The 57,671-nt window shown below is 57.4% G+C and carries 56 protein-coding genes and 1 rRNA gene (1 of these 57 running past the window's edge); 23 read left to right on the top strand and 34 right to left on the bottom strand.

Annotated elements, in window-relative coordinates; all coding sequences use genetic code 11:
- The 4 genes in view from rsxC to ACTG3T_RS11900 are tightly spaced (each overlapping or abutting the next) and all read left to right on the top strand, a layout consistent with a single transcriptional unit that may run on beyond the window.
- On the top strand, positions 1–137 hold the final stretch of the coding sequence (rsxC, locus tag ACTG3T_RS11915) for an electron transport complex subunit RsxC (RefSeq protein ID WP_439102497.1). It extends 1,621 nt beyond the left edge of the window; only the last 137 of its 1,758 coding nucleotides appear in the window; the start codon falls outside the window, past its left edge; the stop codon is at positions 135–137.
- The gene (gene rsxD / locus ACTG3T_RS11910; RefSeq protein ID WP_439102496.1) at positions 134–1,174 is read left to right on the top strand and encodes an electron transport complex subunit RsxD; all 1,041 of its coding nucleotides are present in this window, start codon (positions 134–136) and stop codon (positions 1,172–1,174) included. The genes rsxC and rsxD overlap by 4 nt, the downstream gene beginning before the upstream one ends.
- On the top strand, positions 1,171–1,821 hold the full coding sequence (gene rsxG / locus ACTG3T_RS11905) for an electron transport complex subunit RsxG (protein WP_439102495.1): 651 nt from the start codon (positions 1,171–1,173) through the stop codon (positions 1,819–1,821). Before rsxD ends, rsxG begins: the two co-directional genes overlap by 4 nt.
- Entirely contained in the window at positions 1,818–2,585 is a 768-nt protein-coding gene (locus ACTG3T_RS11900) for an electron transport complex subunit E (RefSeq protein ID WP_439102494.1), read from the top strand. Before rsxG ends, ACTG3T_RS11900 begins: the two co-directional genes overlap by 4 nt.
- 49 nt (positions 2,586–2,634) lie before the next feature.
- Here the strand turns inward: ACTG3T_RS11900 and ACTG3T_RS11895 are convergent, their stop codons facing one another.
- From ACTG3T_RS11895 to ACTG3T_RS11880, 4 genes are read right to left on the bottom strand one after another with little or no spacing between them, the layout of a single operon-like run.
- On the bottom strand, positions 2,635–3,021 hold the full coding sequence (locus ACTG3T_RS11895; RefSeq protein ID WP_439102493.1) for a hypothetical protein: 387 nt from the start codon (positions 3,019–3,021) through the stop codon (positions 2,635–2,637).
- The gene (gene rimI, locus ACTG3T_RS11890) at positions 3,008–3,478 is read right to left on the bottom strand and encodes a ribosomal protein S18-alanine N-acetyltransferase (protein ID WP_439102492.1); all 471 of its coding nucleotides are present in this window, start codon (positions 3,476–3,478) and stop codon (positions 3,008–3,010) included. Before rimI ends, ACTG3T_RS11895 begins: the two co-directional genes overlap by 14 nt.
- On the bottom strand, positions 3,475–4,212 hold the full coding sequence (locus tag ACTG3T_RS11885) for a hypothetical protein (RefSeq protein WP_439102491.1): 738 nt from the start codon (positions 4,210–4,212) through the stop codon (positions 3,475–3,477). The genes rimI and ACTG3T_RS11885 overlap by 4 nt, the downstream gene beginning before the upstream one ends.
- Positions 4,213–4,241: 29 nt before the next feature.
- Complete coding sequence (locus ACTG3T_RS11880) at positions 4,242–5,090, bottom strand: glycosyltransferase family 2 protein (protein ID WP_439102490.1); 849 nt, start codon at positions 5,088–5,090, stop codon at positions 4,242–4,244.
- A 77-nt stretch (positions 5,091–5,167) separates the two neighbouring features.
- On the opposite strand from ACTG3T_RS11880, the gene ACTG3T_RS11875 reads away from it, so the two are divergent.
- Positions 5,168–6,397 carry an Nramp family divalent metal transporter gene (locus ACTG3T_RS11875; RefSeq protein ID WP_439102489.1) on the top strand — a complete coding sequence of 410 codons (1,230 nt, stop codon included), beginning with the start codon at positions 5,168–5,170 and terminating at the stop codon, positions 6,395–6,397.
- Here ACTG3T_RS11875 and ACTG3T_RS11870 read toward each other — a convergent pair.
- Both ACTG3T_RS11870 and ACTG3T_RS11865 read right to left on the bottom strand, forming a co-directional pair.
- On the bottom strand, positions 6,390–7,832 hold the full coding sequence (locus ACTG3T_RS11870; RefSeq protein WP_439102488.1) for a putative Ig domain-containing protein: 1,443 nt from the start codon (positions 7,830–7,832) through the stop codon (positions 6,390–6,392). The genes ACTG3T_RS11875 and ACTG3T_RS11870 overlap by 8 nt on opposite strands.
- 315 nt (positions 7,833–8,147) lie before the next feature.
- Positions 8,148–8,633 (bottom strand): BLUF domain-containing protein, encoded by a 486-nt coding sequence (locus tag ACTG3T_RS11865; protein WP_439102487.1) that lies wholly within the window; start codon positions 8,631–8,633, stop codon positions 8,148–8,150.
- A 198-nt stretch (positions 8,634–8,831) separates the two neighbouring features.
- Here ACTG3T_RS11865 and acsF point away from each other — a divergent pair, with 198 nt between their 5' ends.
- Positions 8,832–9,896 (top strand): magnesium-protoporphyrin IX monomethyl ester (oxidative) cyclase, encoded by a 1,065-nt coding sequence (acsF, locus tag ACTG3T_RS11860; protein WP_439102486.1) that lies wholly within the window; start codon positions 8,832–8,834, stop codon positions 9,894–9,896.
- Positions 9,897–9,943: 47 nt separating this feature from the next.
- Here acsF and ACTG3T_RS11855 read toward each other — a convergent pair whose 3' ends face one another.
- The 5 genes from ACTG3T_RS11855 to ppsR form a co-directional block, all read right to left on the bottom strand.
- Positions 9,944–10,219: a hypothetical protein gene (locus ACTG3T_RS11855; RefSeq protein WP_439102485.1), complete on the bottom strand. Its 276-nt coding sequence runs from the start codon at positions 10,217–10,219 to the stop codon at positions 9,944–9,946.
- Between the two features lie 57 nt (positions 10,220–10,276).
- Positions 10,277–11,473: a geranylgeranyl diphosphate reductase gene (locus ACTG3T_RS11850; RefSeq protein WP_439102484.1), complete on the bottom strand. Its 1,197-nt coding sequence runs from the start codon at positions 11,471–11,473 to the stop codon at positions 10,277–10,279.
- 7 nt (positions 11,474–11,480) lie between these two features.
- On the bottom strand, positions 11,481–12,839 hold the full coding sequence (locus ACTG3T_RS11845) for a BCD family MFS transporter (RefSeq protein WP_439102483.1): 1,359 nt from the start codon (positions 12,837–12,839) through the stop codon (positions 11,481–11,483).
- Positions 12,836–13,750, bottom strand: coding sequence for a chlorophyll synthase ChlG (gene chlG, locus ACTG3T_RS11840; protein ID WP_439102482.1), 915 nt, complete (start codon positions 13,748–13,750; stop codon positions 12,836–12,838). Before chlG ends, ACTG3T_RS11845 begins: the two co-directional genes overlap by 4 nt.
- 129 nt (positions 13,751–13,879) lie before the next feature.
- Complete coding sequence (gene ppsR, locus ACTG3T_RS11835; protein ID WP_439102481.1) at positions 13,880–15,232, bottom strand: transcriptional regulator PpsR; 1,353 nt, start codon at positions 15,230–15,232, stop codon at positions 13,880–13,882.
- 286 nt (positions 15,233–15,518) lie between these two features.
- On the opposite strand from ppsR, the gene bchF reads away from it, so the two are divergent.
- The 12 genes from bchF (at position 15,519) to ACTG3T_RS11775 (ending at position 30,201) form a co-directional block, all read left to right on the top strand.
- Complete coding sequence (gene bchF / locus ACTG3T_RS11830) at positions 15,519–16,037, top strand: 2-vinyl bacteriochlorophyllide hydratase (protein WP_439102480.1); 519 nt, start codon at positions 15,519–15,521, stop codon at positions 16,035–16,037.
- Complete coding sequence (locus tag ACTG3T_RS11825) at positions 16,034–17,329, top strand: ferredoxin:protochlorophyllide reductase (ATP-dependent) subunit N (protein ID WP_439102479.1); 1,296 nt, start codon at positions 16,034–16,036, stop codon at positions 17,327–17,329. The genes bchF and ACTG3T_RS11825 overlap by 4 nt, the downstream gene beginning before the upstream one ends.
- Before the next feature lie 3 nt (positions 17,330–17,332).
- Complete coding sequence (bchB, locus tag ACTG3T_RS11820) at positions 17,333–18,907, top strand: ferredoxin:protochlorophyllide reductase (ATP-dependent) subunit B (protein WP_439102478.1); 1,575 nt, start codon at positions 17,333–17,335, stop codon at positions 18,905–18,907.
- Positions 18,879–22,733 carry a magnesium chelatase subunit H gene (locus ACTG3T_RS11815; RefSeq protein WP_439102477.1) on the top strand — a complete coding sequence of 1,285 codons (3,855 nt, stop codon included), beginning with the start codon at positions 18,879–18,881 and terminating at the stop codon, positions 22,731–22,733. The genes bchB and ACTG3T_RS11815 overlap by 29 nt, the downstream gene beginning before the upstream one ends.
- Positions 22,730–23,647, top strand: a complete 918-nt coding sequence (gene bchL, locus ACTG3T_RS11810) for a ferredoxin:protochlorophyllide reductase (ATP-dependent) iron-sulfur ATP-binding protein (protein ID WP_439102476.1) — start codon at positions 22,730–22,732, stop codon at positions 23,645–23,647. The genes ACTG3T_RS11815 and bchL overlap by 4 nt, the downstream gene beginning before the upstream one ends.
- The gene (gene bchM / locus ACTG3T_RS11805) at positions 23,647–24,348 is read left to right on the top strand and encodes a magnesium protoporphyrin IX methyltransferase (protein ID WP_439102475.1); all 702 of its coding nucleotides are present in this window, start codon (positions 23,647–23,649) and stop codon (positions 24,346–24,348) included. The genes bchL and bchM overlap by 1 nt, the downstream gene beginning before the upstream one ends.
- A complete protein-coding gene (locus ACTG3T_RS11800; protein WP_439102474.1) occupies positions 24,345–25,772 on the top strand; it encodes a BCD family MFS transporter in 1,428 nt (475 codons plus the stop codon). The genes bchM and ACTG3T_RS11800 overlap by 4 nt, the downstream gene beginning before the upstream one ends.
- A 27-nt stretch (positions 25,773–25,799) precedes the next feature.
- Positions 25,800–26,567 carry a photosynthetic reaction center subunit H gene (gene puhA / locus ACTG3T_RS11795; protein WP_439102473.1) on the top strand — a complete coding sequence of 256 codons (768 nt, stop codon included), beginning with the start codon at positions 25,800–25,802 and terminating at the stop codon, positions 26,565–26,567.
- Positions 26,564–27,217: a photosynthetic complex putative assembly protein PuhB gene (puhB, locus tag ACTG3T_RS11790; protein ID WP_439102472.1), complete on the top strand. Its 654-nt coding sequence runs from the start codon at positions 26,564–26,566 to the stop codon at positions 27,215–27,217. The genes puhA and puhB overlap by 4 nt, the downstream gene beginning before the upstream one ends.
- Positions 27,218–27,236: 19 nt before the next feature.
- Positions 27,237–27,743 carry a photosynthetic complex assembly protein PuhC gene (gene puhC / locus ACTG3T_RS11785; RefSeq protein ID WP_439102471.1) on the top strand — a complete coding sequence of 169 codons (507 nt, stop codon included), beginning with the start codon at positions 27,237–27,239 and terminating at the stop codon, positions 27,741–27,743.
- Entirely contained in the window at positions 27,740–28,567 is an 828-nt protein-coding gene (puhE, locus tag ACTG3T_RS11780; protein WP_439102470.1) for a putative photosynthetic complex assembly protein PuhE, read from the top strand. The genes puhC and puhE overlap by 4 nt, the downstream gene beginning before the upstream one ends.
- Before the next feature lie 290 nt (positions 28,568–28,857).
- Positions 28,858–30,201 carry a radical SAM protein gene (locus ACTG3T_RS11775; protein ID WP_439102469.1) on the top strand — a complete coding sequence of 448 codons (1,344 nt, stop codon included), beginning with the start codon at positions 28,858–28,860 and terminating at the stop codon, positions 30,199–30,201.
- A gap of 27 nt (positions 30,202–30,228) precedes the next feature.
- Here the strand turns inward: ACTG3T_RS11775 and idi are convergent, their stop codons facing one another.
- The 12 genes from idi to ACTG3T_RS11715 form a co-directional block, all read right to left on the bottom strand.
- Positions 30,229–30,879 carry an isopentenyl-diphosphate Delta-isomerase gene (idi, locus tag ACTG3T_RS11770; protein ID WP_439102468.1) on the bottom strand — a complete coding sequence of 217 codons (651 nt, stop codon included), beginning with the start codon at positions 30,877–30,879 and terminating at the stop codon, positions 30,229–30,231.
- 135 nt (positions 30,880–31,014) lie between these two features.
- The gene (gene pufA, locus ACTG3T_RS11765; protein WP_023660414.1) at positions 31,015–31,206 is read right to left on the bottom strand and encodes a light-harvesting antenna LH1, alpha subunit; all 192 of its coding nucleotides are present in this window, start codon (positions 31,204–31,206) and stop codon (positions 31,015–31,017) included.
- 70 nt (positions 31,207–31,276) lie between these two features.
- Positions 31,277–31,420: a light-harvesting antenna LH1, beta subunit gene (pufB, locus tag ACTG3T_RS11760; protein ID WP_439102467.1), complete on the bottom strand. Its 144-nt coding sequence runs from the start codon at positions 31,418–31,420 to the stop codon at positions 31,277–31,279.
- Between the two features lie 149 nt (positions 31,421–31,569).
- On the bottom strand, positions 31,570–32,658 hold the full coding sequence (gene pufC / locus ACTG3T_RS11755) for a photosynthetic reaction center cytochrome PufC (protein WP_439102466.1): 1,089 nt from the start codon (positions 32,656–32,658) through the stop codon (positions 31,570–31,572).
- A complete protein-coding gene (gene pufM, locus ACTG3T_RS11750; RefSeq protein ID WP_439102465.1) occupies positions 32,658–33,635 on the bottom strand; it encodes a photosynthetic reaction center subunit M in 978 nt (325 codons plus the stop codon). Before pufM ends, pufC begins: the two co-directional genes overlap by 1 nt.
- A 12-nt stretch (positions 33,636–33,647) precedes the next feature.
- Positions 33,648–34,475, bottom strand: coding sequence for a photosynthetic reaction center subunit L (pufL, locus tag ACTG3T_RS11745; protein WP_439102464.1), 828 nt, complete (start codon positions 34,473–34,475; stop codon positions 33,648–33,650).
- A 379-nt stretch (positions 34,476–34,854) separates the two neighbouring features.
- A complete protein-coding gene (gene bchZ, locus ACTG3T_RS11740) occupies positions 34,855–36,330 on the bottom strand; it encodes a chlorophyllide a reductase subunit Z (protein ID WP_439102463.1) in 1,476 nt (491 codons plus the stop codon).
- Entirely contained in the window at positions 36,330–37,799 is a 1,470-nt protein-coding gene (gene bchY, locus ACTG3T_RS11735; protein WP_439102462.1) for a chlorophyllide a reductase subunit Y, read from the bottom strand. The genes bchZ and bchY overlap by 1 nt, the downstream gene beginning before the upstream one ends.
- On the bottom strand, positions 37,792–38,772 hold the full coding sequence (locus ACTG3T_RS11730) for a chlorophyllide a reductase iron protein subunit X (protein ID WP_439102461.1): 981 nt from the start codon (positions 38,770–38,772) through the stop codon (positions 37,792–37,794). The genes bchY and ACTG3T_RS11730 overlap by 8 nt, the downstream gene beginning before the upstream one ends.
- Positions 38,772–39,725 carry a chlorophyll synthesis pathway protein BchC gene (bchC, locus tag ACTG3T_RS11725; RefSeq protein ID WP_439102460.1) on the bottom strand — a complete coding sequence of 318 codons (954 nt, stop codon included), beginning with the start codon at positions 39,723–39,725 and terminating at the stop codon, positions 38,772–38,774. Before bchC ends, ACTG3T_RS11730 begins: the two co-directional genes overlap by 1 nt.
- A 113-nt stretch (positions 39,726–39,838) precedes the next feature.
- Positions 39,839–40,948, bottom strand: a complete 1,110-nt coding sequence (locus ACTG3T_RS11720) for a methyltransferase (RefSeq protein WP_439102459.1) — start codon at positions 40,946–40,948, stop codon at positions 39,839–39,841.
- A gap of 40 nt (positions 40,949–40,988) precedes the next feature.
- Positions 40,989–41,861: a polyprenyl synthetase family protein gene (locus ACTG3T_RS11715; protein WP_439102458.1), complete on the bottom strand. Its 873-nt coding sequence runs from the start codon at positions 41,859–41,861 to the stop codon at positions 40,989–40,991.
- 127 nt (positions 41,862–41,988) lie between these two features.
- On the opposite strand from ACTG3T_RS11715, the gene ACTG3T_RS11710 reads away from it, so the two are divergent.
- A complete protein-coding gene (locus tag ACTG3T_RS11710; protein WP_439102457.1) occupies positions 41,989–43,011 on the top strand; it encodes a carotenoid 1,2-hydratase in 1,023 nt (340 codons plus the stop codon).
- Here ACTG3T_RS11710 and ACTG3T_RS11705 read toward each other — a convergent pair.
- From ACTG3T_RS11705 to ACTG3T_RS11680, 6 genes are all read right to left on the bottom strand, one after another.
- Positions 42,989–44,116, bottom strand: coding sequence for a phytoene/squalene synthase family protein (locus tag ACTG3T_RS11705; RefSeq protein ID WP_439102456.1), 1,128 nt, complete (start codon positions 44,114–44,116; stop codon positions 42,989–42,991). The two genes, ACTG3T_RS11710 and ACTG3T_RS11705, sit on opposite strands and share 23 nt — an antisense overlap.
- Positions 44,097–45,623 carry a phytoene desaturase gene (locus ACTG3T_RS11700; RefSeq protein WP_439102455.1) on the bottom strand — a complete coding sequence of 509 codons (1,527 nt, stop codon included), beginning with the start codon at positions 45,621–45,623 and terminating at the stop codon, positions 44,097–44,099. The genes ACTG3T_RS11705 and ACTG3T_RS11700 overlap by 20 nt, the downstream gene beginning before the upstream one ends.
- 89 nt (positions 45,624–45,712) lie before the next feature.
- Complete coding sequence (gene bchO, locus ACTG3T_RS11695) at positions 45,713–46,573, bottom strand: alpha/beta fold hydrolase BchO (protein ID WP_439102454.1); 861 nt, start codon at positions 46,571–46,573, stop codon at positions 45,713–45,715.
- 4 nt (positions 46,574–46,577) lie between these two features.
- Positions 46,578–48,422 (bottom strand): magnesium chelatase subunit D, encoded by a 1,845-nt coding sequence (locus ACTG3T_RS11690; protein WP_439102453.1) that lies wholly within the window; start codon positions 48,420–48,422, stop codon positions 46,578–46,580.
- Positions 48,419–49,438, bottom strand: coding sequence for a magnesium chelatase ATPase subunit I (gene bchI, locus ACTG3T_RS11685; RefSeq protein WP_439102452.1), 1,020 nt, complete (start codon positions 49,436–49,438; stop codon positions 48,419–48,421). The genes ACTG3T_RS11690 and bchI overlap by 4 nt, the downstream gene beginning before the upstream one ends.
- A 131-nt stretch (positions 49,439–49,569) precedes the next feature.
- Positions 49,570–50,442 carry an alpha/beta fold hydrolase gene (locus ACTG3T_RS11680; protein WP_439102451.1) on the bottom strand — a complete coding sequence of 291 codons (873 nt, stop codon included), beginning with the start codon at positions 50,440–50,442 and terminating at the stop codon, positions 49,570–49,572.
- Between the two features lie 117 nt (positions 50,443–50,559).
- Between ACTG3T_RS11680 and bchE the strand changes: the two genes are divergently transcribed.
- Positions 50,560–52,251 (top strand): magnesium-protoporphyrin IX monomethyl ester anaerobic oxidative cyclase, encoded by a 1,692-nt coding sequence (bchE, locus tag ACTG3T_RS11675; protein ID WP_439102450.1) that lies wholly within the window; start codon positions 50,560–50,562, stop codon positions 52,249–52,251.
- Entirely contained in the window at positions 52,251–52,856 is a 606-nt protein-coding gene (gene bchJ, locus ACTG3T_RS11670) for a bacteriochlorophyll 4-vinyl reductase (RefSeq protein WP_439102449.1), read from the top strand. The genes bchE and bchJ overlap by 1 nt, the downstream gene beginning before the upstream one ends.
- A gap of 2 nt (positions 52,857–52,858) precedes the next feature.
- Here bchJ and ACTG3T_RS11665 read toward each other — a convergent pair whose 3' ends face one another.
- Entirely contained in the window at positions 52,859–53,239 is a 381-nt protein-coding gene (locus ACTG3T_RS11665; protein ID WP_439102448.1) for a rhodanese-like domain-containing protein, read from the bottom strand.
- 125 nt (positions 53,240–53,364) lie between these two features.
- On the opposite strand from ACTG3T_RS11665, the gene sfsA reads away from it, so the two are divergent.
- On the top strand, positions 53,365–54,153 hold the full coding sequence (sfsA, locus tag ACTG3T_RS11660; RefSeq protein ID WP_439102447.1) for a DNA/RNA nuclease SfsA: 789 nt from the start codon (positions 53,365–53,367) through the stop codon (positions 54,151–54,153).
- 11 nt (positions 54,154–54,164) lie between these two features.
- Here the strand turns inward: sfsA and ACTG3T_RS11655 are convergent, their stop codons facing one another.
- The 3 genes from ACTG3T_RS11655 to ACTG3T_RS11645 all read right to left on the bottom strand — a co-directional run bounded on the left by ACTG3T_RS11655 (position 54,165) and on the right by ACTG3T_RS11645 (position 56,094).
- Positions 54,165–55,121, bottom strand: a complete 957-nt coding sequence (locus tag ACTG3T_RS11655) for an HDOD domain-containing protein (protein ID WP_439102446.1) — start codon at positions 55,119–55,121, stop codon at positions 54,165–54,167.
- Between the two features lie 361 nt (positions 55,122–55,482).
- Positions 55,483–55,692 carry a hypothetical protein gene (locus ACTG3T_RS11650; protein WP_439102579.1) on the bottom strand — a complete coding sequence of 70 codons (210 nt, stop codon included), beginning with the start codon at positions 55,690–55,692 and terminating at the stop codon, positions 55,483–55,485.
- 81 nt (positions 55,693–55,773) lie between these two features.
- Entirely contained in the window at positions 55,774–56,094 is a 321-nt protein-coding gene (locus ACTG3T_RS11645) for a glutathione S-transferase N-terminal domain-containing protein (RefSeq protein ID WP_439102445.1), read from the bottom strand.
- A gap of 245 nt (positions 56,095–56,339) precedes the next feature.
- On the opposite strand from ACTG3T_RS11645, the gene ACTG3T_RS11640 reads away from it, so the two are divergent.
- On the top strand, positions 56,340–57,380 hold the full coding sequence (locus ACTG3T_RS11640) for a prolyl hydroxylase family protein (RefSeq protein ID WP_439102444.1): 1,041 nt from the start codon (positions 56,340–56,342) through the stop codon (positions 57,378–57,380).
- A 210-nt stretch (positions 57,381–57,590) separates the two neighbouring features.
- On the opposite strand, the gene rrf is transcribed toward ACTG3T_RS11640, so the two are convergent.
- A 5S ribosomal RNA gene (gene rrf, locus ACTG3T_RS11635) occupies positions 57,591–57,671 on the bottom strand; the annotation flags it as partial.

Raw genomic sequence — 57,671 nt, 5'->3', positions numbered from 1 at the left:
CGGTTACCACGGCACTGGAGAACGCCGTTGCCACGACGGAGAAGAAACTTGCCGATCTGAAAGCAGAAATAGCCGATGCAGGCAGCGTTCGTCCCGAGGCCGAAAGCGATACTAAGAGCGAGGCTGAAAACGCATGAGTCTATTGGTGGTCACTTCGCCCCACGCTCACGGCCCCATGAGCACCAGCCGCGTTATGGGGACTGTTCTGCTGGCAACCGTACCGGGCGTGATCGCGCTGAGCTATTACTTCGGCGCGGGTGTCATCGTAAATATTGCGTTTGGGGGGCTGGTGGCGCTGCTTTGCGAGAGCCTTGCACTGCTCCTGCGTAAACAACCGGTTAAACCCTTTTTGAAAGATTACAGCGCCCTGGTGACCTCCACGCTGCTTTGTATCGCGCTGCCGCCCTACGCGCCCTGGTGGCTGTTGCTGGTCGGCGTGAGCTTTTCCATTCTCATCGCAAAACATCTGTACGGAGGGCTCGGATACAACCCCTTCAATCCCGCGATGGTCGGTTATGTGGTGCTGCTCATTTCCTTTCCCCTGCAAATGAGTACCTGGATGCCGCCCCTGGGCGTTGGGGAATCGGTCCCGGGGTTGCTGGCAGCGCTCAGCGCCTGTTTTAACCCCGATAGTTTTGATGCCCAGACCATGGCTACGCCCCTCGATCTCCTGCGTCAAAACAGGGGCCTGCTTCTTTCCGATCTTTATGCCACCAATCCGCAATTTGGTGCCTTCCAGGGCGTAGGCTGGTCTACTGTCAACGGGGCTTTTTTACTGGGAGGCCTGTACCTTCTCTACAAGCGCATATTCACCTGGCATGCACCTGTCGCCATGCTCCTGGCCCTTAGTCTCTGCGCCCTTGTGTTTTACGATGAGGGCAGTTCTGCCAGCGGTGGCTCTCCGCTTTTTCACCTGTTCAGCGGCGCCACGATGTTCGGGGCGTTTTTTATCATCACGGATCCTGTGTCCTCGGCGGTCAGCAACCGCGGGCGACTGGTGTTTGGCGCCATGATCGGGGTACTCATCTACACCATTCGCGTGCGAGGCAATTATCCTGACGCGGTGGCCTTCGCGGTTCTGATCGCCAACTTTGCCGCGCCGTTTATCGACAATTACACCCAACCCAAGGTCTACGGCCATGGCAAAAGCAACAGCAAGGGATCTGAGGCGTGAACGAACTGCGCCAGGCAATCACCCGCAACAGCCTGTTACTGGCAGGCTTTGCTGTACTCACCGCACTGCTGGTTGCGAGTACCTTTCTGGGCACTAAGGATCGCATCAGCGCCGCCCAGCGAGCCGCCGAAGAAAAAGCGCTGCTGCAAATTATTCCCAGGGCCAGCCACGATAACGCCATGCTCGACGACCGCCTGGAGGCACCGGTGAATGACCCCTTTCTACAGCTGCGCGAGAGCAAAGCCATTTACATCGCAAGACGCCAGGGCGAGGCGACTGCAGCGCTGATTCCAGCGACGGCACCGGATGGCTACAGCGGCGAGATCGAGCTCATTGTGGGCGTCAATCGAGACGGCACCGTGGCGGGCGTAAGAGTACTTCAGCATCGCGAAACCCCGGGACTGGGCGACGGGATAGATCATCGAAAATCAGACTGGATCGAAAGCTTCCGGGGACGTTCTCTGAATAACCCGGAGCTGGAGCGCTGGACCGTACGCAAGGATGGCGGTGCCTTTGATCAATTCACCGGCGCCACCATCACACCCCGCGCCGTCGTTCAGGCAACTGCACGGGTACTTCAATACGCAAAAAATAACCGGCGAATACTCTTCGGCGAGAGTCACAGGGACAAGGAACCTACATCATGAGCCTGGACTCTGACTCACATTCAGACATAACGAACTCCACCCAGAGCAAAGCAAACAGTACGGATTATGGCGAACTCTCCATCAACGGCCTGTGGAAAAACAACCCGGCGATAGTGCAACTACTGGGACTCTGCCCACTCCTGGCAGTCACAGGTAGCGTAGTCAATGCACTGGGCTTGGGCATCGCTACCTGTTTTGTGCTGGTGACTTCCAACACCGCGGTTTCGCTCATCCGCAACGTCACTTCCGACGCGGTGCGTCTGCCGACTTTCGTGATGATTATCGCGGCGGCGGTGACCTGTATAGAGCTTCTGATGCAGGCCTATAGCTATGAGCTCTACGAAATACTCGGTATTTTTCTACCCCTGATTACCACCAACTGCGTCATTTTAGGCAGAGCCGACGGTTTTGCGCGCAAGAACCCGGTATTGCCCGCCCTTTACGACGGTTTCATCATGGGGATCGGTTTTACGTTGATTCTCGTGGTGCTCGGCGCCCTGCGGGAACTGTTCGGAACCGGGGCGATTTTTGCCAACATGGATCTGCTCTTCGGTCCCGCTGCAACAAGCTGGAAAATTGTCGCCTTTGAGGAGTATCAGCCTTTCTTGTTAGCGATATTGCCGCCGGGCGCGTTCATTTTTACCGGCCTGATTATCGCTTTGAAAAATGTGATTGACAGTGACATTCAGCGTCGGGCCGCGGCAAAAACAGCACCGGTGGAAAAGGGAAGCAAGCGCGTGCGAGTGACCGGCACCGTCAGCTAAATAGCTGCCGTCCACCCAGTGCAATGGCTTAAAACGGCCGCCCTGCCACTTACTCTTTCTCCATACGAAGCGTGTCCAGAATGTCATCCACGGCGGCATCATCCAGCCCTTGATTGTCCTCGTCACAACTGTAGGTAATATATAAAAGCAGTGCACCCGCGAAGAGATACCACTCACGAAGGGCCGCGCCGTCCTCCACCACCGAGGCTGTAAGCCCCTCAAAGCTGCCTTTGCGATCAGGGGTCCATTCGGAGACATCGGCTAGGAACTGATTCAGATCTTCGCGACGGAAATCCCCGGACTCCTTGTGGAGTTCACTGATTTCGATACAGCCCACGCCATCTCGGTCTCCAATGACAATCGCATCGTCTTCCTGTTCCGCCTGCCATTCATCGGGAATCAGCATTCCCCAGTCTCCGGCTTCAAGTACCCGCATTCACACCCCCTAACTGTCGGCTCATCAAAATGGCGGTTTCAGCGACGCCGTCGCGACCCCGCGGATAATAGTGGGCACGCTCACCGTCGCAGCGAAAACCCGCAAGCGCATAGAGAGATCGCGCCCGGTGGTTACCTTCCCGCACCTCGAGGAAAAGCCGCCCAGCGCCCGCTTGGGCAAGCCGTTGCATCACGTCCTCCAGAAGCGCCCTCCCCATCCCGCGACTCCGGGCCCTGGGCAGCACAGCGATGTTCAGGAGCGTGGCCTCATCAAGCACCCGTGAGCAGGCCGCGAAACCAATAACAGCGTCCTCCTCTTCCGCGATCACAAGCAAGCCCGACTGATCCAGCAGCCGCTCATAGCTGCCGGTCTTGGCAAAGACGGGAGAGTGCTCCTGGTCCATGGCCAAAATCGCGGGGATATCGACGGGCCTGCCCTCGCGGAGCAAAAAGCTCACGCCCGCAGTGCTTTCCAGGCGTCGCGCTTGGTCGAAGGGTGTTTGAGCATATCGCGACTTGAGGGGATCGTGCGTCGGGCGCAGGGAATCGCCAGGTCTTTGAGCAGGGTCTTGCACGCATCGCCCAGACAAATCAACTCGACACAGGCGTTTTCTTCCAGCTGCCGGGACAGAAACCCCTGAAGCGCCGCCGTCGCATCATCAGAACTGAGACCCAGCTGGGCGTTTTCGTGGAGGGGCCATCTAAACTCCGTCACCGCAACGTTTGCCTCATCCTTGACCGGGTGATCGAGGGCGCGGGCCATGGCCGAGATGAGCTGGAGCTGATCCTGAGCCAGCGCCTCATCGCCCAAGTCTTCCAACCACAAGCGCCCTTTGGTCATCATCGCCGCGAGGCGGAACCTTGGCGTGGAACCCTGGCGAGAGGCTGCCTTTGCCTCGCGGCTTCCCGCCCTGTCCGACGCAGCTTTCAGCGGGGGCTTCTGTCGATCCAGGTCTTGACGCAGGGATTCGCGCAACGCCTGTGCGGCTGGTGACGCCGTTGTTTGCGGAGCCTTTGCGGTCCTTCGCTGCTCGGCCTCACCCCCGGGGTCGATGACCAGGGCCGTGCGGGATTCTCGCAAAACGTACTTCGAAGACACTGCGGCACCGGGCAATGCACGACGGGAAACGTATACGGGGACACCCATAGCCTGAAGGTAGCGGAGTCGACGGATTTCCTGCGATGCACTCATAGGGTTAGTTTACCACCGCGGGGAAAGCATCAGAGCAGTCGCCAGCCATGGAGGTTGAAAAAACGTATTGCTGAGCGAACGAACCAGCGTATGTGCTGACTCCCCTTGCGTGCGGCGAAGCCCCCGTGATGAACAATCCGCATAGCCGGCAGAAACACGAGTTCCCCCTGGCTCCTGAGTCGCTGGGAGAGATCGAAGTCCTCAAAATACATAAAAAAGCGTTCGTCAAAGCGCCCCACCGCATTAAACGCGTCTGTGCGGCACAAGAGACAGGCGCCACTGAGCAATGTCACCGGCTGGGGATCCCTGGCGACGAGGTCGCGGTACTCATAACGTGCCAGTCGCCGGGCAAACAGCTGCCGAAGACCGGCAAAGGGCAGGCCACGGAGCAGCAAATCCAGCACCGAAGGGTACCGTTTGCAAAGATATTCCCGGCTCCCGTCGCTACGCTCGCAGTGTGGATTCAGCGCAACCACTTCACGGTGCGACTCCAAATACCCAAGGGCCTCTCTAAGGGCATCAGCCGCAAGTTCAACATCGGGATTGAGGATCAGAAAGTAACGCCCGGACTGTATTCGCGAAACCTGATTATGCCCACCTCCAAAGCCGTTATTTTTCTCAGAGCGCTGCACAGAAAAATGAAGCGCAGGCGAGTCGGCAATGGCCATATTGGACAAAAGTTTCTGAAGACTCGTGAAATAACCGGGATTAGAGCAGTTATCGAGAACCATTACGGCAACGGGTTCTGCCAAAACATCGTCTAGGGTGCTCACGTTACTGAGGAGACTGTCGAGGGTAATACGTAACTGATCGAGGCAGCTATTATGGGCCACGATGGACACAGTCAGTGTCGGTGCATTGCTGGCCTCGGTTATCATCGTGCGGATACTAGCAGCTGCCTCGCCCCCCCGCACCGGACGCGTAGCTGCTTATCGCCACTAACGAGAGAAATATTGTGAACAATCCGCAGGAACAACAAAAACGCCGAAAATGGGTCTTTGGTCCGGGGCTTCTGGTCGCTGCGGCTTTTGTGGGTCCGGGCACTATTGCTACCGCCAGCGCGGCGGGAGCGGGCTATGGCTACGCGCTGCTGTGGGCACTGCTGTTTTCTGTGCTGGCCACCATGGCACTTCAGGAAATGAGCGTCCGACAGGCGATCATCACCGGTAAAGGCCTGGCAACGACGCTTCGGGAGGCGCTGGCAGGCCAGTGGCTTGGCCGTGGCGCTATCATTCTCGTCGTGGCCGCCATCGGACTGGGCAATGCCGCTTACGAGTCGGGTAACATTGCCGGCGCTGCCCTAGCGCTGGAGAGCGTCTCTGACATAGGGACGCCCGTTTGGGCCCTGTTCATCGGTGGCAGCTCCGCTGCCCTGCTGTTTCTCCCGGCCTACCGGCAACTGGAACGAGTGCTCATCGCCCTGGTGCTGATGATGAGTGTGATTTTTGTTGCCAGCGCAGTGCTTCTTCGCCCGGACTGGTCCGCTCTGTTTCAAGGCTTTACGCCGGGTCTTCCCGAAGGATCCCTCACCACGGTTATCGCACTCATCGGCACCACGGTCGTCCCCTACAATCTATTTTTGCAGGCGAACGCGGCCCGGGAGCATTGGGCGGAGGAGCCCGACCGTGAGCTGGCTCTATCCTCAGCGCGTGTCGATACGGTGCTGTCCGTGTCTTTGGGAGGTCTTGTTACCCTGGCGATCGTCAGCGCGGCCGCCATGACGTTTTTTGCTCAGGGTCTGGCTTTTGCGCCCGATAAAATCACCACGCAACTGGAGCCGGTTCTCGGCTCTGCTGGTCGCTACGTGTTTGCGGCGGGACTATGCGCTGCGGGCCTCACCAGCGCAATAACGGCGCCCCTCGCCGCGGCCTATGCCGTATGCGGCGCACTCGGTCTGACCGACACTCTGCGCGGCGGCGCTTTCCGCGCGATCGCGCTGATAGTGGTGTTTACCGGTACTTTTTTTGCGGCGACAGGGGCGCGGCCCCTGAGCCTGATTGTGTTCGCACAGGCAGCCAACGGTCTGCTGCTCCCGGTGATTGCCGTGATCCTTGTCTGGCTGATGAACGACCGAGCCCTCCTTGGCTACGCTACCAATGGCTGGCGGAGCAACCTCCTAGGAGTGATTGTCATCGGCGTGACTCTGGGTCTGAGCGCAAACAAGTTAATGTCGCTATTCAGTTGACCGTAAGAGTTAGCAGGCGAGGCACGCTAACCCCTCCCGATGTCACTCTAACAGTCAGTGAATAAATGCCCGCGGTAGGCGGTGTCCCGCTTAACAAACCGATACTGCTTAAACTCAGGCCAGACCCATCCGCCCCCGTAACATCGTCTGGCTCAAATCCCCACGCGTATGGAGGTGTTCCACCGCTAGCTGTAAGAACGACCGCATAGGGCTCCCCTGCGGTCGCTTCGGGCAAGCTCGAGGTCTGGATGGTCAGCACCGAGAACTCGTCACCAAAATCGCCCACGGAGATCGTGAAAGAGCCTGTGTTGGACGAAAATCCATCGAAAGCCCTTACGGTAACGCCATAGTCCCCCGAGTCTGTGAACGTACCACTGAGTACACCACCCGTGCTGAGAGAAAGCCCTGAACCTCCATCACTGATCAACGACCACGTGTATGATCCCGAGCCGCCACTCGCATTCACTACCGCTGCGTACGGCACAGTCACTTGACCAGCCGGAAGTGGGCCAGTATTGACTGTGATGGGGACTTGCTCAACATCTGTTACGTTGAGCGTAAGCGATCTAACAGCTGTTGTAGCTCCATCACTTACTTCCAATGTGAGACCGAATAAACCTACTGTCGATGGCACTCTTCCGCTCAAAACCCCCTCATCGCTGAGCCGCAAGTTGGTGTTTCCATCGTCCACCAAGCTCCATAGATAATCCCCAGAGCCTCCGCTCGCAACTAATACAGCTGCGTAAAGGGAGCTTTGCGTGGCATCGGAAAGTGTATTAGTGGAAATTTCCAACGGAGTGGTTGGCTCGCCGGTAACAGTCAGAACATAAGATCGCTCCGCCTTCACTCCGCGACCATCGGTCACAGACACCGTCACACCATAGCCTCCTGGTACAGCAAGAACCGTACCACTGAGAACGCCGGCTGAGGTCATTGTAAATCCAGTACCTCCGGCATCCTCAAGCGCCCAATTGTAGGGTTCAACCCCTCCATCCGCTTCCAAAACAGTTGAATAAACACTGCCCTCTGCCGCGTCCGGCAGTGCTGTTGAAACGACAGAGAGCGAAGTGACGCTTACGACTAACGTTAACGATTTGTCCAGCGTTGTTCCACGAGAATCTTCTACTTGGAATGTCAGCCCGTAGGTCCCGTCGATCACGGCTGAATCAGCCCTGAGCACCCCAAAAGAATCCAGCGTAAACCCAGTGTCACCATCGCTGACCAGTGACCAAGAATAAGGACCGACTCCCCCCGTCGCTTCCAAAACTACGGAATAGGGGAGCTCTATTACTGGATCCAGTGCAGTTGTCGTTATTGCGAGGTCGCTCACGGCAGCATCAGGCAAAAATCCGCCGCCATCACCGCTACCGCCGCCGCAAGCCACCAAGATCATAGTCGCTGCAGCTAAAATGATGGACCTCATGTATCTGGCCATAATGCTAAATCCCCTCGCTGGCCGGCGTACGCAACCGTTGGACCACTGCTGCTACCGCCATAAAATTTTTAACAGACGCCGCTGCATTTTCTGACACTAACATTTCTTTCTGAATAAAACAGCAGCAATAACATGACGATAGGTAATATTTATCAAACTCTACTTCAATTTTGAGGGATATCTGTCAGGCGTTACCCGCGACCCATGCGGACCAGAGATGCCTCAGTATACTGAAGCAATAAATGAGTAAAAGTTAGGCTGCCGGAACCTGCCTATAAGCAGATAGTGAGTTGGGCCCTAACAACAGCGCTTTACTTAATCCATGACACTAAACAACAGCGCCAGCTTCTTAGTTCGTGACAAGGTCTGCAGAAACTCCCGCGCAGCGGGGGTATTGCGCATCAGGTCCGAGAACCCCGGCATGGCACTGAAATCCTGGCCGTCCAGCTCAATAAAGGCCATGCGCCAGTCATTGTATTCGCGGTTTCGGATAGGACCCTCGGTGACTATTTCCACACGTTCGTGCCTTCCGTCCCTGCTGATTTTCTCGAAGAGGCCTTTTACCTCCTCCTCGGCGCCTTCGAGCACCTGAAAGAAAGAGTCGTGCCGGTGCAGGAGCACCCCGGTGATCCCCAGCTGCGCGTTGGTTTCCCGGGCGACCTCTAGAATCTCCAGCATTTGCTCATTGTCCAGCGGGCGTGTTTGTGTGCTGACGTACCCTAAGCTATACAGTGTGAACTCCTGCAGAGACTTAACGTCACCTTCTGACTGGCTGACAGATTTGTCGGGTTTTTTTGCCACAGGCCCTCCCCGGCACACGTGGGCAGACCCAATGAAGCGCTACAAATTATCTCGTAACAAACCGCAATTAAGCCTTGAGACTTTCAGTATAGTTAACTATTCTTGACAATAGAATAGTCAAGTTTAGTTGACACTTTTTGAGCGAGGGCGCCGAGAAGGGGCGTCTGTACAAATCAAGCCAAACTGAGAGAACTGCCCATGAACGCACCGATGCAAACCGCCAAGATCAACGACACCACAGAACAGGCTGTGCGCAGCGAGCTGCTGGCTCCCCGCTTCTACCGCACCGATTACGAGTCCGTGGGAAAAATTGATATTGAGCCTGTGCGGCACCAATGGGACGCCATGATGGAAGAGTACAAGGAAGACCGGAACCGCGGTCATTTCCGTCAGGAGTTCGACTACGACGCCACCACCCTCACCAGCGACCCGGAACTTCATGAGGAATTCATCGACTTTCTTACCAGCTCTATTACTGCAGAGTACTCGGGCTGCGTTCTTTACCAGGAAATTAAAAAGAACATCGATAACCCCGAGATCGCTGACCTCATGGGCTATATGGCCCGCGATGAGTCCCGCCACGCAGGCTTTATCAACAAGGCACTGAAGCAACTCGGCGTCGCAGTGGATCTGGGCTTTCTCAAGCGTCAAAAAGAGTACACCTTCTTCCGGCCCAAGTTTATCTACTACGCAACCTATCTTTCAGAGAAGATTGGCTACGCCCGCTACATCACCATCTATCGTCACCTCGAGAAGCACCCTGAACAGCGCTTTCACCCGATCTTCAACTGGTTCATGGAGTGGTGTAACGATGAGTTCCGCCACGGCGAATCTTTCGCCCTGATGATGCGTGCGCAGCCAGAACTCCTACGGGGCCACAACAAGCTGTGGATTCGCTTCTTTATCCTGGCGGTGTATTCCACCATGTATGTACGAGATCACAACCGACCCAAGCTCTATGAAGCCCTTGGCATGGACCCCACGGAGTTCGATTACCGGGTCTTTGACATCACCACGGCGATTACACAGCAGGTGTTTCCCCTGTCGCTGAACACCGACGACCCACGCCTGCGTCGAGGCCTGGAACGGCTCCGTATTATCAGCGCCAAGGTATCGGTCGCTAAGGAGCGTGGAGGAATATTGGGGCGTCTGAAGGCCGCTGGACTGTCCGCGTCAGCAGGCCTGGTGTTTGCCCGGCTCTACTGCCTTCCCATGAAGCATCACGAACTACCCGAAGACTTCCGCATGGAACCTACCTGGTAGAACGCACCGGGCAGGGCTTCGGCTTCCTGCCTGTCCCATGGAACATGTCAGCCGTGCCAACGGCTGCCATAGCCTATGAAGTGAGCCACTCCCGCGGCCGCCAAAGCCAGCCCCAGGAACTCCGCCGGCGCGCCCGATTGCGCCAACCAGAGTGCGATGACCAGGAATGCCCCCGCCAGAAGCGGTGACAGCCAGGCTCGAGGGGGCGAACCCACTCCACGAAAATAGCGGAAACTCAAGAACAGAAATTCGCAGCACACGAGCGCCAGAATTAATTCTGCGGCGTGCCCACTGACGAGAAAGTTTTTTACAAGGTCTGGCATACCCGGGTCAGCGTCGGAGCAGACGTGAGAGCACGAGGCTGCGTCAGCGGGGTGTGATCAGGCCCGTGCCAGCCCCAGTAACTCCGCAAGATCTTTGAAGAAAATCTTTACGTGCGCCGTGGGGCGCTCACGGACAAGCTCTTTTTGCGTATAGGACTGCCAGGTGAGGTATTGGATATCCGGATCGCGGCACATCTTCACGAACTTCTCGCGACGCTTGTCACTCCCGTACCAGAATCGCTGTAACAGCCCCAGCACAAAAAACACTTTTCCATGGAGCTTCATAAAACGCTTCCGTGCACTCTTCAGCGCGGCGGGATCGTTACTGAGGAGAAACTCCTGAACCGCCTCTGCAGCCAAACGGCCTCCCAGGAGCGCATAGTAAATACCCTCTCCCGACGCCGGAGCAACAACGCCAGCGGAATCACCGGCCAACAATACTGCCTTGCCGTCATCCCAACGCTTCAGGGGCTTCATGGGAATGGGAGCACCCTCCCGGCGCACAGTTTTAGCGGTATCCAGACCCACGTCTTTCCGCAGCATCTCTACTGCCGCCGTGGCGGAATAATTCTTCTGGGCACTGCCAGTACCAATACTCGCATGCTTGCCATGAGGGAAGACCCAGGCATAAAAATCCGGGGACAGCCGCCCCTGGTACCAGACGTCACAGCGGGTTTCCTGATAGTCCGCCCCCTGCTCCGGTGTGGGTGCCTCCACAATCTCATGATAGGCGAACACGCATTTGAGCTTGTCGCCGCCGGGGATACACTCAGCGCCCACCCGGGACTTGGCGCCATCAGCGCCGATAACCGCTCTGGCGATTACCTCATGCTCGCCACCGCTGCCGGACTTGTCGAGATAGCGCAATCGCACACGACCGTCATCCTGATACACAAGAGACTTATAGGCACCGATTTGCAGGGTCGCCCCCGCCTCCACCGCACGCTCGCGGAGGAAGGGATCAAACTTATCGCGATCGACCATGGCCACATAGGTATCACCCACAGGCATATCCACCCGCTGATCCGCAGGCGAGATCATGCGTGCAGAGCGGATACGAGCGACGATCTGCTCCGATGGAATATTGAATTGCTCCACAGCGCGTGGCGGAATAGCGCCACCACAGGGCTTGATGCGAAAGCCACGCTCAATGAGCAAGACTTTCTGCCCGGACTTACTCAGGTCATAAGCGGCGGTAGCACCGGCAGGACCACCACCGACAACGACCACGTCGTATTCGGGCAAACTGTTCATTGAACACTCATCGTGCATCAAGCACCTCCACCATCGCAATTTCACCAAAGCTTGGCACCGGGCGCTTGTCGCCCGATACAGCCGGCCGCAATCGCATACCGATTCCCGCGGCGACGACAAACATCACCGCCTCGAGACTGAATACCAGGCCATAGGCCATAACAGGATCACCAATAAAGATGCGACTCACATCAATGGCCACCGTTCCAAGAAAACCACCCAGGGCAAAGGCAATGGCCTGCGACGCCCCCCAAAGCCCCATGCGCAATCCATCGGCGCCGGGTTTTCCGGCACTCGCAAGGCTCATCATGGAGGCGATCGCAGCAACGGCAAAGGCGCCGTTGGCGACCCCCAAAAGAAAAACGTTAGCGCCCAGCGGCCAGGTCTCAGGGAAGCCGCCACCCACAGCGATAGCCGCCAGAAAAACGGCGGAGGCAAGACAGCCGCCAATGGTCCAGTGCCGCAGAACCGCGGTATCGGCGTTCTTACGGACCATCGTGGCTGCGGCCACCAGAATCATTCCCAGCAATACGCCGCTATGCTGCAATCCAGACAGGGACGTGGATTCTCCGGGTGTCATAGCGAAAACCGTGCCCGCAAAGGGCTCAAGAATCAGGTCCTGCGCGCTGTAAGCGAGCATGGAGACAAACACAAAAATCGTGAACCGCCGGGCTTCGGACTCCTGCCAGACCTCACGCAGCGCCTTTGAGAAGCTCCCCTGGCGTGCGCTGAGTGCCTCGCGATCCTGATTGCTCAGCGAAGTTTCAGGCTCCAAACGAAAGACCGACACCAGGGTCAGCAGCAGAGCAATCACCGATACTGTCGTTGTGACCGTGAGTAGGCGCATGGGTGTAAACGGATCAAGATATTGCCCCGCCACACCGGCAGTCACGGCAAATCCCGCAATCATCATGATCCACACGATGGTTGCTGCGGCCGCTTTCCGATGCGGTGCAACATGCTTTGCCAGTGTTACCAGAGTGGATGTACCTGCAGCACTGGCACCCAGCCCGATGGCTGTAAACGACAGCGTTGAGACCACCAGCCCCCAGAAGACGTCCGTGGCGATGAGCACGGTCCCCGCAGCCGCGGCCACACCACCCAGAGCAAGTACCGCCATGCCCCCGATAATCCAGCCGGTGGTACGGCCGCCCACATCGGAGCCATGACCGAATCGGGGCCGGGACATCTGTACCGCGTGGTGAATCCCCACCAGAATGCCAGGCAACATGGCCGGCAGCGCCAGCTCCACAACCATGACGCGATTGATGACAGTGGTGGTTAAAACAATAATGGCTCCCAGACTGGTCTGCACCAGACCCAGGCGGACAATCCCTGCCCAGCTCAGTCCCCTTGCTTCGGTCACAGCCAGGACACCGTGCCACGCACTGCAAAAGCGCTAAGCATCATGCCCAGAACATAGAGTGTGACACCGGTACCGTTGTACCAGGGAGCACGGCCGAGGGGATCCTTGAGCATCTTGATCATTGCAAGACCCTGTAAAAACAGCGAACCGGCGATACCAGCGGCAGCGAAGGAGTGCCCCCACTGAAAGAGCAGCCCAATAACCACCAGCTGCGGTACAGCCATCACAACACAGGCAAGACGCGCAGCGCGGTCTGCGCCCAGACTGGCGGGAAGGGACCTGATACCGATGCTGCGATCACCTTCGATGGACTTAAAATCATTAAGTGTCATGATGCCGTGGGCTCCCAAACTATAGAGCCCCGCCAGCATGAGGATCTGCGGCGACGGCATGACACCGCCAAGCATGACGGCAGCTCCTGTTATCCAGGCGAGCCCCTCGTAGCTGACACCCACAGCAAGGTTGCCGTACCAGCCATTAAGTTTGAGACGCAGGGGTGGCGCACTGTAAGCCCAGGCCAGGAAAAGTCCCACCAGGGTCGCTCCAAACACCCAGGTTCCCAGAAGTGCACTAAAACCCAGAGCCAGGATAGACCAGGCAATAGCGTAATAAAGCCCCCATTCCCCGGGAACCCGGCCAGAAGGAATAGGACGGTTAGGCTCGTTGATGGCGTCAACATGGCGGTCGAACCAGTCATTGACGATCTGACTTCCACCGCACACCAGGGGTCCCGCCAGAATGATACCCGCGATGACCAAACCCGAATGATCACCCAGGGACTGCCCAGAGGAGATCGCACCGCACACAAAGGCCCACATGGGCGGGAACCAGGTAATGGGCTTTAGAAGCTCGACGAGAGCCCTGGGCTCAGGAAAAGTGCGGGGCGGCGTAGTGAGGTTAGCGGGCTGCATGAGGTGTAATATAGAACCGACACTTTTAAGTGTCAATTTTAATTGACGCTTTTGGCCGACTTAATTTACGACTCTGAAAACGGCCCGCGAACAACATCAATCGATAAAACAGCCGACGTTCTGGGACCCCTATTGAGGATCGACATCGCCACCAATGTTGAAGCGACGCAGTTTCGCGTACAGGGACTGACGAGAGAGACCCAGCAGCTCGGCGGCGGACGCACGATTGTCCTGAGTGACCTCCAGCGCCGTCTCGATGCACAGCGCCTCGATGAGGTCCGTGGACTCGCGGACGAGATCTTTGAGGGGAACCCGCCCGACCCGCTGAGTCACCTGCTCAATGGAACTGGGCAGTTTCGCAGACACAGGATGATCGCGAGCCACCCGACGCTCTACATCGCGAATAAACAGAGCATACTCCGCACCATCGGGCTCATCGAGACGACAGGCAGAAATCTCCACCTCGGCGGGACTACCGGCCTGGGGCATAAGTGTAGAGGAGAAAAGCTTAACAACAGACTTATCCCGAAGATTAGACAACAGGACACTGAGGTCCACACCGCTGCGACCGAGCCAACGGTCTGCGGAGTGGCCGATCGCCTGCTCTTCGGCAACCAGCTGGGCCAGCTCCAGAAAACTGTTGTTGACGGCCATGATCCGACCTTCGGTATCGGTCAGCACCACTGCATCCGGCGCGTTACGCAACATCTCCTGGAGGTAGACGCCGCTGACCGCGCCAGCCTTTTGCGCTAAGGAATCCCGGGTACCCAGTCGGAGAAGAAAGCGTTCCTCTCCCGCCTGGCGTAAAAAACTCGCGGATACATCAAAGCGGGTCTCGCCATCCTCAAGCAACAGGTTATGCAGCTGAGCGCGCCCCACGGTCCGTGTTTCCGCCATCATGTCCTGCAGAGCGCGCCCGGAATCCCCATCCAGCCCCCGAGGGAACACCTTACCCACAAGCCCCTTGTCGCCCTCAGAGAGAAGCTCCACCGCACGGGGATTGGCTTCCAGCACCCTGAAGCTCAAGGCATCAAGCACAAGCACTGCATCTCCAACCATATCGAACAAGCGTCGATAACGGGTCTCCACCTGACGCAGGCGCCAGTAATCCTGCTCCAGCGCCTGCTGGGCATTTACCAACTGCTGACGAAGGCTTGTATCCGAGCGCAAATCCTGGCCCACGAAGAAGATCTGGCCTCCCTCTCCCGCCATGACCTGATACTGCACGGGCAAGCCGTCGGGCACACCTTCGAGCCGATGCACAAGATCCACACGACCACCACGACCCTGCATTGCCTGAACCAGCGCCATATCGACACGATCCTCACTGGCATCAAGGAGGGTATCGGACAGCGATGCGCCCACCCACAGATCCGCGAGATTCACAGGCAGCTCCGAACTCCAGGAATCGACTCCCAGAATAGCGCCGGCCTCATCCAGCGTGAGCGCAAGATCTGCGACGCGCGAGAGCAGGCTGGCCAAAACAGGTTTAGGTTGCTTGGCTAGCAAGAACGCTCATCCAAAAACGTAGACAAAAATACGACAAGAGACACCGAACACCCGAAACGAGGTATGCGGCGGGCGCAATTATGGCACGCGTAAAGCATGGTTAACACCGTTGCCAAGACCCATAGACTTACAGTAAAGACCAGCGACCAACAAGTGTCAATTCTTTTACACGCATCAATGTGTAAATTCTAATTGACATAAAGGTCTGCCAGCACTACATTCACCCATGAATCAGTAAGCAAAGGCAAAGGTCTGCTTAATGGCTTTACAAAACAACCAGAGAAGGCAAAACGCCCCGCTTTACACACCGGAACAACGGCAGCGCCGCGACGCCACCCGCTGGACGTTAATACAGGGATTACTCGCTCCCCTTCAGTTTTTAGTCTTCCTGATCAGCCTGATACTGGTCGTCAACTACATGATCAATGGCTCCGGCCTTGAGGCTGCCGCAACATCCGTAGTCGTCAAAACCCTGGTGCTCCTAACCATCATGGTGACTGGCGCGATCTGGGAAAAAGTTGTCTTTGGACAGTACCTCTTTGCCCCAGCGTTTTTCTGGGAGGACGTGGTCAGTTTTGGTGTGATCGCACTCCATGTGGCCTACGTTCTGTGCTGGCTGACAGGCTACGGAACGCCCCAGCAGCAGATGTGGATCGCCCTTGCCGCCTACGCCGCTTACGTCATTAACGCCGCGCAGTTTTTACTAAAACTTCAGGCGGCGCGTCGGGACGAGCCGACAAACGACATGGAACTGGACCTGGAAGGCGCGCTTAAATGACCGAAGCAGTGCTCGCGAGCGACAACAATGCAGCCTCTACTGCGCCGGCGGTAACCGTTGAGCGTGGGCAGCGCGCGGTGTTTTGCGGGCTCACGTCTATCGTATGGCTCCATCGCAAAATTCAGGACGCGTTCTTCCTGGTCGTGGGTTCGCGAACCTGCGCACACCTTCTGCAATCTGCTGCCGGCGTGATGATTTTCGCTGAGCCCCGCTTTGCGACGGCGATCCTACAGGACCGTGATCTCGCCGGCATGGCCGACTGTCATGAAGAACTGGATCGGGTTGTGGAGGAGCTACTATCCCGCCGCCCCGAAATAAAAACGCTGTTTTTAGTAGGCTCCTGCCCATCGGAAGTTATCAAGCTTGATCTCAACAACGCTGCCAGCCGCCTTCAAAACCGTCACAGCGGGCGGGTACGCATGGTGGCCTACAGCGGCAGCGGCATCGAAACGACCTTTACCCAGGGTGAGGACAAATGCCTCACGGAGCTGGTGGAGTCCGCGAAGGAACCGGTAAACGGAGGCCAAAAGGAAAGCCCCGCTCTGATTATTGCGGGTACCCTTTCGGATATTGTTGAAGACCAGTTTCAGCGCCTTTTCGACGAACTGGGTATCGGCCCCATCGCATTTCTGCCCGCCCGTAGCGGCGACGCCATGCCCCGCGCCGGATCCAATACCCGGGTTCTGCTGGCCCAGCCCTATCTCACAGAAACCGCTCACGCTCTTAAAGGTCAGGGCGCCAAAGTACTTAATGCGCCCTTCCCGCTTGGCGCCGAGGGCAGTCTGCTGTGGCTGAAAGCCGCAGCCGATGAGTTTGGTGTAAGCGATGCACACTTTGAAGAAGTCACGGCAGCGCCTCTGGCCCGGGCCCGTCAGGCGGTCGGTTATCAGCGGGAGAAACTTCAAGGCAAACGCATTGCGTTTTTGCCGGACTCTCAGCTTGAGTTACCTCTCGCGCGCTTCCTTGCGCGGGAATGCGATATGAACGTTGAATCCATTACCACGCCGTTTCACGATCCGCAGATTATGGCCAGTGAGGTCGCCCTGTTCGGCGACCATCCGGACATGATTGAGGGAGGTGACCTTGAGTCGCGCCTGGATCATGTTCGGGAGCTGCGACCGGATCTCACGGTATGCGGTATGGGCATCGCCAACCCGCTGGAAGCCGAGGGCCTGCGCAGCAAGTGGTCCATCGAACTGATCTTCAGTCCCATACAGGGATTCGACCAGGCGGGCGATCTCGCCGGCCTATTCTCCCGCCCCCTGGCGCGCGCTGCGCAGTTGGAGGTCTAGAGTATGGAATTGTCTCTCTGGACTTATGAGGGTCCTCCGCACGTCGGGGCTATCCGTATTGCCAACTCCATGCGCGGCGTTCATCTGCTCCTCCATGCCCCCCAGGGCGATAGCTACGCCGATCTGCTGTTTACCATGATCGAGCGGGACAACCATCGCCCCCCGGTTACCTATACAACGTTTCAAGCGCGAGACCTTGGCAGCGACACCGCCGAGCTCGTGCTGCGCAGTATTCATGCTGCGGTGGAAAAACATCAGCCACAGGTTTTGCTTGTAGGCGACTCCTGCACCGCAGAGCTGATTCAGGACCAACCGGGATCTCTGGCAACCAGCAGCGGCTTGTCGGTACCGGTGGTACCTGTCGAGATGCTTGCCTACTCGCGCAAAGAGAACTGGGGTGCCGGTGAGACTTTCTACAGCCTGGTACGGGGACTGCTGCAAAATCGCGTGCCTGCGCCTGGCAGCGAAGCAACGCCCCGTGCCAATGAACAACCCAGCGTCAATCTTTTGGGGCCGAGCTCCCTGGGCTTTCGATGTCGTGACGACGTTCGTGAAATCACACAGCTTCTCAACGAGATGGGCGTCCGCGTCAATGTCTGCGCGCCGCTCAATGCGTCACCACACGATCTCCTCCGTCTTCCGGAGGCCGATGCCAACGTATGCCTTTATCCGGAAATTGCCGGACCTGCGTGCGACTGGCTTCAACGTAACTTCAAGCAACCCACCATCAAAACCGTACCTATTGGCGTCGGGGCAACGCGGGAGTTTGTCGCAGAAGTTGCGAAGACCCTGGGCATCGATCACACGCCGGATACCGAAGACTCACGGCTGCCATGGTATTCACGCTCGGTGGACTCCACTTACCTTACGGGCAAACGGGTGTTTGTTTTTGGTGACGCCACCCACACCGTAGCTGCAGCCCGCATTGCGCACGAAGAACTGGCCTTTGAAGTGGTCGGGATGGGCACCTACTCCCGCGAGCAGGCACGGTCCGTCCGCGAAGCCGCCAAAGAGCTCGGTCTTGAGGCATTAATCAGCGACGACTATCTCGAGGTCGAGCGCGTGATCAGCGAGTTACAGCCCGAACTGGTGCTGGGTACCCAGATGGAACGGCATATCGCCAAGCGCCTGGGAGTGCCCTGCGCCGTGATATCTACGCCGGCGCATGTTCAGGACTATCCGGCACGCTACTCCCCCCAAATGGGTTTTGAGGGTGCCAACGTTATCTTTGACAGCTGGGTACATCCGCTGATGATGGGGCTCGAGGAGCACCTCCTTGCGATGTTCCGCGATGACTTTGAATTTAACGACGGTGCCCAGCCTTCCCATCTGGCCGCTGAGGGCGTTACTACCCGCAGTGAGGACCCGGCGGTTAATGATGCAAGCCACAGCGATGCTGAGGGAGAGACCAGCGACGAGCTGACCTGGGATCTCAACGCAGAGCGGGAGCTTCGCAAGATTCCATTTTTTGTGCGGGGAAAAGCCAAACGCAATACTGAAAGATTTGCCGCAGACAACGGCGTGAACGTAATCAAAGTGGATACGCTCTATGAAGCAAAAGCCCACTATAGCCGCTAAAACAGCCGCTAAAACAGCCGCTAAAACAGCCGCTAAAACAGCCGCTAAAACAGCTGCTAAACCGCTAGCCACGCCGGCCGTTTCGACCGGGGCCGAGGCATCGACGAAAGCGTCTGCGAAAGACTCGCTGAACTTTGTCGTCATTACGCTGGACAACCACGTGACCAGCAGCATAGCCCGTGCCGCAAAGGATCTTCAGAAGGACGCTCCGGGACTGGAGGTAAAGGTCCACGCCTCTGCCGATTGGAACGGAGAGAACGAAGCGCTTAAGCGCTGCAAGGCAGACATCGCCACAGGCGACATTGTGCTGGTCACCATGATGTTCATGGAAGAACAGATCAATGCGGTGCTCCCAGCGCTTCAGGAGCGCAGGGAGCACTGCGACGCGATGGTCTGTGCCATGTCCGGTGCGGAGATCATGAAGCTCACCCGCATGGGTAAGTTTTCCATGGACGGCGAAGCCACTGGTGCTGTAGCCCTGCTCAAGCGCCTTCGCGGAAACACCGGCAAAGCGAAGAAACCACCGGGCGCTCAGCAGCTCACCGTGCTCCGCCAGCTGCCCAAAATTTTGCGTTTTATCCCGGGCACGTCCCAGGATGTCAGAGCTTATTTCCTGACCCTGCAATACTGGCTCGCAGGCTCAGAAGAAAACCTCCGCCGTATGATCGCGTACCTCACCGATCGCTATGCCAGTGACGAGCGCGGCGCTTTCAAGGGCACTTTAAAAACCGGGAACCCGGTAGATTATCCCGAAGTAGGGCTGTACGACCCCCAGGCTAAGAAACCTATCTTTGAAAAGCTTGGCAGATCATCCCGCAGTAAACGCGAGATCGGTACGGTAGGCCTGCTAATCATGCGCTCCTACGCCCTGGCAGATAACACCGCACACTATGATGCGGTGATCGCGGGACTTCGCGCGCGCGGCTTAAAAGTCATTACCGCTTTTGCGAGTGGACTGGATGCCCGTCCGGCGGTAGACGCCTATTTTATGAAAGATGGCGAACCAAACATCGATCTACTCCTATCGCTGACCGGTTTCTCCCTGGTCGGTGGTCCGGCCTACAACGACTCCAAGGCTGCGGAAGCCATGCTTGCGTCCCTGGATGTGCCCTACATTGCGGCCCATGCCCTGGAGTTTCAAAGTATTGAACAGTGGGAAACATCCAGTCACGGCCTCATGCCCGTCGAGGCCACCATGATGGTGGCTATTCCCGAATTAGATGGTGCCAGCGTGCCCTCCATCTTCGGTGGCCGCTCCGATCTCGCCTCCCAGACAACGGCCAGTGGCGACACCCATGCCATGCAGCCGCATACGGAGCGTGTGGATGCCCTGGCTGATCGAGCCCTGCGTCTGGTGGAATTGCGAAAGACACCTAAAGGTGAACGTCGCGTGGCAATGGTGATCTTCAACTTTCCACCCAATGCCGGCAACACCGGCACCGCCGCGAATCTTTCCGTCTTCCAGTCCCTCATGAACACGCTTCGCGCACTGCGTGAGGACGGCTATACCGTTGATCTTCCTGAATCAGTGGATGCGCTTCGCGAAGCTATTGTGGAAGGTAACGCCGCGCGCTACGGCGCCATGGCGAATGTCCACACACTGATCTCCTCGGATGATCATGTAACCCGGGAACCTCATCTCGAAGAGATTGAAGCCCAATGGGGTCCGGTGCCGGGCAAGCAGAATACCGACGGCCGCTCACTGTTTGTGCTGGGCGCACAGTTCGGCAATGTATTTATTGGCGTACAACCGGGATTCGGTTACGAGGGCGACCCCATGCGCCTGCTCTTTGAGCGCGGATTCTCCCCCACTCACGCATTTTCGGCGTTCTATCGCTACATACGCGAAGATTTTGCCGCTCACTCGCTCCTGCATTTTGGAACCCACGGTGCACTGGAGTTTATGCCGGGCAAACAATCGGGGATGAGCGACAGCTGCTGGCCCCAGCGACTCATTGGCGATATTCCGCACTATTACCTGTATGCCGCGAACAACCCCTCCGAAGGCATGATTGCCAAACGCCGGGCGGGAGCCACGCTGATCAGTTACCTGACACCACCGATTACCCGCGCCGACCTCTACAAAGGCCTGCAGGAACTGAAAGAGACTATCGAGCGCTGGCGCATGGGTGCCGATGACAGTGCCGAAGTTCGCTCCGACCTGGCAGCGGTCATTCAGGCCCAGGGGGTCGAGCTAGACCTTTGCAGTGAAAAACCCGCCTGGACCGAAGCAAGCAGTACCGAGATCGAGTCCCTTCGCTGTGCCCTCATCGAGCTCGAGGAAACATTGATCCCCTATGGACTCCATGTACTGGGAGAAACGGGTTCCGAGGAAGAGCGCAAGGATATGCTCACCGCAGTGGGTCAGGCTGGACACGAACTGGTTTTGGCTCCTGCGCAGGTCGACGCCCTGGAACAGGGCGAAACCGAGACTTTCAAAAAGCTTGTTGAAGCCGCCAACCCCGAACGGGACGATCTGGACGAGGCAGTTCGCTCGCTCACACATACTGCGGAGCAACTGCACCGCAATCCGGAATTAGAAGCCATACTCCACGCCATGGACGGTCGCTTTATCGCCCCCGCGCCTGGCGGTGATCTCTTGCGCACCACGGACATACTACCCACAGGAAGGAACCTTCACGGTTTCGACCCCTACCGTTTACCCAGCAGGTTTGCCATGCGCGATGGCCTGCGACAGACGGCCAATCTTCTGAGCAAGCATGCAGATTCTGGTGGCGCTCTACCGGAAACGGTCGCCCTGGTGTTGTGGGGCTCTGACAATATGAAAAATGAAGGGGGTCCTATCGCCCAGGCCCTTGCGCTCATGGGTGCCGAACCACGCATCGATGGTTATGGCCGCGTGAGCGGTGCAAAGCTTGTTTCCCTGGAAGAGTTGGGCCGCCCCCGGGTGGACGTGATCATGACACTCTCGGGGATTTTTCGAGATCTGCTGCCCCTGCAGACGCGAATGCTCGCCGAGGCCAGCTTCCTTGCAGCCTCTGCCGACGAGCCCCTGGATATGAACTATGTGCGCAAGCACACCCTGTCTCAGAAGGAAGAGCAGGGCTGCGACTTCGAAACCGCTGCCCTTCGGGTCTTCAGCAATTCGGATGGTGCCTATGGCTCCAACGTCAACCTTCTGGTTGACGACAGTCGCTGGGAAGACGACGGTGAACTCGCAGATGCGTATACATCACGCAAGTGCTTTGCCTACGGACGCGACGGTAACGTGGCCCCCCACGCGGAGCTGCTCAACAGCATGCTGTCTACCGTCGACCTCGCCTATCAGAATCTCGATTCTGTAGAGGTAGGTATCACCTCTCTGGATCAATACTTCGACACCCTGGGCGGTATCAGTCGCGCGGTAAAGCGCGCCCGCAACGGTCAGGAAGTGCCCGTTTACATTTCGGACCAGACATCCAGCAGCGGCAAGGTTCGCACCCTGGAAGAGCAGGTAGCGCTGGAAACACGTACCCGGGTGCTCAACCCGAAGTGGTACGAAGGCATTCTCGAGCATGGCTTTGAAGGTGTGAGGCAGATTGAATCCCACATCACCAACACCCTGGGATGGTCGGCCACCACCGGCCAGGTAGCTCCCTGGGTTTATCAGAGCATGTCCGAAACTTTTATTCTCGACGAATCGATGCGCGATCGCCTCGCGCAACTAAATCCTCATTCTGCCATTAAAGTCGTTAATCGCCTGCTTGAAGCAAGCGATCGTGACTATTGGCAACCAGACCAGGAGAGTCTCGACGCATTGCATCGCGCAAGCGAAGATCTTGAAGATTGGCTGGAAGGTATACCCAGTGGAGTAGTAGCCGCATGAACAAACCTATCAACATTCCAGTACAGCAAGTGGATCCCAATGACAGCCGTGGACTGGACGGAGATGGCAGCCTGCAGGTGCATCTCGATCCCGACGTTCAGATCGACAAGGCCAAAGTATTCGCTATTTATGGCAAGGGGGGTATTGGCAAAAGCACTACGTCTTCCAATCTCTCTGTGGCCTTTTCGAAGCTGGGAAAGCGTGTCATTCAAATCGGCTGCGATCCCAAGCATGACTCAACGTTTACTCTGACCAAGGCACTGATGCCGACGGTCATCGATGTACTGGAGTCGGTGGAGTTTCACTCCGAAGAGCTGACACCAGACGACTACATGTACGAGGGCTACAACGGCGTCATGTGTGTCGAAGCAGGCGGACCACCGGCTGGTACCGGTTGCGGTGGCTATGTTGTTGGACAGACCGTAAAACTCCTAAAACAGCATCACCTCCTGGATGATGCTGACGTGGTGATCTTTGACGTACTGGGTGATGTGGTCTGCGGTGGCTTTGCTTCACCGCTGCAGCATGCGGAGCGGGCGCTGGTAGTTACCGCCAACGATTTCGACTCCATCTTCGCCATGAACCGCATTGCCGCGGCCATCAAGGCCAAATCCAAGAATTATCCCGTCCGCCTGGGCGGTGTCATTGCCAACCGCAGCTCCGGCACTGATGAGATTGATCGCTTCAACGATGCCGTGGGACTCAAGCGTCTTGCGCACTTCCCGGACCTGGACGTCATCCGTCGCAGCCGGCTCAAGAAATCCACGCTGTTTGAAATGGACGACACCCCGGAACTCCTCGCGGTGCAGGAGGAGTACATCAAACTTGCCACGGCACTGTGGGACGGCACGGATGCCCTCGATGCCGAACCCATGAAGGATCGTGACCTCTTTGACTTCCTGGGATTCGATTGATGACCGATAACAGCTATGTCCAGCGCCGTTCCGAGATAGAAACCTATTTCGACAGAACGGCCTCCGATGCATGGACAAAACTCACTTCCAACGCGCCGGTAAGCCGTATCCGTCAAACGGTACGGGCGGGCAGGGACGAGATGCGCAACACTCTGCTCTCCTGGTTGCCGGACAACCTTGAAGGCTGTCGCGTACTCGATGCCGGCTGTGGCACGGGCGCGGTTGCTGTGGAACTCGCTACCCGCGGGGCCCAGGTTTTGGCAGTGGATCTCTCTGCGACGCTCATTGAGATCGCCAGGGAACGCCTTCCTTCGGACATCGGCAAGGGCCACATTGATTTCGAAGTGGGTGATATGGCGGCTCTGGCCACCGGCGAGTTTGACCATGTGCTGGCGATGGACTCCCTGATTCATTACGACGTCGCAGACGGTATCGAAGTACTGAACAGTCTTGCCCCCCGGGTCAGCAAAAGCATGGTATTTACCCATGCGCCAAGCACCCCGTTGCTGGAAATCATGCATGCCACGGGAAAACTGTTTCCCCGGGGTGATCGAGCTCCGGCTATTCAACCGGTGAGTCCCAAACGCCTTGATCGCATGATTCAGGCACAGGAGACCCTGCAGTCCTGGGAGCGCGGCCGGGTATCCCGAGTAAACAGCGGTTTCTATATTTCTCAGGCCTGCGAGTTACGCCGTCAGTGAATTTATCGGCGATCACAGATCGTATTTTCCCGTCGCAGGCCGTGCTTGCGCTGGTGCCCTTCGCCGACGCAGTAAGTGGGGACCTCCCCCTGTCGCGACTGGCACGCCTCTCGCTATTTCAACTCAGTGTGGGCATGGCCCTGGTTCTCCTGAATGGCACTCTCAACCGGGTAATGGTTCTGGAGATGGGCCAATCCGCGTGGCTGGTGTCGCTTATGGTTTCCCTGCCGCTGTTTTTTGCGCCACTGCGCGCTCTGGTGGGGTTTCGCTCGGATCATCACAAGTCGCTCCTTGGCTGGCGTCGCGTACCCTACATCTGGGGCGGCAGCATGACCCAGTTTGGCGGTCTGGCCATCATGCCTTTTGCGCTCATAGTGTTGGCGGACCCCGCCGCGGGACCCCAATGGCTCGGCCCCATGGCCGCAGCGCTCGCGTTTTTGCTGGTGGGCGCCGGCCTGCACATTACCCAAACTGCAGGGCTTGCCCTGGCGACTGATCTTGCGACGGATAACACCCGGCCAAAGGTAGTAGCGCTTCTGTATGTAATGCTGCTGTTGGGCACTATCGTCAGTGCCCTGCTCTTCTCTGTACTGCTCGATGACTTCTCGAACCTCAAGCTCATCAAGGTGATTCAGGGCACGGCTATCGCCACCATCGTGCTCAACGCCATTGCGCTGTGGCGTCAGGAAAGCCTCATGCCATCGCGCACGGATCCTGCCCGCCCCCGACCCAGCTTTTCTGCCAGCTGGGGTGCGTTCACGGAATCTGGTAAAACCAAACGATTGCTTCTTGCCATCGGCCTTGGCACCGCGGCCTTCAGCATGCAGGACATTCTTCTGGAGCCTTATGGCGGTCAGATACTAGGCATGTCTGTCAGCGCCACCACGGGCCTGTCAGCGATTTGGGGATTGGGCATGCTCGTTGCCTTTGCCCTGTCCTCACGACGTCTAAGCGGTGGTGCCGACCCTATACGCTTATCCGGCTACGGCGCTGCCCTGGGGCTTTTTGCCTTCGCGGCCGTCATTCTTTCGGCGCCTCTGGGTTCGCCCTTCCTGTTCAAAATCGGCGCAGCCTGCATCGGCCTTGGCGGCGGCTTTTTTGCCGTGGGCACGCTCACCGCCGCCATGGCACTGGGCAAAGACGAAGAAAAAGGTCTGGCGCTTGGCGCCTGGGGTGCCGTGCAGGCGACCGCGGCAGGATTGGCGATCGCCTTGGGCGGTGCTCTGCGCGACTACGTCACCCATCTTGCGGTGAGCGGGAAACTGGGCAGCGCGCTAATGGACCCGGTGACCGGCTACAGCGCTGTTTATCACCTTGAAATACTGCTGCTGTTTGCAGCACTTATTGCACTGGGGCCGTTAGTACGCGGCTCCGGGCAAATCGGGCAAAAGAGCACGTTCGCTCTCCATGAATTCCCGAATTGACATAGACCCTGACAGGGAGGAACTGAAATGGGTACTGGATCTATAACTGAGTACATTGATGTTGCACAGCTGACGCTCTACGCGTTCTGGCTTTTTTTCTTCGGACTCGTGGGGTATCTGCATCGCGAGGCCAAGCGGGAAGGTTATCCCCTGGTGGACTCTCATAATGAGAACTACACCGGTGGCGATCTATTTGGCATGCCCGAGGAGAAAACTTACATCCTGCCCCATGGCCAGGGTACACGCACGGCACCCAAGGAAGATCCACCAGATTATGAGCTTAAGGCTGAGCAAATTGTCCCTGCGCCGGGCTTCCCCCTGGAACCCACAGGTAATGCGATGCTCGACGGCGTGGGGCCCGCAGCCTGGGCGATTCGTCCAGAAGCGCCTGATCTCAACCATGACCATGGCACGCCCCGCATCATTCCCATGCGCATCGCCGAGGACTGGAGCGTTGAACGCCGCGATCCCGACCCTCGAGGCCGACCTGTTTATGGCGCTGATGGCGAGCAAGGCGGCACCGTGACCGATCTATGGATCGACCTCAGCGAGCCCTGTGTGCGCTACCTCGAGATTTCAGCGGGTGAGCGCCGGGTGATGATTCCCATGACCTTTGCACGCATCAAGTCCAATGGCGACGTCATCGCCAAGTCCGTCTGCGGCAAACACTTTGCCGACGCGCCGACCACGGCCAACCCGGACTTCGTGACGCTGCAAGAAGAGGACAAGATCGGCGCCTATTATGGTGGCGGCTACCTCTATGCGCTGCCTGAGCGCATGGAGCCAGTGCTATGAGTGTTGGCGAATATGAGGACGAACCTGTCCGCGGACTCCCCGACTATCTCCCGTCAGATGAAACACTCATCTGGCAGGGAGAGCCTGATTTTAAGATCATGGCCAGGCGCGTGTTTCACGTGCGGAACGTTGCCATCTATTTCGCCGTACTGATCGTTATTCATCTGGGCGTGCAAACAACCCGGGGCGGGTCGCTGTCCGATATTATTCTGGGCAGTAGCTGGATGATCGGACTGGGCGTGCTGGCAGTGGGGATTCTCACCCTCCTCGCTTATGCCTACGCACGGACTACGATTTACACTCTCACAGATAAGCGTCTGGTGCTGCGTTCAGGTGTTGCTATACCTATGATGGTGAACATTCCGCTCTCGATTGTTACCGCCGCCGATATGAGCAAGCAACCTGACGGCAGCGGTGACATTGTATTGTCTCTGGAACAGAAAAAGCGCCTCTCCTACATGATGCTATGGCCGAATGTACGGAGTTGGAAGTGGAACCCGACCCAGCCAGCACTTCGCAGCATTCGAAATGTAGAAGAGCTGGCGGCAAGTCTTGCCAGCGTAGTAAGTAGCGTTCAGCCCACTCGGGGCGAAAGCGCCTCGGTGGAGAGTCAGCGAGCCGACCCAAGCGCAATGTTCATCGCCTCTTGAGGAACACAAGGAGCAAACCGTGAGTGATGCAATGACGCAGAATTCGCCCGTATCGCGAAGAAGCACCATGGACGCGAATTCACGCATACTCATGACCGGCGTCGCGATCTTCGTGATGGCGGTCCTTGCCGCTACGCTGATCGCGAGGCTCACCGGGTATTCCATGAACTCGGTGCCGGACGCCAATATTGTTGACGTGCGTGAGCTGGGGTTTCGGGACCTCCCCGATGGAGTGGTGGAGGTGTTTGAATGGCAGAGCAAGGACGCGATCGCCAGAATCCCCTCCGGCGAGGGCGCATTCCTCCGAGGCGTAGTACGCAGCCTCGTGCGCCAGCGTCGTGGGCTCGATTCCGGTATCGCCTCCATGTTTGAACTGAAGCGCTACGACGATGGACGGTTAGTGTTCTCGGACCCTTCCACCGGAGAAAAAATAGACCTGGTCGCCTTTGGGCAAACCAATATCGCGGTTTTTGCGAACCTAATGGATGCCCCGCTGATGAACGCGGATTCAGCGCAAGACTGGTGATTGACTACCTCCTAGCGCTGGCCACGGTCACCTTAGCCTGGTGGATAAGCACCGGACTTGTTCTGCTCCTGAACCGGCTGGGCGCGCAGTGGCAACGGGCGAGCATGCTTGCCGTCACTGTTTTGGTAGTACTTTCGTTGATCTACCTTCCCGGTCGCAGTGAAGATCGCAGCGCCGCCGGCGCGCTACTGGGCTTCGGACAGGGACTGGTCATTTGGGCCTGGCTCGAAATGACTTATCTCATGGGCGTCATTACAGGCCCCAGAAATACGCCCTGCCCCGCGGGAGCCAGTACTGCGCGACGATTCTGGCTGGGACTGCAGACAAGCCTTTACCACGAGATATCTGTCATCGCGATGGTAGGACTGGTAGTGCTGATTGCCGGCGACGGACCTAATCAGGTTGCTGCAGCCACCTGTATCTCCCTATGGTTGATGCGCTGGAGCGCCAAACTCAATTTGTTCCTTGGCGTGCGAAACTACAACAGCGACTGGTTTCCGTCGCATTTACAGTATCTGGACAGCTACACTCGCCGCGCATCAATGAACCTGTTGTTCCCCCTGTCTGTGACTATCGGCACTGGTGCCGCCGTAGTGCTCTTGGCCCAAGCCATGGCTACGGTGGATCCCTTTCTGCGCAGCGCTAACCTTCTTGTGAGCGCTCTTTTAAGTCTTGCGGTTCTGGAACACTGGTTTTTGATGTACCCCTTCGGAGAGTCCGCGCTTTGGCGCTGGGCCCTTTCGCCAACCCCTGCTTCGGATAGCGGGAAAAGCGACAGTGCTGTCAAGAACGTGCAAGGAATGCAGTTGACCAAACACCCTTAGTCCAAATGATTTCGAAAAACCACAGCTTTCATGCTTTTTAATTTTCTGGCAAAACTTGAAAAAAATACCCTATGGCGCTACTTTTAGCTTCGCACGTTGATGAATGCCCCGATGCTTGGCATCAACCCTGCGGTAGGAAAAATCTGTCTCCTCGCTAATTGCAAGTTGATTGATAGGTGATTGACAGGTGATTGAACCTATCTTTCTTACCGCCAAGGATTCCAATAATCCGATAAAAAGCCAAGCACTCGACCGAAGACGTTCACGAGTTGTGCAGAGGACCAGTCGCCATGCTAAAAAGCGACAGCAAGGAAGCCCGGATAATTATCACCTCCGGGGGGATCGAACCCAGCAACACCAAGGTGTTCGACAGCGGCCTTTCATTCGACCCGGCCGTATCGCACAATGATTACATTGCTGCGCTGGAAGACGAAAAGCGCAACATTGATGAAGACCTGTCTGTCTACATTCATTTGCCCTTCTGCCCGTCGCGCTGCCTGAGCTGCGACCACCAGACTACGGTCAGTCACGACCACAAGCAAATCGACCATTACCTCGATACTCTGGAGATCGAGGTACAGCTCGTCACGGATCATCTGGGCAGAAATCGGCGCTTGCAACAGCTTCATCTAGGTGGCGGCACGCCGAATTATTTATCGGAACTGCAGCTCGTCAGGCTTGTGGACATCCTGGATAAGTATTTCACCATCGACGCGCAGACTGAATCCTCCCTGGAAGCCAACGCTCACCGCGCTTCGGTATCCCAATTGTCACTCCTCCACGGCCTGGGGTTCAGAAACCTGAACCTGGAGCTGAGAGATCTGGATCCTACCGTTCAGCAAGCGCTGGGCAGGCATCAGTCGTTGCCCGTAGTGCGTGACGTGGTGGAAACCGCACGACAGATCGGTTTTTCCACCGTCGCCACAGACCTGGTCTACGGATTGCCCATGCAAACCGCTTCCAGCGTACAAAAAACTGTTGAGGAATTGCTGGCGCTAGAGCCCGATCGCGTGTCCTGTTTTACCTATTCTCGCCGGGCCGATCATTTTCAGCATCAGCGGGCGATTGACTCCCAGCAGATGCCATCCATCGCTGACAAAGTCGCTATTTTTAGCCGCATTGTTGAGAGATTCAATCACTCCGGTTACGAGTGGATTGGCCTCGATTGTTTCGCGCGCGCCCAGGACCCTATAAGCGAGGCGCACAGAAACGGTTCTCTCCACAGAAACTGGATCGGTTACACGCAGCAGACCGGACGCGGTGTAGTTGGACTGGGAAGCAGTTCAATGACCGATCTTTCCAGTATCTGCGTGCAGAATCATGCGGATATCAACCGGTGGCGTGATAGCCTCGAGCGTGGCGAACTGCCAATGAGTGCAGCGGCGCAACTGAGCCCTAATCTTCGTGCCCGTCGCCATGCGCTGTCTGATCTTATGTGCAACCTGCATCTCGATGACGACCAGCACACACTGCTTGATCCGAAGCAGGAATACCCCGAACTTCAGGCCTTGAAAGCAGATGGGCTCGTGGAGATTGAGGGAGACAAGCTGACCATGACAGAGGCTGGCCGCTTTACTCTGCATCAGGCATGGGGCGATTCATCGCCCATGTATCGCTGGCGCACTATCGCCTAGATCGCCTGGATCGCCTAGGCAGGCTGCTTAAGCGGCACCTCGTTGGCCTGCTTCAATGCACCCGCTAACGAACTGTTCAAGCTGCGACCGATAAAGACTCCGAAGTGCAGACCACTCCTGGCGAAACCAGGGGGTAAGGTCCTCCGGCCGCTCTAACATCCAGCTGTCTACGTTCTCCATGCTCAGCCAGCACCACTCCATAACCTCTTCTGCATGGGGTGACACTTCGGCACCATCCATGGAGCGCGCCAGGTAGACGTGGCACAACTCGTGCTCGCTACCCACCTCTTTGAAATGGGCCTTGTATTCAAACTTGTAGATAGGTGTCGACTCTGCGTTGACGCCCAACTCCTCACGAACCCGGCGTGTTACCGCGGCGTCTATGCTTTCCCCTCGCCGGGGATGACTACAACAGCTATTGGTCCAGAAACCGGGCCATAGGGGCTTCTGCTCACTGCGCCGATGCACCAACAGACGGCCATGATGGTCAAAGAGAAAAGCCGAAAACGCCCGGTGAAGAACACCAGAGCCGTCGTGGGTATTAAATTTATCGCGATACCCAACGACGGTATCGTCGCTATCAACCAGAATGAGTTCTTCACTGGCAAAGGATACGGGGGCGCGCATCACGCTGACGCTCGCGTTATCTGTGCCTGACTCATTGTTAACTTCGGACAAGATCGGCGCTCCTCTAAAAGTGAAACTCCTTGAGCGCGTAATGGCAAACAGTGCATACCGCGCACGGATTGTTCAAGAAACGGTGCCCACGACCGGGGGAGGCCGTGGACACACTTAGTTGCATTGCCCAATGCGCTAGCTGCGCGAGGGGGGCAGTGCTTCCATGTGCTGGGCCGTTGAAGCACCTGCCATCGAATCACCTTCGATCCAGTTGTACTTCGCAGTGCTCAGCAATACAAAATGGATCAGGACCGCTAACGTAAAAAGAAAGATAGCGTTAGCTACCAAAATTCTACGCGGATCAAAAATCATCCATATTTTATGCATGTTGCATCTCCTATATTTAAAACGGTGCACATATGTGCAATCGTCGGTTCAGTGCCTAAAAGAAAACCTGTTAGAACCAAGGTCTCCAGGACCACACCAGAAGGTGTGCTACCACCGCTACTGCGGTGAATCCCAAAAAGCTTTTCACATACAAGCTGTGAAACTCTCGGGCCGCACCATCTGAGAGCCCTGTAAGGCTGCTAGATTCGCTCATGGTTATTTTCTCCCATGTCAACTTACGTTATATCCCCAGACCTTTTCTTAAGGCCTGAGGGGCCTTGACAGCGCTGCGGACACCTATAGAGGCACCTATAGCAACTGCACCTACAACGGACCACCAAAGTGGAACCGCCCTAGATTCTTTTATCCTCCACCAACCATGGCTGCTGCCGGTGCCTTCTCAGACTCCGTCGCGACCTTGATCAACTGCTTTGAACCGTCGGACTGTTTCGCCAGGTTCGGAAAATCCTCGAGCATGGGGGCACCATAAAGAGGCTTGTAAGCGCCCTGGTGACAGGTGTTACACGCGATTTTCTGGGGATCACCCGACGGCCCTTGTCGATGCTCGGGGAGCCAGTCGTTAGTTTCCCAGACATACTCGTTGTTCAACTCTCGCACCATGCGGATCGCATGCCAGGCCTTTACGCGGGTAGGAGGACTCTGCTCCCAGTTGGCGAAGGCGCGGCTGTTGTGACAGTAGGTGCAGTTCACGCCCAGGGACTGGGAGAAATGCATCATCAGTGAGTAGGTCCATTCGGTCTGTTTAATCGACTTGCGGTTGCCCGTGGGCAGCGCTGTGTCGCCCGCCATACGAATGTCTGCATCGCCTTCGAGATAGGGTGTGAAGGGGTCGTAGGGCAGAGATGCGTAACCATTGGCTGCCACGTCGGCAACATTCTGACCGGTGGGTGCCGCTGCAAAAGACCCTGGCATCATCGGTGCTTCTTCCGTGACCCAGACATACTCAGGTACGTTATTGCCGCGGTGACAGGTGTAGCACGTGACACCCGTAGGAGCGGTGTGATTTGCTCCCCAGGTTTCATTAGCTCGCTGGGTCATGGCAATCATTACCCGAGCGACTTTTTTGGTGTACTTGTCATCAGCGGCAAAACCATCGTTGCCATGACAGTAAGTACAGCCTTCTTCCGGAGAGACCCACTCGGTAATGGAGGCCATGAGGCGGGTGAACTCACCCACACTCAGATCACCCAGCACCTGCACGTTTTCATAGATATCGCCGGCTTTGGGGCCGGTGGCCGGCACCGCGGGTGCAGCCTCGGGCGCCTGGTTCCTGGCGATCATGTCGTCAAGCTGAGCGGGGTTGACTACCTGCTCCATCCCCGTACCGCGATAGCCACGTTGTACCACCTCCTGCGGCGGCTTTTCACAGCCTGCCAGGGTAACCGTCGTGAGCAATACACCCACACCAAGCATTCGCATAGAAATTTTCATCACTGACCTCCCGTCAACATGGGATCAACCGTGGGAGTTGCCTCAAGTACCGGATAGGACGGCGCTACTCCGTGTTTCACAGCCCAGAGATACCAGTTGTCTACCACCGTGCCTGTCAGCAGGATTCCGATGCCGCCGGTCACTACTGTTAGTACCGCGAACCACCAGGCCCAGCGGTGAATGGATTCCATGGAAGCATTGAAGCCCATGGTCCAGCGCCAGAACAGTGCTGCGCGCTCCGATGCCGTACCCCGATCGGTAATCTGATCAATCTCGCGATCACCGCCGTAGCGGGTTACCGCCAGAATCGTTGCACCGTGCATGGCAAACAGCAGTGCGGAGCCGTACAGAAATGCAATGGAAAGCATATGGAAGGGGTTATAGAACAGATTTCCGTAGCGCAGCGAGAAGGCCGCGGTCCAGTCCAGGTGCGGGAAGATGCCAAAGGGCACTGCCTCACTCCAGCTGCCCATGAGAACGGGACGGATGAAGCCGAGCACCAGATAGAGCCAGATAGCACCACCAAAGGCCCAGGTAAGATGTTGTCCCATACCCAAAGCTTTTGAGCGCCGGTAGGTTCTCAGCCACCAGAGCATAATCGACAGCGTCAGGAAGAACCCGGCAATCAGCCACCAACCGCCATCATTCAGGGGCGGGAGGCTCAAGCCGTACTGGGGTGGTGGCGGCTCAAGAGCCAGCCAGAACAACTGTCTTACAAACTGTACGGGATCCCAGTTGACTGAAGCCCACATGTTGAGACCAATAATCTCAAAGGCGATAAGGCCGCAAACAATGGATGCCAGACCCAACGAGCCGAGATAGAACGGTCCTATCTGTGCATCACCAATTTTTCCCGCCCAATAGTTATCGGTGGGAGTACCAATGCGGTTCTCGTTCTCCGCACCAATAGACACCCCGGGATAATGGGGTCCGCGAACCTGGACCCGTGTAAAAATATTTTGATATTCAAGGCTCATATTTTATTCCCCTCAAGACCAGACCGGTAGATTGAGCCACCAGTTCCACCATTCGGGCCAACCGCGGGTCCAGAAAGGTCCACTTAAAACAATACATACCGCACTCCAGAAACCGGCCGACAAAGCCAGAAAAAGACCCAGGCGGTGGATACCGAGCGCGCCAATGGAGTACCCCACATCGTCGCGGAAAAAGGTGTTTTCGTGCTCACCGGTTTTCACTACGGGATCGTCATCGCCAGGGTTGGTCACCATCAAAATGAGTGATCCGTGCATGGACAAAGCCAGCGTCGTGGTAAAGAAAAACGTTACCGCAAGCATATGCGCTGGGTTGTAATGGAAGTGCAGGTACTGATAACCAACGTTCGACACCCAATCGAGATGACTGAGGATGCCGTAGGGAAATCCGTGCCCCCAGGCGCCGAGCAAAAACGGGCGGATCACCACCAGGGTCACGTAGGCAAAGATCGCTACCGCAAACGCGAAGGGCACGTGGAGCCCCATCCCGAGTTTTCGTGAGATTTCAACTTCACGCAAAGCCCAGGAGCTGAAGGCTCCGATGGCACACAACGTGATGATCTGCCAAAGCCCTCCGTCCATCAGAGGCGCGAGTCCGAGACCGTAACTCAGGTCCGGTGGCGCAATATTGATTTGCCACACGTTCCACGTCGGACCCATGGCTGCGCCATAAAGAATCAACGCGGTACCCACTACGCTAAAAAATATCGTGGTGACACCAAAGAAGCCGACGTAAAACGGCCCCACCCAGAAATCAAAGAGATCCCCACCGAGCAACGTGCCTCCACGTACCCGGTACTTTCTCTCAAAGCTCAACATGGACATGCCGTAACCTCCAAACCCGTCACTGACGGTGAATTTCGATAGTTCTTCCGCAGCAGACAATCACCACGGTTCAATTTAATTAACGCCCTACCACTCAAAAGCATAGGGAATCACCGCCAAAGCGACGCGCCTTGCTTCTTCGAAGCAGGATTCGCGTTTCCGAGCGCTGGCCGCGAAGGGCCTCAGCGCTCGGGGTAGCAAGCGCGTTATCACGCTCACCACAAAAAAACAGCTCACAGCCATCGCCAATAACAGTCGATAGCTTCGTTTATCAGTTTGTCGCACTTGCTGTGCTCCTACGTCCACTTCCCCAGCTTTCAGCATGCCTCCGCCCTCCCCGGTTTTGGCTCGCAATCTCTGCAATTGGTTTTATCAACATCTAGGCGGTCTCCGGCTCGTCAAGGGACTCGGATTTCGCACTTGCCTGTAAGCTTTTATCCAGATGTTCAACGCCGACCTGATCAGCGCTTGCCGCTCTTGCCCGCTGCTCAGCCGCGTCCCGAAGACGCTTGGCAACAGAAATTCGCAGCAACACCGGCTCACGCTCAAGCTGCTTCTCGAGCAGTGTCTCCGCTTCGTGCTCCCAGACGAGCTCTTCGTTGAGCCGAGACGGCGTCGCGTCAATCTGATCCAAATCAGTGCCGAGAGGGAGAATGTGGAACAGCGCATCAAACAATGCGTTACACACTTCCTGGAGCACGTAACAGGCACCTGCGTAGCCCATAAAAGGCGTGCCCGTATGGCGACGCACGATGGAGCCGGGCAAAGAGGCGGGAATGTACATGGTGCGTGCCTGCGTCTCGGCGATGTACATGCGTTCGTTATAGCTGCCGAACACGATGAGCGGCGCGCTGTCCGCGATAGCGGCGCGCACGGCTTCGTTATCGGTTTTTGCTCCTGCGCAGCGAGAGAAGGAAAAGCTGCAGGGCATGCCGAGTTCTTCTTCCAGAAAATTACGCAGTCCGCGGGAATAGGTTTCGCTGGCGGCAACGCCAAAGTTTGCCGTGCCGAAAAAGTCCTGAGTTACCGAACGCCAGAGGTCCCACATCGGCTTGATGGTGGTGTGCTTTTCCTGCTCGATGAAAGGCTGGGGATCAAGCCCCAGTAGCTCGCCCAAAGACTCCAGGAATGCAGTCGTTGAATGCAAGCCAATGGGTGCCTGGAGATAGGGCTTTTCCAGTCCTTCGCAGAGCTTTCGGCCAAATTCCCGGTACATACACACATTGACGTCCGCATCGGCAAGCTTGGGTACATCGTCCAGCTGCACGCCCATGGGGAAGGTCAGATTGATCTCTGCCCCAATCCCTTCGACAAGACGCTGAATTTCTGCGACGTCGGACCAGGTGTTAAAACAACCATAGATAGGTCCAATGATATTGACCCGAGGCTTCGCGCCCTCTTCCCTCGGCGTTTGTTTGGCTTTCTTGCGCTTGGTTTTTCCATAGCGATCCCAGAGCCAATACATCGCGCGATCGGCACTCTGCCACTGATCTTCATCAATGGTGCGAGGCAGGAATCGTTCAATATTGGTATCCCGCGGCGTCACGCCACCGCCGATCATTTCGGCAATAGATCCTGTGACGACCACCGACGGCCTCTTGGGGTCCAAGGCTTTGTGGGCGCGTCTGAGAGCACCCTCAGTACCTTTCTGACCCAGCTCTTCTTCTGCAAGACCCGTCACCACAATGGGCAACTCGTGCGGTGGCAGCGCATCGGTATAATGGAGCACGGAGGTAACGGGTAGGTTTTCGCAGCCCACGGGACCATCAATAATGACCTGGAGTCCCTTGATGGCAGTGAAAACGTAAACGCTTCCCCAGTAGCCGCCCGCGCGGTCATGATCGAGCACTAACATTACGCGGCCCTCCCCGACGCACTCGGCCAGATACCGGCGGTTTCGCCTGCACCTACACCGTTGAAAAAAGACTCCATGCGTGCAAATCGTTCCTTGTTACCCACGGCGGTGTTAATCACCTGCGCCAGAGAACCAGGACCCGCCGGCCCCATAAGGGGACGAGCAGAAATCAGGTTCGTAAAGTAAAGACCGGGGATACCCTGCTCTTTCGCGTGCTGCACCACTGGTGTAGTACCCACGGCCAAATCGGGCTGAAACTCTTCGACCGCTGCAATGTCATCTTCCAAAGACGCGCGGTAGTTCACCTGCACACCTTTGGATTCCAGCCAGTTTCGATCATCGTCAGACCAGGGTGTTTGTGGACAGGCGGTACCCACATAGCGCAGGTCCGCACCCGCTTCCACAAGGAGTCGCGCTACCAAGAGCTCTGAACCTTCGTAGCCGGACAGAGTGATGCGGGCATCAACGGGGGCTGCAGCGAGCGCTCCCTTAATAGCAGGAAGAAGCGCGTTACTGGTTTTGGCAAGAACCTCATCTTTAACGCCGGCGCTTTCAGCGATCGCCTTGAGCCAGGCCGCAGTACCGTCGTGCCCCACGGGCGCAGAGCCCACAAGTGAGCGTCCGGCCGAGGTAAATTCCCGGGCCGTTGCCTTATAAAAAGGGTGAAGCATGGCGGCGATAGGGCTCGCCAGCGCCGCATACAGCTCCCGCCATTCACGGGTGGGAACTATGGGACCAGCAGCCAGCCCCATGGGCTCGAGCATGCGTCCGATCATAATGGCGTCGACGGGGAAAATCTCGCCCACAAGGGCAACCGTGGGTCGACCCACACTCTCTGCCTCTGGTCTCGCTACGGGACCCTGCTCGGCCTCGCTACGCGCATAGGAAAGCATCGCGCCTGCCAGAATATCTTTCGCTTCTGCGTGGGTTGGCACACCGAAACCGGGAACATCGATGCCTACGATGCGGACACCGTTAATCTCCTTGGGTAACAAATCCAGAGGAACACCGGAGGCCGTCGGCACGCAAAGATTAATGAGAACTATGGCGTCGTATTTATCCGGATCAGCCAGCTTGTAGGTCGCTTCCCGCAAGTCCTCAAAGAGCTTTCCGGTCACCAGCGACTCCGAATCGAAAGGCACATAGCCTACCGTTCGGCGAGCACCGTAAAAATGCGAAGTGAAGGTCAGGCCATAGACGCAACAGGCAGATCCGCAGAGGACGGTCGCAGTGCGTCGCATACGCAAGCCCACTCGCAGAGAACCAAAGGCCGGACACATGCTTTGGGGCTGGTCATGGGGACCGGTGGGATAATCCTTGGCATATTGCTCGAGAACTTCGCTTTTGCCGGCTTCTGCCGCCGCTTTTTTCATTGTGTCGGCGCCGGCGTGACAGCCTGATACCGTATCCTTGGCATCTGAACTGGCAATCACATCGGCGGGTTTCACAGTAGTCAGCGAATCAGACATCGTCGTAGATCACCTCCAGTGAAGGGCGGTTCAATGCTTCTACGTTGCAAAGCTCTTCAACACTTGCGGGCTCCAGAACGACATTGCGACCTACAGCATCACCGTCAAAGAGCGCCAGGAGATCATCCTGGGAGAGCGCGGTCGGCTGCTGCGGAGGCGCTTCTGCCACTTGCTGGGCAAGACCCTCAAAGAGCGACCCCCACTGACTTTCGGGCCGCCCGATGATTTCGTAGTTGGCGCTCTTCTTGCGAATGTCATCGTCGGCAGGAATCGCGGCTAATTGGGGAATCCCCACAGCCTCGCAAAAGGCCTGAGCTTCGCCGGAGCCGTCGTCTTTGTTGGTCACCATACCGGCAACGCCGACGTTACCGCCGAGGCGACGGAAATACTCCACCGCGGAGCACACGTTGTTGGCCACGTAGAGGGACTGGAGGTCGTTGGACGCCACCACAATCACTTTCTGACACATGTCCCGGGCGATAGGCAGACCAAAACCGCCGCAGACCACGTCGCCCAGAAAGTCGAGGAGCACATAGTCAAAATCCCAGTCGTGAAAGCCCAGTTTTTCCAGGGTTTCAAAGCCGTGGATGATGCCGCGACCGCCACAACCCCGGCCCACTTCGGGACCACCGAGCTCCATGGCAAAAACGCCATCGCGTTTGAAACAAACGTCACCGACAACGAGCTCTTCGCCGGCCGCTTTTTTCTTGGATGCGGTCTCAATGATCGTAGGGCAAGCCTTACCGCCAAACAGCAATGACGTGGTGTCACTTTTGGGGTCACAGCCAATGAGCAGCACTTTCTTGCCTTGTTGCGCCATCATGTAAGACAGGTTGGCGAGGGTGAAGCTCTTGCCGATGCCGCCCTTCCCGTAGATCGCAATGATCTGTGTTTTGGAACCGCCATCATCAGAGCTGGCGAGAAGCGAGCCCTCATCATTACCAGGAGTGTATTGGGTTACAGCCTTATTCATCAGTGCATGCACCTCCAGTCGAGGACCATTTTCAGACAGTCCGGATCGCCAAAGGCCATGCGGTATGCAGGGGCGGCGGTGCGCACTGACTGATGGTGAGTGATTAAACCGCCGAGGGAGAGAGACTCGTCCCGAACCAGGCCCAGGGCCGATTCAAGATCAGGTTTCTGCCACTCTGCGGCGATGGAAAATGACACTTCGCGTTGAAACGCCGGTGGAAAACTAAAATTCACCGGGGCGTGATAAAAACCCGCAAGGATCACCTGACCACCCGGCGAAAGCCGCGCTATCAAGCTGTCGAGAATATTGGCATCGCCACTAACATCTGCGATGACTTTGTAGTCTTTGCGCTGATCGCTATCCGGCGTGATTACCCGGTAACCTGCCGCGCCGCTATGGCGGCTCCCGTTGGTCTCCCAAACCGTGGGGGCGTCGCCGCCAAGGGCAATGACAATGCGCGCGAGCAGGCGTCCCAGAACACCGTGACCAATGATCAAGTCCGGGAGTGCGTGCTTACCAATACGCAATGCCGCGTGATGCGCTGTTGCCGCGAGAGCGAGCAGGATGCCCTGATCGCCCAGGGATTCATCGATAGGAATCAGACGCTCAGCGCCCACAACGAGGCTTTCGGCCGACGCGCCAAAAAGACCTCGAACATTGGTGTATCCCGCGGAGCCCGGTACGAACACCAGGTCCCCCGCTTTGCGCAGCCCCGAAGACCCCGCTTCGACTACCCTTCCAACAGACTCGTATCCGGGGACAAGGGGGTATTCAAGACCGGGGAATGCCGGCATGCGGCCATCCCAAAGAAGACGCTCGGTGCCTGTACTGATACCACTCCAGAGCACTTCCACAACGCAGTCGTTGTCAGCAGGTTCCGTCAGGCCAACACTGCGAAGGGACATAACACCCGGCTTCTCAAAGACGACGGCAGTCGCGGTGCGATCTACCACTGGCTTTCTCCTGTGAACGTCGGACACTTCAATTTATTCATAGTGTCAGTTTATATGGACAGCAGTCGCTGTCAAGCAAAAATGACATATTCATTGGCAAGCCCTCTGAACACTCAGGACGCCGCCGCCGGACGCGCCGTCAAAACACGCACAAGGAGCGGCTGATAACTGCCAAGCTCCCGGACATCGGCAAAACCCGCCGCCTCCAACATCCCACGAATTCGCGCCAAGCTGCGCGGCTGACCACTGCCCATGGCCCAGAGATACAAGTGAAAATAGGCGCCGACACCAGGCGCTGCGGCCGTTTCGGCCATGGGCTCGCCCAGCAGCAAAAGACCATCGGGCTTCATGGCGCGGCGCACACCCCTTAGCAGCCGCATCACCAGATCATCGTCATGATCATGAAGAATCCGAATAAGACTGATCACGTCGGCACCACGGGGCAAAGCATCGAGAAACATGTCACCGCCCAGCGCATGCCCCCGGCCCTGCAACCCCTCTCGGGCGAAACGTTCGCCGGCGAGCACAGCGACATCCGGGAGATCAAATACCCGCGCGCGAAGGTCGGGAAAACGCCGCAGGGCCTCTGCGGCAAACACACCACTCCCACCACCCACATCAAGGAGCTCCCGCCGCCCCTCCAAAGAGCAGTGCGCGAGGACATCATCCGCAACAAATGACTGTGATTGCGCCATGAGTTCGCTGTAGCGTTGCGCATTCTCTGCCTCACTGTGCCCAGGCTCGGCCGCGTAGGCCCAGTACTGACTCAGGGCGCTTCGGGAGCGATCCCGCAAAAGCGCTAAAGGGTCGCCGAGATCCTGATAAAGCAGGTGATGATGACGCACCATGGCAGCTATTCCCGGGCTGCCGCGACTGGCCGCCCCCAGATCACCGAGGCGCCAGCCATCAGATCCCCAGCGCTGCAAAAGCCGAAGCTCTGCAGCCCCGCGCAGCAGGCGCTCCAGTCCCTCTATGGGCACATCGCAGGCAGCGGCAAGCTGCGCCGACGTTCGCGGACCCGCCGCAAGACGCTCAAAAAGATCCAGCTCTACGCAGGCAGCAAGCACCTGGGAATAAACGAAGCCCGCGGTAATATCAAAAAGCTCCCGGGCCCGCCGGCGGGCAATCCAGCGCGATAGGGGAAAGCGCAGTACAGACTGATGGAACGCGGGACTGCCCAACAGACGATCCCGCCGCGTGAGCAGCCAGTTTTTCAGGCGCATGAGATCACGCCTGCAAAGAGCGCGGGTCGAGCGCGATCAATCAGGCAGCTACCGGGGCGCAGGCTTTGGGTAAAAAGCGCTGAGCCTGCTGGCGCACCACCTCTTGCAGCTCTGCGCGGCCGGCACAGGGAGGTACGGCAGCCACCCCCTCTTCCACAAGTTCGCGCAAGCGACGCGTAGCACCATCAAGGCCCAGCTCTGAAACGGCACTGGGGCGATCGAGAGCGACATCAACGCCGCAGGGTTTACCAAGCAGTTCGGGTGTTGAGGTCGCATCCTGAATATCGTCTGCGACCTGGTAGGCCTCACCGATCTTCGCACCCAATAATTTCCAGGGCGCAACATCCACCCCGGCAGCGGCAGCACCAGCGGCGGTTGCCGCAATAAACAGAGCACCGGTTTTTGCCCGGTGATACAAGGACACGTCGACAACGGGCTCCGACTCCCAGGCCTGCCCCGCCGCAATACCGCAGGGCGCACCCACGCCCTCGGCGACAACGCGCATCAGTTGCGACAGGCGATTCTTCGCCGGCAACCGGGGTCTTGCCAGCAACGCAAAAGCCGACACGATCAGAGCATCCCCCGCCAATAGCGCGATGGGCTCACCATAGGCGGAGTGCACCGACTGCTTGCCTCGACGCTCCTCGGCATTGTCAAAACAGGGCATATCATCGTGAACGAGGGAAGCGCAATGAAGAAGCTCAACAGAGGCCGCGGCGGCGGCGGCGAGTGCGGGCGCATCACAATTATTCGCCAGCGCCACGGCCAGACACAGCTTGGGCCGGACCCGGGCACCCCCAGGGAACACCGCATGATGAAGAGCGGCGGCCAATAACTTGGGACAGCGCGCATCGGCCGCCTCTTCAACGGCTGACCGCAAAACCTGCTCGAAATCACTGTCACCTATCGGCATAAGCGAACCCCACACTGTTAATATTAGTTTACACTTGCTTGTGTAAGGTAGATTAGACGACTAAAGAATACAAGTAGCAAAAGCAAGAGCAACACAAAGAGCGATGCAAGAAGGAATACCAGCAGCAATGGAAGATTCACCAACCCAGGATTTGGCCCCAGAACGCACCGCCTTGGAGGGCAAGGCGTTACCGCCAGGCTACAGCAGCCGCAAGCCCGGCATCGACTTTGCCGAGGCGGTGACGGACAACGGCTACCTCTGGTGGTATGTCGATGCCATCAGCGACGACGGCACACAGGCTTTCACCATGATTATTTTTGTCGGGAGTGTGTTCTCACCCTACTACGCCCGCGCGCGACGCAAAGCCCTGACCCGCGCGGAAAACCACTGCGCCTTCAATACTATTCTCTATGGACCCGGGGGCAAAAAACGCTGGAGCATGACCGAGCGGAGCGCCGCCCGCCTCGAACGCAGCGCCGACAGCTACGCTCTGGGCCCGAGCCGCATCGACTGGGACGGGCAAAGCTTTCTGGTCCAGGTAAACGAACGGTGCACGCCCTTTGCGCAGCCCATGCAGGGAACGATTCGCATCACCCCCTCAACGCTCACCACACACAGCCTGCAACTGGATGAAGATGCCCGGCACCACTGGAACCCCATAGCCCCCATTGCGCGAATTGATGTTGATCTCCCATCCCTGGGTACCGCCTGGTCCGGCGATGGCTACCTGGACAGCAATCGGGGAACGGAACCCCTGGCCGATGGGTTCTCGGGCTGGGACTGGACCCGCGCGCGACTGAACAGCGGCGACTGCGCCGTGCGTTACGAGGCACGTCATGGCGACCGGGAGCCATACAGACTCGCCCTGCGATTTAGTAAGGATGGATCCATTGCCAACGAGAAAGCGCTGGAAGCCGCGGCACTGCCGCGCACGGACATATGGCGCGTCGATCGACGCATGCCCAGCGCCGAAACAAAGCCAAAACGATTAAAGACCCTGGAAGACACGCCGTTTTATGCGCGCTCACTTATTGAGACAGAGTTTGGAGGAGAGCCGGGGACCGGTATCCACGAGAGCCTGTCCATGGAGCGCTTTGAGCAGCGCTGGGTACAGACCCTGCTACCCTTCAGGATGCCACGCTTGACCTGAGAGTCGACCGTGAACTGTGAACCTCCCGATCGCGCTTTTCGAGCTCGGCAAACACATTGAGCACCCAATCCACATCACCGGCAAATCCATCCCGCGGCTGCTCGACAACCTCCGGTGCTGGCAGGCTGTCCACCGCGCGAATGAGGTAGCGCACCTGGGGGAGCGGATCCGCATGAAGATGTGCAAGGTTTACCCTGGGGGGCACTAAAGAACTCGCGGTCAACAGCAGCTTGCGATGCGCAGGCAACACCGTGCGCTGAGAAACGCTATCGCCACCGCGGCGCAACAGTTCATGACCAATACCCGCGTAGAGCTTCCTCGCGGCATAAATACCGGGCCGACATCGGGCCGGCAACCCGGAAATGCCGCTGTCCGCTCGGGCGTACAAACACTCCGCTGCACTAAGCAGCCTGGCAACCACGGTAGCAAGCTCCGGAGAAAACACCGGGTTTTCTATAAGCGCCTGAGGGCTCAGACCAACCTCCCTAAGCCAGCGCTTGGGCAGATAGACCCGCCCCGCCCTGGCATCCTCACCGACATCACGAGCGATGTTAGTAAGCTGCATGGCAACACCCAGATCCGCCGCGCGAGCCAGCATGCCGGGATCGCGAACACCCATAAGCAATGCCATCATAACGCCCACGGAGCCCGCCACCCGCACGCCGTAGCGGTAAACACTACCGAGATCCTTGTACGCGCGAGACTGCACGTCCCAGGCGAAGCCCTGAAGCAGCGCCTCGAGGAGTTCCCGGGGCAGCGCATAGTCATATACAACCCGGGCAAGCGCACGGTCCACCGTATTATCCGGCGCGCCTTCACCGTACACCGCGTTCAAACGCCGCCGAAATATTGCCAGCTCCGCGATGGGGTCATCCCCGTCATCAATGGCGTCATCCGCTTCCCGGCAGAATGCATAGAGGGCATATACGGCCCCCCGCAGGTCCGACGGCAATAAATGGGAGGCGAGAAAAAACGACTTGGATCCCGTGCGAATCATGCCGCGACAGTGGGCAGTATCGGAGCGCGCATCCGGGGGTATCGCCACCCTTGAACGCAGCAAAACACCCCTTACCTCAGAGGCAGACTCAGGCATAGCTGTGCGCATGGGGAATCACCTGATCGAGCACCTTGGCTGACGTTATCACGCCGGGAATGCCGGCACCGGGATGGGTACCCGCGCCGACGAGATAAAGACCCTTCACGTCTTCGCTGACATTGTGGGGCCGAAACCAGGCGCTTTGCATAAGCTTCGGCTCAAAGCTGAAAGCGCAACCCCTGAACGCAAGCAGCCGACTCTGAAAGTCCAGCGGCGTCATCACCCTGGAGGTTTTCACATGCCCGGAAAAACCCGGCAGCACGGTTTCCTCAAGACGCTTCTGAATGGCGAGGCGAAAAGGCTCCGCCTGTGCCTCCCAGTCCGTGCCGCTCTCCAGATGAGGCACCGGCGCCAGCACGTAGAAAGTGTCACAGCCCTCGGGCGCCAGACTTGGATCCAGCTCTGTGGGGCGATGGAGATACAGACTGAAATCATCGGCGAGGTGATGGTGCTTGAAAATGTCGTCCAATAGCCCCTTGTATCGCGGCCCGAGAAGCACCGAGTGCTGAGGCACGTCTTCGTAGCGCTTATCGGTACCGAAGTACCAGACGAACAGCCCCGAGGAAAAACTGGAACGCTCAATTTTTTTATCGGTCCAGTGCTTTCGGTGCTCAGGCTTAACAAGGTGTCGGTAGGTCCAGGCCGCATCGGCATTGGACACCACCACGTCCGCAGAGAGCACCTCTCCCGACGCCAGGCGCACGCCCTTCGCTTTACCACTCTCTACCAGGATCTCATCCACTTCGGCATTGCAACGCAGCACCGCACCCTGGGACTGCATCAGCGACACCATGGCATCCACCAGCGCCCCGGTCCCGCCCATGGCCGAATGGACGCCGTGTTGCTGCTCGAGGTAGGAGATCAATGCGTAGACAGCGGTCACCGAATAGGGATTTCCGCCGATAAGCAGAGGATGAAAGCTCAGCACGGTTTGCAACTTGGGGCTCTTTACATGAGCGCGCACCAGGGAATGGAGGCTCCGAAGACCCTGCATTTTAAGCATCTCGGGAATAACCTTGAGCATGTCGGTAATTTTGGTGAAGGGCATGTCACCCATCTGCTCATAGCCAAGGCGATAGGCCGTGGCACTGGCCTTGAGAAAGCGTTCATAGCCGTCCAGATCATCCGGCGCTATGCGGCGTATCTCCGCGCGCATCTGCTGTGGATCACCGGTGTAATCGAAGGTGTCGCCATCATCAAAACGCAGACGAAAAAACGGCTTCATGGCGCGAAGATCCACATCATCGCTGAAGTTTCTGCCGCACAACGTCCAAAGCTCTTCCAGCAAAAACGGCGCGGTGATAATCGTGGGGCCGGCATCGAAGGTAAATCCGTCCTGCCGGAACACATACGCTCGCCCGCCGGCGGCATCGAGCTTTTCGAGCACGGTAACGCGATAACCGCGCACCGAAAGGCGAATTGCGGCGGCAAGACCGCCAAAACCACTACCAATGACGATGGCGTGGGGAGCAGCACCCGATTGCAGCTCAGAACCCGGGGTCACAATACCGTTCACTATAAATTACACTTTTAGTGTCAAACTTGGTTTACAGCATAGCAGCAAGAAAGCACCTTGCACAGATTAACCCGCAGTTTTCTGTGACCTCACCGCGGTGCAGCAGCCTTTTGAATCTGCTTCGCGAACCACTCGGGACTTTCTTCGTGGCCCAGATGCCCCAAACCGGCGATCCGATGGAGCTCTGATCCAGGGAGACGGCGAGCCAACTCCTCACCCTGCGCCGGCAGCACCACCGAATCCTTATCACAGACCAGGAGTGTTAACGCGGGATTCAAGCGATCGAGGTTGGCCTCCAGTTGCTCCAGATCCCAATTCGCCATCATGCGCAATGTAGCGGCGACATGCCTCGGTTTACCCAGCAGATCCCGATAACAGCGAATCATCTCGGGCGGCGTATTGGAGCCGGTCTGCCGCAACATCCGCTCCACCGGTTTTCGCGGCACCGCGTGAAGTGCAACCAACTGGGTAAACACCGGAGAAGCCGCAAGCAGCTGCGCCGCCTTACTGAACACCGGCGCGGCCGCCCGCCCGAAGGGCAGCATCGCCCCGTTGATACTAACCACAGATTGAGGATTGAGAGAGCCGCGCAAACACAGGCTTGCCGCGATGGCGGCGCCCGCAGAATGACCGGCGATAACTACGGGCTTTGCATCAAGATCATGCAGAAGATGGCCGATGGCCCGGGACATACCCGTCAGGGAACACTGTGCTGCCGGCGCCAGCTCGGTAAAACCCTGTCCGGGGAGATCGGGGGCGATGACACGAAAGTCCGACTCCAGAAGACGCGCCATGGGCACCCAGGAGTGAGAAGATGCCCCGGTGCCGTGAAGCAACAGCAAGTCCGGCCCCTCCCCACGAAGCTGCACATGCCAGCGCAGTCCCGCAGACTCAATAAACTCACTGCAGTCTACATCCGGCCAGTCAGCCGGCAGTTCATAGCCCGCCACAGGCCTAACTCACAACCTGCCGGACAACGGACTGTAGCTGCTGCGCGTTCGCATTGGGTAATGGCAGATACAGCGCTCCCAGATTATTAGCCAGCTCCGCGGCGGAGCGATGGGGTCTCGGCGAGGTATCAATCACCATGCCCGCCGCCGCACTACTCAGCCTGAGGTTCTGCGCCGCCGTCAGGGCATCTGCCAGCGCAGGCTCCCTGCCCGTACTGCCATCACGACATACGTTGCCTCTTCCGTCCGTGAGCATCACATAGGCGGGCGTTGCCCCCCTGCGATCCAACATCTCCAACAGCTCCGCGGTGGCATCAATGCCTGCCGCAAGGGGTGTGCCACCACCGCCCGGCAAAGCCGAAAGACTGCGCTTCGCCCTGATCAGCGATCGCGTGGGCGGCAACAACAATTCGGCGCTGTCGCCCCGGAAGGCAATGAGCGCCACTTCGTCGCGCCGTACGTAGCAGTCTGCGAGAAGCAGTTCGACAGCCCCCTTTGCCTCCGCAAGGCGATAGAGCGCCGAAGACCCCGATGCATCAACCACGAACACCGTGACGCTCTGCGATCGCTGGCGAAAACGCACAATACGAAAATCCTCGGCCTGCACCCGTAAACGAGCGCCGCCGGTAGCGGGCCCCCGCAAGCGCTGCCAGGGGGCAGCGGTGCGCAGTGTCGCCATGACATCCAGTCGCGCCCCACTGCGGGGATCGCCGGGAAGACTACCCATGGGCCGTCCGCGCATTTTGGCGCGCTGCCTGGCTCCGGATTTACCGCTTGCGGCGCTGCGCCTGGCACCCATGGTCCCACTGAGCAACTTAGCCAGCAAATCCGGAGGCAGCATGGCCTGCGCCGCCTCCAGCAGGCGATCATCGGTCAGCGGGTCTACATCCGCGCTGGACTGCTCACCATCCTGCCCTTCCTCGTCTTTCGGCTGGGAATTTTCTTCAGGCGGCGGACTGTCAGATGTATCCGGCGCCTGATCTTCAGGAGGCTGTGGGTCTTCAGGGCTGTCTTCACGGCTTTCTTCAAGGTCGTCTTCCGACGCCTGTTCATCGCCCGCGGGAAGCTGCGTTGCCAAGGGCAGCAACACAAGGCGCAAAACCTGCTCGAGGTGTTCATCGGACACGCTATCCTCACCCGCGAGGGCCGCCAGCACCCGAGCCGTCCTGGCCGCCAGTACTGCCGCCCGCGGAGAATCAATACCCAGCGCCAGAGTCGCCTGACAAATGCTCTGCAGCGCCGGCCCTTCAAGCTCTACAGCTGAAAGGGATTCCCGGGCACTTTGGATATCCTCCGCTGACCACGGAAACTCGTCGATGGCGCCCACGGGCAACGGGGTCAGATCAATCTGCAGGGCCAGGCGCTCTATCAAGTTGGCAGACAGCGCTTCGTCATCGACGCCCTCATCGAGAGCGACTACGGCAAGACGACAATCGTGCTGCGCTGCGATGCCCTCACGCTCCAGACGGAGGACCGGCTCATCAAGGAGAGCGGCAAGGGGCGCCACAACGGAAGTCGGCGCCCGCTCCGCCATGCTCAGCAGGACAATGCCATCATTGCTTTCTACCAGGAGACCGCGCCCCGCGACGGGAGAGCCCTTGCGCAGGGTCGCAGCCAAATCCAGACCGCCCAGTAAACGGGATTCACTGCAGTGAAGCGGTATTTTTCGCCAGGGCGTAGCGTCGGGCAACAATGCCCGGCATTGCTCCAACCAAAAATCCCGCACCGGACCCGGACGCCCTTTCAGCCGGATTCCTCCAACTATGTGGCCACCTACCGCCAGACACGCTGCCGCCCATGCCGCATCATTCCAGCGCGCAAGTTGCTCCTCGGTTGCTTCTATGGTCAATCGAAGAGCGCCGACAGCGCCTTGTCGATTCGCGCGGTAGAACCCGACTCATCGAGGGGGTCCCGCCTCAACCGGTGCCGCAGCACCGATGGCGCCAGTGCTTTCATATCGGCAAGGGTCGCCACATCGCGACCTGCCAGCGCTGCCTGAGCCCGCGCCGTTCGCACCAGGGTAAGCTCCCCCCGCAGACCGTCGGTTCCCAGCGACATGCACAGGGTTGCGGCCGCTTCCAGTACATCGTCTGCAACCTCAATAGAATCCAGCGACTCCCGGGCCTTCTGCAACTGCCGACGAACGCGACCTTCTTTACGTTGCTGATGCTTGCTAAAGCCCTCCGGGTCACGCTCAAAGGCATCACGCTGGCGAACAATCTCCACCCTGGCTGCGACGTCCTGAGGCGTTTTTACTTCCACCGACATGCCAAAACGGTCCAGGAGCTGGGGGCGAAGCTCCCCCTCCTCCGGATTTCCACTGCCCACCAGTACAAAGCGAGCGGGATGACGCACGCTGAGCCCCTCACGCTCGACCACGTTTTCACCGCTGGCAGCAACGTCCAGGAGAGAGTCAACGATATGATCCTCAAGGAGATTCACCTCGTCGATATAGAGAAATCCACGATGGGCCCGGGCCAGAAGCCCCGCTTCAAAGGCCTTCTCGCCATCATGAAGTGCCCGCTCCAGATCCAGCGCGCCGATAACCCGATCTTCCGTAGCGCCCAGGGGCAAATCCACTACCGGAATTGGCGAAGCGCGGGACTTCAGTTTATCTGTCCCGGATTCGCAGCGGGCACAGAGGCCCGCGGGTTTCTTATCGGGGTCGCAGTTAAAAGGGCAGCCATCAACCATGGGGATTTTTGGCATCAGCGCTGCCAATGCACGAATGGCCGTGGACTTCCCCGTACCCCGGTCCCCAAAAACAAGAACACCTCCAATGGAGGGATCCACCGCTGCCACGAGCAGGGCAGTTTTCATTTCGTCCTGGCCCACAATGGCCGTAAACGGAAAGGCTTTCGCCATAATTCTAAATTCCAGCTGATTCTTGGTCGACATCTGACAAGATGCCTGTGTAAATCCAAGCTTACACGATCGATTTAGAAAATGGGTGCCGTTAGCTGATAAGGGTGCCGTCAGCTAACGAAAAAAGACCTTCAGGCAAGGTTCTTTAGAAAATCTTCCAGCGCCGCCTGGGTTTGCGCCGGAGCCTCAAACTGCGGCAAGCCGAGCGTGTCAGGAATCTGGGTCAACTGCCAGTTATCCTTGTCCCGCACAACCTCATCCAGGTAATCAAAGCTGATGTTGGGGTCCCGATCGTAGAGGACCTGAACGGGCAACTGCTGCGGCTCGTAAAGCTCTCCCACCGCATCTGGCGCAAAAAACTGGGTCGATAAAAAGTAAAAGGGCGCATAGGACGCTCCAGGCTGAGCAGCACTGGCCCAGGCGTAATCAACCATGTCGTCAGGAGCACCATCCTTGAATGCCTTGTCCAGAAAGTACCGAATACTCGGTTTTGTTCGCAGAATCCGAAACAGACCTGCGCCCAGAAGCGGAAGACGTAACACCCGATGCACGCGCTCTGGCGCTTGGGAGCGTGAGCTGCGTCGGCGCATAAAACCCGTCGGGGACACCAGGGTAAGACTACTAAACAACTCCGGGGCATCAAGGGCAGCACGGGCAGCAAATTCTGACGTTGTGGATAACGCCAGCACATCGACAGGACCAAGGTTCATGGCGTTCACGATATCGATGATTACTTGCGCATAGAATTCTGGGCTATAGACACGATCAGCACGCTCCGAACGACCAAAACCCGGCAAATCTGGAGCGTACAAAGGCATCGAGAGGGCCATATCCTCAAAAAACGGCTTTACCTCATAAGCGCTTGCTGCCGCATTCATACTGTGAAGCAGCAGTAAAGGACGGCCACTGCCCGGCCGGTGATAGCAGAGCACCGATTCCGAACTTGGCAACGCCCAACGGGCTTCTTCCGCCTCAATCGCTGCGGGCAATGACTGGCCTTCCATAGCAAACTCCTTTGAACTGGCCGAGCTTACGCGTATAAGCAACCCTTGACATATGTCAAATTTAGTTAACACTTTAGGTGTTACATTTATTGGACACTTTTGCCAGAGTCGATCGGCATGCGAATACTGTTTGTGCATCCCAATTATCAGTCCGGCGGCGCCGAAATCGCCGGCAGCTGGCCCCCCGCCTGGGTGGCTTACCTGTCTGGCCCCTTGCGCAAGGCGGGTTTTGACGACATCCATTTTATTGATGCCATGACCCACGACCTGGATGACGCCACCATTGCCGAGCGGATTTCAGAGCTGCAGCCTGACCTGGTGGGTGTCACTTCCATTACCCCTTCTATTTACGCAGCGGAGCGTATTCTGGAGCTCGCAAAGGAGCACGCGCCCGACGCGCTGCGCGTATTGGGCGGCATTCATGCAACGTTCATGTACAAGCAGGTGCTCAGTGAAGCACCCTGGATTGACCTGATCGTGCGCGGGGAGGGGGAAGAAATACTATGTGATGTGGTCCGGGCCGCCTCCTCCGGAGATTTTGAAGCCCGGCGCGAAAATATCCTGGGCGTGGCTTTTCGGCGCGGCAGTGAAATCGTTGCAACCCCGGCGGCGCCGACGATCAAGGATCTGGACTCCATAGAACCCGACTGGAACATGCTCGAGTGGAGCCACTACAAGTACATCCCCCTGGGGACCCGTGTAGCCATACCAAATATGGCGCGAGGCTGCCCCTTCACCTGCTCCTTCTGCTCCCAGTGGAAGTTCTGGCGGGATTATCGCGTACGCGACCCCATCAAGGTGGTCGACGAAATCGAAAAACTCGTTAATGAACATGAAGTGGGATTCTTCATCCTTGCAGATGAGGAACCCACCATCAATCGCAAAAAGTTTATCGAATTCTGCGAAGAACTGATTCGCAGAGACCTTCCTGAGCGCGTGAAATGGGGCATCAACACCCGGGTCACGGACATTCTCCGGGATGAAGAGCTCCTACCGCTCTACCGCCGAGCGGGGCTCGTGCATGTGAGTCTCGGGACCGAAGCGGCCGCGCAGATGAAACTTGATCAGTTCAACAAGGAAACAAAAGTAGAGGACAACAAGCGGGCGATTCAGCTTCTGCGGGAGGCAGACATTCTCATCGAAGCGCAGTTTATCGTTGGCCTCGATAACGAAACACCCGAGACCTTGGAAGAAACCTATCAAATGGCGTGGGAATGGCAGCCTGACCTGGCAAACTGGGCGATGTACACGCCTTGGCCGTTCACGCCACTATTCCAGGACCTGGGTGACAAAGTCGAAATCTTTGACTTTTCCAAGTACAACTTTGTAACGCCTATTATGAAACCCGCCGCCATGAGTCGTGGCGAACTTCTGGATGGCGTCATGCGCAACTACCGGCGCTTCTACAGCAAAAAAGCGCTGTTTCACTATCCCTGGCGCGGCACCGGATTCCGTCGCCGCTATCTTCTGGGCTGCCTCAAGGCGTTTATGAAAGCGGGCTTTCAACGGAGCTTCTATGATCTGGGCAAGGCCGGTTACTGGGGACCGCAAACCAAGGACAAGGTCGACTTCCACTTCGACACGACGCGCAAGATCGCGCCCGCACAGTTGGAAGATTGGGAGTCTACCCAGGATCGTGCGGCACAGGCTCGCGCGCGAAAACAAGCGGCACTGGAAGACTGCGACGAACAGGTTGTGGTAGTCAAAGCCTGCGGCGGCGGCGACCAGCAAATGGAAGAGTCTTTTATCGAGAATAAAGCTGACAAAAGCGTCGCGAACGTAACGGAGAAAGTAGAGGAAATGGCCTAGTGAATGCACCGGTAGCAATACCGCCCCCGAATGACGGGCTTGCCCGCATCGGACCCAACAGCGTATTGCAATTAGTACCGCTGCTTGACGATATGCTGGGAGAGGAGGAGCGGAACCGACTCATGCGCCTGTCCGGCATGAGTGACCTACCATCGAGCGAAGGCATGATGGCAGAATCACCGGCGGCGGCCCTGCATCAGGCACTGCGCTCAAATCATCCGATCCTGGCCCCCAAGCTCACGAACCGCGCGGGCGAGCGCACCGCTGACTACATCATCAAACATCGCATCCCCACTGCCGCACTGCGCGTGATGCGCACCCTGCCACCATGGCTCTCGGCCCCGCTGCTGGCCAATATCATCGAGAAGCACGCCTGGACCTTTGCTGGTTCCGGCACTTTTCGTGTGCGCTCACGGCACCCACTGGTGTTTACCCTTCGCGACAACCCGGTGGTCCGGGGTGAGCAATCTGCGGCCCCCCTGTGCCACTGGCACAGTGCAGTGTTTCAGAGACTCTTCACCTCTATTGTGGACCCCAACCTACGCTGCGTCGAAACGCAGTGCTGTGCCACCGGCAGCGACAGCTGCGTATTTGAAATACGCTGAGCCTAGCCGAAATCAGGTGTCGTTGGGTGAGCGATCGCTTTACCGGCACCCTTCCACTCGTCGAACCCTCCTGCAATAGACTTCACGTGAAGGTAACCCATCTCTCCCATTGTTTGCGCCGCGAGCGCCGCACGACCACTGGTCTTGCAATAAACCAGGACGCGCCGGGAACGGTCCTGAAGACTCTCATCAGTTGACAGCATAAACTCCAATAATCCCCGGGGAATATTGATCGCGCCACCGATGTGACCGTCCTGGTATTCATTGCCCTCGCGAACATCAATGATCACATCCGCAGTCATCACCGCTTCCTCCGCCCCCTCCATTGGCACCTCGGTAATGCTCGCCTTGGCCGCAGCCACCAGATCCTGTGCTGTTTTCATTGCTTGGTACCTCTTTGAACTTTACTTAAAATCCTGCGACGGAGCCCGCGGTTTACAGCTCCCTCAGCTACCAAATCTTCCGTAAAAGTACTTCCTGTAAGCCTCTGAATGCTACCCTCGTCACCATGCTCATACCCCATGCCAACCCACTTATCACCGGCACTTTTCTGGCGCGCTATGACCGCTTTATTGCGCGCCTCGCTCTGGGTGATCGAGAGATCGAGGCCCACTGCGTTAACACCGGCCGCATGGAGGGCCTGATTGCGCCGGGGAGCCGCGCCTGGATATCGCAGGTTCCGCACGACAGTCCTCGAAAGTTGCGCTACACCCTGGAGATGCTCGAGATCGACGGTGTAATGATCGGCGTTAACACCATGTTACCTAACAGACTGGCGGAGATGGTAGTTCAGTCAAAGCTGATAAGCGGTTTAAAACGCTACCGAAAAATATCCCGGGAAGTCCCCTATGGCGAACGCTCGCGGATCGACCTTTTATTGGAGGGAGAGAACTCCCGTCATTGGGTCGAGGTAAAGAACTGTCACCTGGTGTACCCCGACGGTGGCGCCTATTTTCCCGACTCCGTCAGCAAGCGGGCCACGGGCCACCTTGATGAGCTGGTTGAAAAAGTGCGGCTTGGCGACAAGGCGACGGTGCTCTTTGTGGTGCAGAGGAAAGATGGTGCCTTCGTCCGGCCCAGCGACCTTCACGATCCGGTGTTCGCGGCGTCAGCGAGGCAGGCTTACGCAGAGGGTGTGCGCTTTACTGGCCTGCATTTTGACGTGGGGGTTCACGGATTCAGCTACCTCGGCACGCTGCCCGTAGACTTTCGACCCTACAACACGGAGTCCATCAGGGGCTTTCGCGATGCACTTGCCAGCACCTCGGGCTGGACACGCCGGGGCAAAACCCAATAAACAGTGAGAACCTAGGCGTTCAGCGCCGCCAGCACACGATTCGCTTTGCGTCGGAACGCGGGTTCCTGTAGCAGTGCCGGCACACGCCCCAAACCTGCGCCACTCAAATTCTCCGCCAGATAAAAAAGTCCGGGCTCCTGGGAATCGGTGAGATTGAGTTCCGCAACATCACGTAAACCGCGATAGCTCACGCGGTCGCCCAAACGCCCGGCCAGATACATAAGCACATTTTCCTGGCGTTCACCGCCTGTCATAGAGTGCTCCGCGGCGGGCGTTACCAGGGGTATGAAACCGAACTCTATAGCGTTGACGATATCATCGGGTAAATGCCAAAGTCTTGCTAGGCTTGCTCCTATAATCGCGGTATTGGCGGAACAGGCGTTCTGCTGGGCTGTGACTCTGGCCACAATGTTAACGCCGTCACTGTAGACTGCCGGCAAACCCTCGACGCTGGTCACGAGGGCCACATCCCCAAGATTAAAGAACAGCGCCTTGGTGGCAAGCACCGATGGCCTCTTGACGCCGAGCTCCTGACCGAGCATCTGAGCCAGTGCACTCGCCGTACAAGCCGATTTCCAGATGCGACCCAAAGCTGCCTGCTGCTCTGGACTCCCCTCGTCAAGCTGCTCAGCCACAGCGGATTGCGCAACCAGCCCTTTTACAACGCTTACCCCGAGATAGGTGATGGCATGCCGAACGCTGGTAATGGGGAATGCGAGAGAAAACGCGGCAGAGTTGACAGTGCTAAGAATTCTCGCGGTAAGGCCTGCATCCGAAACAACGGCTTCCATCAAAGAGTCAGGTGTATCCAAGCCACTGGCAAGCTGTCGCTGCACCGGATGCGGCTCAGGCATGCGCGTGCAGATCGCATCGATATTCTCTGACACCTCGGGCGTCAGCTCGCCATGCATAATGAGGTGGAAGCCTTCAAGCTCGGCAGGCAGCGGTCGAGGGGAGGGATCGGCCAACTCGGGGGCTGCTGATTCAAATACCGGCAACTCAGCTGATTCCGCGCCCCTGGGTTTGGGTTGGCTGACAGAAGCCGCCTTTTTTTGCTGCCGTGTGCGTAACTGCTGTGAATACTTTTTGGTTGTGGGTTTTCGCAGGAAAAACCAGAGGGATACCGCGATCAAAAGGATCAAAACCACCCAAAGCGCATCAAACTCCATTTCACCTACCCTTAGTCGTTTGGAACAGTGTGGCTAACGGCTTACGGCATTGTCGCCAACCGCGTCTGCAACACTGTCGCTCACCGGTGAGCCTTTGTCGCCTATTTGTTGCCTATTTCTCGTTTATTGCCATCATTATTGTACGGCGCTCGAAGCGCGCTCACGAATCGCCAGCGAGCGCTGCATCGTCCAGTGCCAAGGCTAGTTGGTAAGCCCCACGCGCCGTTAAGCGACTTCTATAAGCCCACAGTAACGGAAGCTCCTGAAGGCTCTTGAACTGCCAGCCAAACATAACTTCCGAACCGAAATAGATGTCGGCGGCGGTAAACCTATCCCCACAGATGAAAGTTTTATCGGCGAGGGCAAACAGCAGGGCTTGATAGGTCAGATCGAAAGAGCCATAACCCAGTATGCGGGGTACTGCTCATCCCGCTCTATACCCAGGGAACCACTACTCGTAATTGCTTCCACAGGCCCTGCCAAAGTACATCCACCGATGATACGCCGCTCTCTCGTTGCTCCTTGGGGCGAGGCCCGCTTTTGGACACATATCTGCCAGATAGGCAGAAATTGCGGCCTTCTCTGTGACAACGGCTTCACCGTGCACAAGAGCGGCTACTTTGCCCATGGGATTGATAGCACGATAGTCCGGAGATTTCATGGCGTCCCCATAATCCAGAACGTTCGTGTCGTAAGGCTCACCCAGTTCTTCCAGCATCCATCGGACTATGCTTCCCTGGGACATCGGTTTGGTGTAGAAAACAAGACTCATAGCTGCTCCTCTTTTTAGGAAGGACTTGCCCCCGGAGCGCCAGAAGAGCACCAGTTGACTGGGCAGCAGCTAACCACGCGATTGTGTAAGTCAGTCGCACTCTCACTCTCAAGTCCCATTTCTTTGCGACCGCGCATATTAATGACGCAGGAAAACCCTGTAGCTCGATCCCCAAATCCACATCCTCTGTACATATCCGCCGGCCATACGGTCCACACGTGGCGCCATACTCGCAGGGCCTTTTCATGCCTGATCATCATCTGATACTCGGACCGACAAACTACCGCCAACAGGCGCAAGGTGGCTCTGAAGAGAGCGCTCCGATAATCGAGTTGACCCACAAATGGGGGCTGCATAGACTCGCTAGTAAGAGATACGAGATAGCGACGACGGCACTTTTTTTTAAGGGGTTTTCTATGGCGATCAGTGACGAGTGGGTTGCTTGGGCCCGCTCCAATCTGAGAGGCGGATCAACGATTGAAGACACCCGGAGCGCCCTGGAAGCGCAGGGCTTTGCGGCAAGAGACGTTAAATACGCATTGAAAAAAGCGGCTTCAAAGAAGAGCTATCAGCGAGAAGTCAGAACGAAAAACCCGAAACAGGGCCGGAACACGCGGCAGACAGATGTAGACTACGCGGCGTTAGCAGCACCACGGGTTGTGCGAGAAACAGGTAACGGGCAGATAACCGCCCTTTGCATCGACGAGCTACAGTTGTTTGCCATACGCAACTTTCTCAGTACTCAGAAGTGCAAAATTCTCATTGACGCTATTACGGCAAACGCGCATCCATCGAAGGTTGACGGTTATGAGCAACAGTCTGATATCCGGTCCAGTCGAACCTGCAGTCTCAGAGCACATGAGTTCTCTTTCATTGCGGACATCAATCAACGCATTGCGAGCACGCTGGGGCTGAATAATGGTTGGGCAGAAGTGACCCAGGGACAATGGTATGAACCGGGCCAGCAGTACAAAACTCATCCGGATTACTTTGTGCCTGGTACCAAAGAGTATGAGCGGTTTGCAGCTGCCGAGGGCCAGCGGACCTGGACGTTCATGATTTACTTGAACAAGCCCGAACTCGGTGGCGGGACGCATTTCAGCAAAATCAGCAAAACCATTATGCCTGAGCAGGGCCTGGCGATTTGCTGGAACAATCTGCTTGCCAACGGTGAGCCCAACCCCAACACCTTACACGCAGGGCTTCCCGTGGAGGCTGGCTCTAAATTCATCATTACCAAGTGGTTCAGGGATCGCGGAACGGGATTACCCTTCGTTAGCGAGTAGCAGGGCCCGTCGGTGCACTGTCCGGCCATAACCCCGGGTCTACTATTGATAAGAAGTATCACTCGTCGTCCGTTAGGGTGTGCTTTAGATACCAACAGCGCTGTCGCTCAAGAAACACCGAGCAGAGAAAGTGCCTTGATAGAGATAAACCCCCCGCCCCCTAACGTAAAACGCCCCAACCGATGGTGGTTGGGGCGATTACGTTTTGGCGCCTGGCGATGACCTACTCTCACATGGGGAAACCCCACACTACCATCGGCGATACATCGTTTCACTGCTGAGTTCGGGATG

The organism is Congregibacter sp. (assembly GCF_965660375.1).
Classification (GTDB): Bacteria; Pseudomonadota; Gammaproteobacteria; order Pseudomonadales; family Halieaceae; genus Congregibacter.
The sequence above is the reverse complement of the archived record's forward strand: the minus strand, read 5'-3'. Positions and strand labels throughout refer to the sequence as shown.

Bases quoted from the DNA above. Each gene is read 5' to 3' on its own strand.
- ACTG3T_RS11880 (WP_439102490.1), bottom strand. From the start codon at position 5,090: ATGATAACCGAGGCCAGCAATGCACCGACACTGACTGTGTCCATCGTG.
- ACTG3T_RS11680 (WP_439102451.1), bottom strand. From the start codon at position 50,442: ATGGAAGGCCAGTCATTGCCCGCAGCGATTGAGGCGGAAGAAGCCCGT.
- bchF (WP_439102480.1), top strand. From the start codon at position 15,519: ATGGCTTTACAAAACAACCAGAGAAGGCAAAACGCCCCGCTTTACACA.
- ACTG3T_RS11705 (WP_439102456.1), bottom strand. From the start codon at position 44,116: ATGCGCACAGCTATGCCTGAGTCTGCCTCTGAGGTAAGGGGTGTTTTG.
- ACTG3T_RS11665 (WP_439102448.1), bottom strand. From the start codon at position 53,239: ATGAAAACAGCACAGGATCTGGTGGCTGCGGCCAAGGCGAGCATTACC.
- ACTG3T_RS11730 (WP_439102461.1), bottom strand. From the start codon at position 38,772: ATGAATAAGGCTGTAACCCAATACACTCCTGGTAATGATGAGGGCTCG.
- ACTG3T_RS11855 (WP_439102485.1), bottom strand. From the start codon at position 10,219: ATGCCAGACCTTGTAAAAAACTTTCTCGTCAGTGGGCACGCCGCAGAA.
- ACTG3T_RS11825 (WP_439102479.1), top strand. From the start codon at position 16,034: ATGACCGAAGCAGTGCTCGCGAGCGACAACAATGCAGCCTCTACTGCG.
- ACTG3T_RS11775 (WP_439102469.1), top strand. From the start codon at position 28,858: ATGCTAAAAAGCGACAGCAAGGAAGCCCGGATAATTATCACCTCCGGG.
- puhA (WP_439102473.1), top strand. From the start codon at position 25,800: ATGGGTACTGGATCTATAACTGAGTACATTGATGTTGCACAGCTGACG.
- bchY (WP_439102462.1), bottom strand. From the start codon at position 37,799: ATGTCTGATTCGCTGACTACTGTGAAACCCGCCGATGTGATTGCCAGT.
- sfsA (WP_439102447.1), top strand. From the start codon at position 53,365: ATGCTCATACCCCATGCCAACCCACTTATCACCGGCACTTTTCTGGCG.
- ACTG3T_RS11885 (WP_439102491.1), bottom strand. From the start codon at position 4,212: ATGAGTGCATCGCAGGAAATCCGTCGACTCCGCTACCTTCAGGCTATG.
- ACTG3T_RS11870 (WP_439102488.1), bottom strand. From the start codon at position 7,832: ATGGCCAGATACATGAGGTCCATCATTTTAGCTGCAGCGACTATGATC.
- puhB (WP_439102472.1), top strand. From the start codon at position 26,564: ATGAGTGTTGGCGAATATGAGGACGAACCTGTCCGCGGACTCCCCGAC.
- pufC (WP_439102466.1), bottom strand. From the start codon at position 32,658: ATGAAAATTTCTATGCGAATGCTTGGTGTGGGTGTATTGCTCACGACG.
- ACTG3T_RS11710 (WP_439102457.1), top strand. From the start codon at position 41,989: ATGGAAGATTCACCAACCCAGGATTTGGCCCCAGAACGCACCGCCTTG.
- bchL (WP_439102476.1), top strand. From the start codon at position 22,730: ATGAACAAACCTATCAACATTCCAGTACAGCAAGTGGATCCCAATGAC.
- ACTG3T_RS11715 (WP_439102458.1), bottom strand. From the start codon at position 41,861: ATGCCGATAGGTGACAGTGATTTCGAGCAGGTTTTGCGGTCAGCCGTT.
- ACTG3T_RS11850 (WP_439102484.1), bottom strand. From the start codon at position 11,473: ATGAACAGTTTGCCCGAATACGACGTGGTCGTTGTCGGTGGTGGTCCT.
- ACTG3T_RS11720 (WP_439102459.1), bottom strand. From the start codon at position 40,948: ATGCGCCTGAAAAACTGGCTGCTCACGCGGCGGGATCGTCTGTTGGGC.
- bchI (WP_439102452.1), bottom strand. From the start codon at position 49,438: ATGGCGAAAGCCTTTCCGTTTACGGCCATTGTGGGCCAGGACGAAATG.
- ACTG3T_RS11900 (WP_439102494.1), top strand. From the start codon at position 1,818: ATGAGCCTGGACTCTGACTCACATTCAGACATAACGAACTCCACCCAG.
- ACTG3T_RS11895 (WP_439102493.1), bottom strand. From the start codon at position 3,021: ATGCGGGTACTTGAAGCCGGAGACTGGGGAATGCTGATTCCCGATGAA.
- ACTG3T_RS11640 (WP_439102444.1), top strand. From the start codon at position 56,340: ATGCCTGATCATCATCTGATACTCGGACCGACAAACTACCGCCAACAG.
- rsxD (WP_439102496.1), top strand. From the start codon at position 134: ATGAGTCTATTGGTGGTCACTTCGCCCCACGCTCACGGCCCCATGAGC.
- chlG (WP_439102482.1), bottom strand. From the start codon at position 13,750: ATGCAGCCCGCTAACCTCACTACGCCGCCCCGCACTTTTCCTGAGCCC.
- pufM (WP_439102465.1), bottom strand. From the start codon at position 33,635: ATGAGCCTTGAATATCAAAATATTTTTACACGGGTCCAGGTTCGCGGA.
- bchB (WP_439102478.1), top strand. From the start codon at position 17,333: ATGGAATTGTCTCTCTGGACTTATGAGGGTCCTCCGCACGTCGGGGCT.
- ACTG3T_RS11645 (WP_439102445.1), bottom strand. From the start codon at position 56,094: ATGAGTCTTGTTTTCTACACCAAACCGATGTCCCAGGGAAGCATAGTC.
- pufL (WP_439102464.1), bottom strand. From the start codon at position 34,475: ATGTCCATGTTGAGCTTTGAGAGAAAGTACCGGGTACGTGGAGGCACG.
- bchM (WP_439102475.1), top strand. From the start codon at position 23,647: ATGACCGATAACAGCTATGTCCAGCGCCGTTCCGAGATAGAAACCTAT.
- bchE (WP_439102450.1), top strand. From the start codon at position 50,560: ATGCGAATACTGTTTGTGCATCCCAATTATCAGTCCGGCGGCGCCGAA.
- acsF (WP_439102486.1), top strand. From the start codon at position 8,832: ATGAACGCACCGATGCAAACCGCCAAGATCAACGACACCACAGAACAG.
- pufB (WP_439102467.1), bottom strand. From the start codon at position 31,420: ATGAGCGAATCTAGCAGCCTTACAGGGCTCTCAGATGGTGCGGCCCGA.
- pufA (WP_023660414.1), bottom strand. From the start codon at position 31,206: ATGCATAAAATATGGATGATTTTTGATCCGCGTAGAATTTTGGTAGCT.
- ACTG3T_RS11815 (WP_439102477.1), top strand. From the start codon at position 18,879: ATGAAGCAAAAGCCCACTATAGCCGCTAAAACAGCCGCTAAAACAGCC.
- bchZ (WP_439102463.1), bottom strand. From the start codon at position 36,330: ATGTTAGTGCTCGATCATGACCGCGCGGGCGGCTACTGGGGAAGCGTT.